This window comes from Frankia sp. KB5 (assembly GCF_002099325.1).
Lineage (GTDB): Bacteria > Actinomycetota > Actinomycetes > Frankiales > Frankiaceae > Frankia > Frankia casuarinae.
Genome location: NZ_MRUJ01000046.1, coordinates 1 through 50875, shown reverse-complemented (window position 1 = coordinate 50875; position 50875 = coordinate 1). Strand labels below are relative to the sequence as shown.

The 50875-nt window shown below is 69.8% G+C and carries 47 protein-coding genes and 3 pseudogenes; 16 read left to right on the top strand and 34 right to left on the bottom strand.

The window, feature by feature from the left end:
• The 16 genes and pseudogenes from KBI5_RS05750 to hemW all read right to left on the bottom strand — a co-directional run.
• The coding region (locus KBI5_RS05750; protein ID WP_277870083.1) for a 1-deoxy-D-xylulose-5-phosphate synthase N-terminal domain-containing protein at positions 1–600 on the bottom strand (600 nt) is incomplete at its 3' end.
• Positions 601–837: 237 nt separating this feature from the next.
• Positions 838–1524: pseudogene (locus KBI5_RS05745) on the bottom strand (YdcF family protein).
• A 124-nt stretch (positions 1525–1648) separates the two neighbouring features.
• A complete protein-coding gene (ppdK, locus tag KBI5_RS05740) occupies positions 1649–4342 on the bottom strand; it encodes a pyruvate, phosphate dikinase (protein WP_085014499.1) in 2694 nt (897 codons plus the stop codon).
• A gap of 76 nt (positions 4343–4418) precedes the next feature.
• Complete coding sequence (locus tag KBI5_RS05735; protein ID WP_085014498.1) at positions 4419–7472, bottom strand: glycine--tRNA ligase; 3054 nt, start codon at positions 7470–7472, stop codon at positions 4419–4421.
• 273 nt (positions 7473–7745) lie between these two features.
• Positions 7746–8294, bottom strand: a complete 549-nt coding sequence (locus KBI5_RS05730; RefSeq protein ID WP_241882676.1) for an antibiotic biosynthesis monooxygenase — start codon at positions 8292–8294, stop codon at positions 7746–7748.
• Positions 8295–8317: 23 nt separating this feature from the next.
• Complete coding sequence (locus KBI5_RS05725; RefSeq protein ID WP_043590755.1) at positions 8318–9115, bottom strand: isoprenyl transferase; 798 nt, start codon at positions 9113–9115, stop codon at positions 8318–8320.
• 288 nt (positions 9116–9403) lie between these two features.
• Complete coding sequence (gene recO, locus KBI5_RS05720) at positions 9404–10135, bottom strand: DNA repair protein RecO (protein WP_198537523.1); 732 nt, start codon at positions 10133–10135, stop codon at positions 9404–9406.
• A gap of 203 nt (positions 10136–10338) precedes the next feature.
• Complete coding sequence (era, locus tag KBI5_RS05715) at positions 10339–11262, bottom strand: GTPase Era (RefSeq protein ID WP_011435715.1); 924 nt, start codon at positions 11260–11262, stop codon at positions 10339–10341.
• Between the two features lies 1 nt (position 11263).
• Positions 11264–11659, bottom strand: coding sequence for a hypothetical protein (locus tag KBI5_RS05710; protein WP_049761055.1), 396 nt, complete (start codon positions 11657–11659; stop codon positions 11264–11266).
• A 26-nt stretch (positions 11660–11685) separates the two neighbouring features.
• Complete coding sequence (locus tag KBI5_RS05705; protein ID WP_085014497.1) at positions 11686–13050, bottom strand: hemolysin family protein; 1365 nt, start codon at positions 13048–13050, stop codon at positions 11686–11688.
• Between the two features lie 20 nt (positions 13051–13070).
• Positions 13071–13667: an rRNA maturation RNase YbeY gene (ybeY, locus tag KBI5_RS05700; protein WP_043590770.1), complete on the bottom strand. Its 597-nt coding sequence runs from the start codon at positions 13665–13667 to the stop codon at positions 13071–13073.
• Between the two features lie 28 nt (positions 13668–13695).
• Positions 13696–14733 carry a PhoH family protein gene (locus KBI5_RS05695; protein ID WP_011435711.1) on the bottom strand — a complete coding sequence of 346 codons (1038 nt, stop codon included), beginning with the start codon at positions 14731–14733 and terminating at the stop codon, positions 13696–13698.
• A gap of 150 nt (positions 14734–14883) precedes the next feature.
• The gene (locus KBI5_RS05690; RefSeq protein WP_241882675.1) at positions 14884–15576 is read right to left on the bottom strand and encodes a 16S rRNA (uracil(1498)-N(3))-methyltransferase; all 693 of its coding nucleotides are present in this window, start codon (positions 15574–15576) and stop codon (positions 14884–14886) included.
• Positions 15577–15699: 123 nt separating this feature from the next.
• Complete coding sequence (gene dnaJ / locus KBI5_RS05685; protein ID WP_085014495.1) at positions 15700–16839, bottom strand: molecular chaperone DnaJ; 1140 nt, start codon at positions 16837–16839, stop codon at positions 15700–15702.
• Entirely contained in the window at positions 16839–17858 is a 1020-nt protein-coding gene (hrcA, locus tag KBI5_RS05680) for a heat-inducible transcriptional repressor HrcA (RefSeq protein ID WP_085014494.1), read from the bottom strand. The genes dnaJ and hrcA overlap by 1 nt, the downstream gene beginning before the upstream one ends.
• A 254-nt stretch (positions 17859–18112) precedes the next feature.
• On the bottom strand, positions 18113–19348 hold the full coding sequence (hemW, locus tag KBI5_RS05675) for a radical SAM family heme chaperone HemW (protein WP_011435707.1): 1236 nt from the start codon (positions 19346–19348) through the stop codon (positions 18113–18115).
• Positions 19349–19573: 225 nt separating this feature from the next.
• Between hemW and KBI5_RS05670 the strand changes: the two genes are divergently transcribed.
• The gene (locus tag KBI5_RS05670) at positions 19574–19738 is read left to right on the top strand and encodes a hypothetical protein (RefSeq protein WP_232234895.1); all 165 of its coding nucleotides are present in this window, start codon (positions 19574–19576) and stop codon (positions 19736–19738) included.
• A 60-nt stretch (positions 19739–19798) separates the two neighbouring features.
• Here the strand turns inward: KBI5_RS05670 and lepA are convergent, their stop codons facing one another.
• A complete protein-coding gene (gene lepA, locus KBI5_RS05665; RefSeq protein WP_116289846.1) occupies positions 19799–21601 on the bottom strand; it encodes a translation elongation factor 4 in 1803 nt (600 codons plus the stop codon).
• 414 nt (positions 21602–22015) lie between these two features.
• On the opposite strand from lepA, the gene rpsT reads away from it, so the two are divergent.
• Positions 22016–22285 (top strand): 30S ribosomal protein S20, encoded by a 270-nt coding sequence (rpsT, locus tag KBI5_RS05660; RefSeq protein ID WP_011435705.1) that lies wholly within the window; start codon positions 22016–22018, stop codon positions 22283–22285.
• Positions 22286–22364: 79 nt separating this feature from the next.
• Here rpsT and KBI5_RS27625 read toward each other — a convergent pair whose 3' ends face one another.
• From KBI5_RS27625 to KBI5_RS05640, 4 genes are read right to left on the bottom strand one after another with little or no spacing between them, the layout of a single operon-like run.
• A complete protein-coding gene (locus tag KBI5_RS27625; RefSeq protein ID WP_241882674.1) occupies positions 22365–22808 on the bottom strand; it encodes a hypothetical protein in 444 nt (147 codons plus the stop codon).
• Positions 22805–23809, bottom strand: a complete 1005-nt coding sequence (holA, locus tag KBI5_RS05650) for a DNA polymerase III subunit delta (protein ID WP_011435703.1) — start codon at positions 23807–23809, stop codon at positions 22805–22807. The genes KBI5_RS27625 and holA overlap by 4 nt, the downstream gene beginning before the upstream one ends.
• A gap of 1 nt (position 23810) precedes the next feature.
• On the bottom strand, positions 23811–26456 hold the full coding sequence (locus tag KBI5_RS05645) for a ComEC/Rec2 family competence protein (protein WP_241882673.1): 2646 nt from the start codon (positions 26454–26456) through the stop codon (positions 23811–23813).
• Between the two features lie 7 nt (positions 26457–26463).
• Positions 26464–27174: a ComEA family DNA-binding protein gene (locus tag KBI5_RS05640; protein WP_051569444.1), complete on the bottom strand. Its 711-nt coding sequence runs from the start codon at positions 27172–27174 to the stop codon at positions 26464–26466.
• A 6-nt stretch (positions 27175–27180) separates the two neighbouring features.
• Between KBI5_RS05640 and KBI5_RS27620 the strand changes: the two genes are divergently transcribed.
• The 3 genes from KBI5_RS27620 to KBI5_RS05630 all read left to right on the top strand — a co-directional run bounded on the left by KBI5_RS27620 (position 27181) and on the right by KBI5_RS05630 (position 28798).
• Entirely contained in the window at positions 27181–27558 is a 378-nt protein-coding gene (locus KBI5_RS27620) for a hypothetical protein (protein WP_035730063.1), read from the top strand.
• 356 nt (positions 27559–27914) lie between these two features.
• The gene (locus KBI5_RS05635; protein ID WP_011435700.1) at positions 27915–28109 is read left to right on the top strand and encodes a ferredoxin; all 195 of its coding nucleotides are present in this window, start codon (positions 27915–27917) and stop codon (positions 28107–28109) included.
• A gap of 125 nt (positions 28110–28234) precedes the next feature.
• On the top strand, positions 28235–28798 hold the full coding sequence (locus tag KBI5_RS05630; protein WP_011435699.1) for a DUF308 domain-containing protein: 564 nt from the start codon (positions 28235–28237) through the stop codon (positions 28796–28798).
• Positions 28799–28867: 69 nt separating this feature from the next.
• On the opposite strand, the gene KBI5_RS05625 is transcribed toward KBI5_RS05630, so the two are convergent.
• Both KBI5_RS05625 and KBI5_RS05620 read right to left on the bottom strand, forming a co-directional pair.
• Positions 28868–29884, bottom strand: coding sequence for an SOS response-associated peptidase (locus KBI5_RS05625; RefSeq protein WP_011435698.1), 1017 nt, complete (start codon positions 29882–29884; stop codon positions 28868–28870).
• Positions 29885–29950: 66 nt separating this feature from the next.
• Entirely contained in the window at positions 29951–30643 is a 693-nt protein-coding gene (locus KBI5_RS05620; protein WP_011435697.1) for a M50 family metallopeptidase, read from the bottom strand.
• A gap of 225 nt (positions 30644–30868) precedes the next feature.
• Between KBI5_RS05620 and KBI5_RS05615 the strand changes: the two genes are divergently transcribed.
• A complete protein-coding gene (locus tag KBI5_RS05615) occupies positions 30869–31627 on the top strand; it encodes a lysophospholipid acyltransferase family protein (RefSeq protein ID WP_023840554.1) in 759 nt (252 codons plus the stop codon).
• 84 nt (positions 31628–31711) lie between these two features.
• Here KBI5_RS05615 and KBI5_RS05610 read toward each other — a convergent pair whose 3' ends face one another.
• Positions 31712–32941 carry an alkane 1-monooxygenase gene (locus KBI5_RS05610; RefSeq protein ID WP_011435695.1) on the bottom strand — a complete coding sequence of 410 codons (1230 nt, stop codon included), beginning with the start codon at positions 32939–32941 and terminating at the stop codon, positions 31712–31714.
• Positions 32942–33145: 204 nt separating this feature from the next.
• Here KBI5_RS05610 and KBI5_RS05605 point away from each other — a divergent pair, with 204 nt between their 5' ends.
• The gene (locus KBI5_RS05605; protein WP_049760855.1) at positions 33146–33358 is read left to right on the top strand and encodes a hypothetical protein; all 213 of its coding nucleotides are present in this window, start codon (positions 33146–33148) and stop codon (positions 33356–33358) included.
• Positions 33359–33460: 102 nt separating this feature from the next.
• Positions 33461–34363 (top strand): AEC family transporter, encoded by a 903-nt coding sequence (locus KBI5_RS05600; protein ID WP_011435693.1) that lies wholly within the window; start codon positions 33461–33463, stop codon positions 34361–34363.
• Between the two features lie 71 nt (positions 34364–34434).
• Here KBI5_RS05600 and KBI5_RS05595 read toward each other — a convergent pair whose 3' ends face one another.
• Positions 34435–35259, bottom strand: a complete 825-nt coding sequence (locus tag KBI5_RS05595; RefSeq protein WP_241882672.1) for a hypothetical protein — start codon at positions 35257–35259, stop codon at positions 34435–34437.
• Between the two features lie 358 nt (positions 35260–35617).
• Here KBI5_RS05595 and KBI5_RS05590 point away from each other — a divergent pair, with 358 nt between their 5' ends.
• Both KBI5_RS05590 and KBI5_RS05585 read left to right on the top strand, forming a co-directional pair.
• Complete coding sequence (locus KBI5_RS05590) at positions 35618–36556, top strand: PAC2 family protein (RefSeq protein WP_085014493.1); 939 nt, start codon at positions 35618–35620, stop codon at positions 36554–36556.
• A gap of 405 nt (positions 36557–36961) precedes the next feature.
• Entirely contained in the window at positions 36962–37852 is an 891-nt protein-coding gene (locus KBI5_RS05585) for a hypothetical protein (RefSeq protein ID WP_241882671.1), read from the top strand.
• Here the strand turns inward: KBI5_RS05585 and KBI5_RS05580 are convergent.
• On the bottom strand, positions 37763–39442 hold the full coding sequence (locus KBI5_RS05580; RefSeq protein WP_085014492.1) for a DHA2 family efflux MFS transporter permease subunit: 1680 nt from the start codon (positions 39440–39442) through the stop codon (positions 37763–37765). The genes KBI5_RS05585 and KBI5_RS05580 overlap by 90 nt on opposite strands.
• 521 nt (positions 39443–39963) lie before the next feature.
• On the opposite strand from KBI5_RS05580, the gene KBI5_RS05575 reads away from it, so the two are divergent.
• Positions 39964–40653: a TetR/AcrR family transcriptional regulator gene (locus KBI5_RS05575; RefSeq protein WP_011435687.1), complete on the top strand. Its 690-nt coding sequence runs from the start codon at positions 39964–39966 to the stop codon at positions 40651–40653.
• A 3-nt stretch (positions 40654–40656) separates the two neighbouring features.
• Here the strand turns inward: KBI5_RS05575 and KBI5_RS28620 are convergent, their stop codons facing one another.
• From KBI5_RS28620 to KBI5_RS05555, 4 genes are all read right to left on the bottom strand, one after another.
• Complete coding sequence (locus tag KBI5_RS28620; RefSeq protein WP_347272468.1) at positions 40657–41871, bottom strand: nitrilase-related carbon-nitrogen hydrolase; 1215 nt, start codon at positions 41869–41871, stop codon at positions 40657–40659.
• 80 nt (positions 41872–41951) lie between these two features.
• Positions 41952–42665 carry an MBL fold metallo-hydrolase gene (locus tag KBI5_RS05565; RefSeq protein WP_085014491.1) on the bottom strand — a complete coding sequence of 238 codons (714 nt, stop codon included), beginning with the start codon at positions 42663–42665 and terminating at the stop codon, positions 41952–41954.
• A complete protein-coding gene (locus KBI5_RS05560) occupies positions 42662–43726 on the bottom strand; it encodes a PHB depolymerase family esterase (protein ID WP_023840551.1) in 1065 nt (354 codons plus the stop codon). Before KBI5_RS05560 ends, KBI5_RS05565 begins: the two co-directional genes overlap by 4 nt.
• Before the next feature lie 215 nt (positions 43727–43941).
• On the bottom strand, positions 43942–44721 hold the full coding sequence (locus KBI5_RS05555) for an SDR family oxidoreductase (RefSeq protein ID WP_011435683.1): 780 nt from the start codon (positions 44719–44721) through the stop codon (positions 43942–43944).
• Between the two features lie 234 nt (positions 44722–44955).
• On the opposite strand from KBI5_RS05555, the gene KBI5_RS27615 reads away from it, so the two are divergent.
• Together KBI5_RS27615 and KBI5_RS26145 are read left to right on the top strand one after the other, a co-directional pair.
• Positions 44956–45216, top strand: coding sequence for a Prokaryotic metallothionein (locus tag KBI5_RS27615; protein ID WP_085014490.1), 261 nt, complete (start codon positions 44956–44958; stop codon positions 45214–45216).
• 198 nt (positions 45217–45414) lie between these two features.
• Entirely contained in the window at positions 45415–45582 is a 168-nt protein-coding gene (locus tag KBI5_RS26145; RefSeq protein WP_157902431.1) for a hypothetical protein, read from the top strand.
• 128 nt (positions 45583–45710) lie between these two features.
• Here KBI5_RS26145 and KBI5_RS05545 read toward each other — a convergent pair.
• A pseudogene (locus KBI5_RS05545) lies at positions 45711–46506 on the bottom strand (helix-turn-helix domain-containing protein).
• A gap of 406 nt (positions 46507–46912) precedes the next feature.
• Between KBI5_RS05545 and KBI5_RS05540 the strand changes: the two are divergent.
• From KBI5_RS05540 to KBI5_RS27605, 3 genes and pseudogenes are all read left to right on the top strand, one after another.
• Entirely contained in the window at positions 46913–47584 is a 672-nt protein-coding gene (locus tag KBI5_RS05540) for a GPR1/FUN34/YaaH family transporter (RefSeq protein ID WP_085014489.1), read from the top strand.
• A gap of 730 nt (positions 47585–48314) precedes the next feature.
• Positions 48315–48602: pseudogene (locus KBI5_RS28615) on the top strand (transposase family protein); the annotation flags it as partial.
• 370 nt (positions 48603–48972) lie between these two features.
• The gene (locus tag KBI5_RS27605; protein WP_035730048.1) at positions 48973–49380 is read left to right on the top strand and encodes a hypothetical protein; all 408 of its coding nucleotides are present in this window, start codon (positions 48973–48975) and stop codon (positions 49378–49380) included.
• A 327-nt stretch (positions 49381–49707) separates the two neighbouring features.
• On the opposite strand, the gene KBI5_RS05525 is transcribed toward KBI5_RS27605, so the two are convergent.
• From KBI5_RS05525 to KBI5_RS27290, 3 genes are all read right to left on the bottom strand, one after another.
• Positions 49708–49950, bottom strand: a complete 243-nt coding sequence (locus KBI5_RS05525) for a hypothetical protein (RefSeq protein ID WP_085014487.1) — start codon at positions 49948–49950, stop codon at positions 49708–49710.
• A 7-nt stretch (positions 49951–49957) separates the two neighbouring features.
• Positions 49958–50242 (bottom strand): hypothetical protein, encoded by a 285-nt coding sequence (locus KBI5_RS05520; RefSeq protein WP_133056961.1) that lies wholly within the window; start codon positions 50240–50242, stop codon positions 49958–49960.
• 52 nt (positions 50243–50294) lie between these two features.
• The coding region (locus KBI5_RS27290; protein ID WP_206745243.1) for a TOPRIM nucleotidyl transferase/hydrolase domain-containing protein at positions 50295–50875 on the bottom strand (581 nt) is incomplete at its 5' end.

The following is a 50875-nucleotide window of genomic DNA, read 5'->3' as shown; positions in this document are numbered from 1 at the left end:
GCCGAGCTCGGTCGGGCCGCGCTGGCCGAGCCGGTTGACGTCGACGATCGCGATGAGGTTGGAGAGGTTGTAGTAGGAGGCCTTGTCCAGTGCCTCCCAGACCGAGCCCTCCGCCATCTCGCTGTCACCGCAGATCACCCAGACCCGGTAGGGCACCTTGTCCAGGTACTTACCGGCGAGCGCGACGCCCACGCCGTCGGGCAGGCCCTGCCCGAGCGACCCGGTCGCGACGTCGACCCACGGCAGGACAGGCGTCGGGTGGCCCTGAAGCCGCTCACCGAAACGGCGGTAACCATTGATCAACTCGTCGTCACCGACGACCCCGACCGCCTTGAAGATGGAGTAGATCAGCGGGGATGCGTGCCCCTTCGAAAAGATCAGATGATCGTTCGCCGGGTCCGCCGGGTTGTCCCAGTCGTACCGAAGGTGGCGCGCGACGAGAACCGCCAGCACGTCCGCGGCCGACATCGACGAGGTGGGATGCCCGGAACCCGCCGAGGTGCTGCTGCGCACCGAGTCGACCCGCAGTTGCTGCGCGAGTTCCCGAACCGTCTCCAGGTCGGCCGTCCCGACCGTGCTCTCGGATACGGGAGTTGCCACACCAGTCTCCTTACAGTGTCGTTCCACACCCGGAAGGTAATCTCCGGAGGGTTCTCTCGCGCCGCGGGCAGCCGACTCCGCCGCTTTGCCTCACTACCACGTGTCGCACTACCCCCTCACCCGGCGATCCGAACCGTATCAGCGGCGGCCGACGGCAAAGAGGGCCGAAGCGGGCCTTGATATGTCAGAGGCGTCACGGGTTCGTATCCGCTGCTGCCGACGAACGTCGACCCGGTGTCAGACGGCCCGGGTGGTCGCCGAAGGTGGTGATGCCTGGCGGAAGAGCTGGTACCACCGGTAACCGATCCCCTCGCGGATGATGTACCGGACCTGCGTGCCGAAGCCGTGGACGGCCGGCCCCCGGTCGGCCGGGGAGGTGACGGCGTCAACACCGAGGTCACGGGCCATCGTCCGAGAACGCAGGCTGTGCCAGGGATCGGTGACCAGCACGGCGGTGTGTCAGTGCCGCGAGTTCATCAACCCGGCTACGGCGGTCAGCGACCCGAGCGTGTTCGAACCCTCGGGTAGGACGAGCACCCGATCCGGGGGGATACCCCGCTGCCGCAGATAGGTCGCACTGGCCTCGCCCTCGGTGTAACGGTCGCCCGGCTGCTTCCCACCGACTGTGATCACCTGAGGGGCGATTCCCTCCCGGTAGAGCTCCAGCACGTGGTCGAGACGGGCGGCGAGGACCGCCGAGGGACGCCCGTCGTACTGCGAAGCACCGAGCACCACGAGGACGTCGGACCGGGGCCGGTGATCCTCCCTGCCCACCCACCAGACCTGCAGAAACGTCACCACGGCGAGAACCATGATGCCGAGGAGGACAGCCGCCACCGCCCGCATCATCCAACGCCACCATGGCACGCGGTACCAGGTCACGCGAAACGGGTTGACGATGAGACGAGGACGGGACAGGCCCACACGAACGAACAGTAGCGTCCCTATGGGCACACGACCGACATCACAGGGCAACTGCCCCCTTCATCCGCCCAGCCCCGATCGGGATCCCGGCCCGGAAAGGGCAGGAAACGGGCCAGGCGGAAACTCACCCGACCGTCGACCGGCCGAGAACCGCGGCACGCCCGGCCTSCAGCCGGGCCACCGGCACCCGGAACGGCGAACAGGAGACGTAGTCGAGCCCGAGTTCGGCGAAGAAGTGCACGGAATCGGGATCGCCGCCGTGCTCGCCACAGACGCCGAGGCCGAGATCGGGCCGAGCGCCCCGCCCAGCCCGGACCGCCGTCCTCATCAGGGCGCCCACCCCGTCGCGGTCCACCGACGCGAACGGCGACCCGGCGAGGATGCCGAGGTCGAGGTAGCGCGGCAGCAACGATGCCTCGACGTCATCCCGGGAGAAACCCCAGAGCAGCTGGGTGAGGTCGTTGGTGCCGAACGAGAAGAACTCGGCGCGGCGGGCGATCTGGTCCGCGGTGAGCGCCGCCCGCGGAACCTCGATCATCGTGCCGATCGGCAGGTCGATCTCCAGGYCGCTCTCGGTGCCGACCTCGGCCAGCACCCCGCGCACCCGGTCCCGGATGGCATCCAGCTCCGTCGCGGTGGAGATGAACGGAACCATGATCTCGGGACGGGGATCACCGCCTACGCGGCGGCAGCGCACCAGCGCCTCGGCGATCGCCCGCGCCTGCAGTTCCACCAGCCCCGGGACGGTGAGAGCGAGTCGGACGCCGCGGCGACCCAGCATCGGGTTGGTCTCGTGCATGCTGCGCAGGACCGCCAGCCTCTCCCGGTCGGCGTCGTCGACCGGCCTTCCGGCGGCGTCCGCGGCGGCGATCGACACGGACAGCTCGGTGAGGTCCRGGAGGAACTCGTGCAACGGCGGATCGAGCAGCCGGACCGTGACGGGCAGACCGTCCATCGCGGTGAAGATCTCGACGAAATCCTCCCGTTGCGGGGGAAGCAGCCGGCTGAGCGCCTCGGTCCGCTCAGCCGGCGTTCCCGCGAGGATCATCTGCTCGACCAGGGTACGACGATCCCCGAGGAACATGTGCTCGGTGCGGCACAGCCCGATGCCCGCGGCGCCGAACCGGCGGGCCCGCGCGGCGTCCGGCCCGGTGTCGGCATTCGCGCGGACCCGCAGCCGGCGGGACCGGTCGGCGTGCCGCATCAGCCGATCCACGGCGGCGACCAGGTCCCCGCCCGGCCGGGGATGGTCGGGACGGCCGGCCTCGAAGTACTCGACGACTGGTGACGGGACGAGTGGTACGGAACCGGGGTATACCGCGCCGATGGTCCCGTCGATGGAGAGGATGTCCCCCTCCCGCACGACCACGCCCCGCCCGGTGGTGAGGCGGCGACCGGCGGGATCGACCTCGATCTCCTCGGCCCCGCACACGCAGGTCCGGCCCAATCCTCTGGCGACGACGGCGGCATGCGACGTCCGGCCGCCTCGGGAGGTCAGGATTCCGCGCGCCGCGAGCATGCCCGCGAGGTCATCGGGATTCGTCTCGCGGCGGACGAGGATGACCGGTCGGCCCTCGGCCGCCACCCGCACCGCCTCGGCGGCGTCGAAGACGGCCTCCCCCACCGCCGCCCCGGGCGCGGCGTTCACTCCCGTCGCGATCGGGGCGGGCCGGGCCGTGTCGTCGAAGCGCGGGAACATCAGGGTGGCGAGCTGGTCGCCGCTCACCCGGCACAGCGCCTCGTCGTCGTCGATGACACCGCCTTCGGCGAGCATGGCGGCGATCCGGAAAGCCGCCGCGGCAGTGCGTTTGCCGACGCGGGTCTGCAGGATCCACAACCTGCCATGTTCGATCGTGAACTCGATGTCGCACAGGTCCCGGTAGTGCTTCTCCAGGCGCGTCATGATCTCGCGCAGTTCGGTGAAGGATGCCGGGTCGATCCGCTCCAGCTCGGCGAGGGGAACCGGGTTACGGATCCCGGCCACCACATCCTCGCCCTGGGCATTGGGCAAATAGTCTCCGTACACGCCGGGTTCGCCGCTGCCCGGATCCCGGGTGAAGGCCACCCCGGTGCCCGAATCCGTTCCAAGGTTGCCGAACACCATCGCGACGACGCTCACTGCCGTCCCGAGATCGTCCGGAATGCGCTCGGTACGGCGGTACAGCCGGGCCCGCGGCCCGTTCCAGGAGTCGAACACCGCTCGGATCGCGAGATCCAGCTGCTCGCGGGGATCCTGGGGGAAGGGGCGGCCGGTGCGCTCGAGCACGATCCGCTGGTAGGTCGCGACGAGCGCCCGCAGGTCGTTCTCGTCGAGGTCGAGGTCGCTACTGGTGCCCTTGGCCCGCTTCGCCGCCTCGAGGGCCGCGTCGAACGACGGCTCGCCGACGCCGAGGACGGTCCGGCCGAACATGGCCAGCAGCCGGCGGTAGGAGTCCCAGGCGAACCGCGGCGAACCTGACTGCTCGGCCAGGCCCAAGACGGCCTGATCGGTCAGGCCGATGTTCAGAATGGTGTCCATCATCCCGGGCATGGAGAACTTCGCGCCGGAACGCACCGACACCAGCAGCGGATCGTCGGCCTGGCCGAGCCGCCGTCCCCGGGCGGTCTCCAGGGTGGCAAGATGATGATCGATCTCCGCCCGTAGCCCGACCGGTTCGCCGCCGGCAAGGTACTCCCGGCATGCCTGGGTGCTGATAGTGAACCCGGGCGGGACAGGCAGGCCGAGATTCGTCATCTCGGCGAGGTTCGCACCCTTACCACCGAGAAGATCCTTCATGTCCTTGTTGCCCTGGTGGAAGCCATACACGTAGCGCGCCATGGTCGTCCCTTCCGCCCCGGAGTGATACCCAGACGCTAACCCGCGGTAACGGTATGCGCAGCCAGAATGCCCATGATCAGCGACCGGAGGCGGACAGCGAGCCGAGAGCCTCCCAGTCGAGAGCTCCGGTCGTCAGGTCCCGGATCCAGGCCAGCAGACCGAGCCGCGCCGCCCGCACCGCCGGGTCGTCGGCCATCACCATCACCGCGTCGAAGAACGCGTCGACGGCGGCCGGCAGGTCTCCGGCTGCGACGACCAGCTCATCAAGGGAGATCGCTCCGGCCGCCGTCTCCGCGGTGACAGCCGAATCGGCGCCGGAGGACGCGAGCCGCCGGACGAGCGCCGTCACGACCTCCAGCAGGTCGATCTCGGCGGGTTCGGTGAGGCGCTGCGCGTCGAGCACCGCCGGGGTCCCGGCCGGCACGATCCGGCGGACCCGCTGCAACGCGGCGGCCAGGGCGGCGAAGCCGGCGGCGGGTGCGGACTCCCCCTGGACGAGCTGCCGCAGTGTCACCAAGGTGGCGGCCGCGCGGGCCGGCGTGCCGGTGAGCGGCCCGACCGCGCCGACCAGGCGGTGGTCCACTCCGGTATCGAGTAGTTGCTGGACGTAGCGGCCACGGACAAACGTCTCGGCGGCCTCGAGCGCCTCGGCGGACACCGGCACCGGGGTGAGCCGGGCGGCGCGGGCCAGCGCGCCGGTGACGGTGAGGCCGGCGAGCTCAGGCCGGCTGCCCAGGATCGCGGCGACCCCGAGCGCGGCCCGGCGCAACCCGAACGGATCCGAACTCCCCGTGGGGGCCGCGTCGAGCGCGAACAGCCCGACAAGCAGATCGAGCCGGTCGGCGAGGGCCAGCAGGCCACCGGGGGCGGTATCGGGCAGCTGGTCACCGGCCCGGCGGGGCAGCTCCATCTCAAAGAGGGCGACGGCGACCGCCTCGGGCTCACCGGCCCGGCGGGCATACTCCCGCGCCATCGTGCCGGCGAGGCTCGACAGCTCGATGACCATCTGGGTGGCCAGATCGAACTTGGCGAGCGCGGCCGCCCGGTCCAGGGTGGCCCGGTCGTCCTCACCGAGGTCGATCTCCTCGGCGAGGTCACGCGCCAGCGCCGCGATGCGGTCGGCCCGGTCCGCGACGGAGCCGAGCCGCTGCTCGAACGTCAGCTTCGCGAGCTCCGCCCGGAACGTCTCGAGCGGCACCGTGATGTCGGCGTCGTAGAAGAACGCGGCGTCGGTGAACCGGGCCCGGATGACGTCCTCGTTGCCGGCGCGGACCAGCGCTTGGTCGACCTTACCATCGGCGACGGCTACGAACGACGGCAGCAGCCGCCCGGCGGCGTCACGCACCGGCAGGTAGCGCTGGTGCTTGCGCATGACGGTGGTGAGGATCTCCGCCGGCAGGTCCAGAAAGCGTTCCTCGAAGGACCCGAGGATCGGGCACGGGAACTCGACGAGGTTCGCCACCTCGGTGAGCACGTCCGCCTCGGCGACGAGGTCGATGTGACCGCCGGAGTCCGCGGTGAGCTTGGCCGCCTCCTCGACGACGAGCTCGCGGCGAACCACCGGGTCGAGCAGGATCGACCGGGCAGCGAGCAGTTCTGGGTAGCCGGACGCGCTCGGCACGTCCAGCGGCGGGGAGCCGGCCCGCCGGTGGCCGCGGGTGGTCCGACCGGCCGCGAGCGTCGACACCGTCACCGGCACCACGGTCTCGCCGAGCAGGGCGAGCAGCCAGCGCACCGGCCGGCTGAACGACAAGGTCGGATCGTTCCAGCGCATGTTGCGCTCCGCGCGCAGCCCCACCACCAGCTCACCGAGCACCCCGGCCAGCACCCGGGCGGCGTCCCGGCCGGCCTCGGTGCGCACGAGCGCGACATGCTCGACACCGCGGTGGGTGACGACCTGGAGGCCGGCGGGATCCGCACCCTGACCACGCGCGAACCCGACGGCGGCCTTCGTCGGCGCGCCGGCGGCGTCGTAGGCGGCCGAGACGCGCGGGCCGCGGACGACCCGCTCGACGTCCGGCTCCCGGGGCGCCACCTCGTCAACGATCGCCACGATGCGCCGGGGAGTGCCCAGCACCCGGACCGCACCGTGCGTGAGGCGGGTGGCCGCCAGCCGCTCAACGAGGCCGGCGCGCACCGCCTCGACGGTCCGGGTCACCTCGGCCGCCGGGAGCTCCTCCGTCCCGATCTCGAACAGCAGGGTGGCCGGCTCCTCGGCCCGGGTGGTCACCGCGGCGGGCACCGCGGCCGGTGGCGGGGAAGCCGCCCCGAGGGGATGGCCGAGCTCCTCGCGACGGTCCCGCCACAGCGTCGCGACCTCCCGCGACAGTCCACGCATCTGCGCGAAGGAGGTGGCCCGCTCGGTGGTAGAGACCGCGCCCCGGGAGTCGAGGATGTTGAAGGCGTGCGAGCACTTCAGCACGTAGGAGTGCGCGGGGACGGGCAGCCGGGCGTCGATGAGCCGGCGGGCCTCGGCGGCGTAGTCGGCGTAGAGCCGGCGCACGGTGTCGATGTCGGCGTCGTCGAGGTAGTACCGGGACATCTCGTACTCGGCCTGGCCGAACACCTCGCCGTAGGAGATGCCGGGGGCGTAAGCGATCTCGCTGAAGTGGCGGACGCCCTGCAGGGCCATGAGGATGCGTTCCACGCCATAGGTGATCTCGACGCTGACGGTGTCGAGCGTCTGGCCACCGGCCTGCTGGAAGTAGGTGAACTGGGTGATCTCCRGGCCGTCGAGCCAGACCTCCCAGCCCAGCCCCCAGGCACCGAACGCGGGCGAGGCCCAGTTGTCCTCGACGAACCGGACATCGTGGGCGGCGGTGTCGATGCCGAGCGCCGCGAGACTACCCAGGTAGAGCTCCTGGGGGTTACCCGGATCCGGTTTGAGGATGACCTGGAACTGGGTGTGGGTCTGCAGCCGGTTCGGGTTGTGGCCGTAGCGGGAGTCGTCGGGACGGACCGAAGGTTCGACGTACGCGACCCGCCACGGCTCCGGTCCGAGCACCCGCAGCACCGTGGCTGGGTTGAGCGTACCGGCGCCGACCTCGGTGTTGAACGGCTGTACGATCATGCAGCCGCGGTCGGTCCAGTAACGGGTCAGCGCCAGCAGCGCGTCCTRCATGGTCAACATCGAGCGAGCCTCGGCATTTCGCTGTCGCGGTCACGAGTGGTGCGGGACACCCCGGCTCCGGGGACCGGACACCGGTCCGCCGGCGACCGGTGTCCGAAGAGAGCGGTCAGGCGATCAGGGAGGGGACTGTCCACGGGACATCGACACTCCGAATCCATGATCCATAGATTCATGATCAATAGATCTGCAAATCATAGATCCACAATCCATAGATCGTAGATTCCATGATGCTGAGTCGAGGCTACCGGTACCCACCGACAATCCCGCGGTTGGTCACGGCCGGCCGGCGCCCGGCGCACCGACGGAGCGCGGCGGCTCGCCGGGGGCCGCGGTGTCGGCGTCCGGCGTACGGTCGGACCGATGGGTCCRCGCCGAGCCGCCCGGCCCGTCCACCGACACCAGCACCTCGAAGGTGCCAGGCCCGTCAACCGCGAAGACGAGCAGCGGCGTCAGCGCGTATCGCACCTCGAAGGCGGACAACGCGCGACGCCACGCGCCCGGCCCGTCCCACTCGGTGGTCATCARCCACGAGCCGGGTTCGTCGAGCGCCTGGGCGATCCGCCCACCACGAAATCCCGGGGCCCGGGCGAGCGCGTCAAGCGCCGGACGTGCCGCCGCGGCGAACCCCGCCCCGCCCGGCACGGCGTCCCCCGGTACGGCGTCCCCGGGCACGGCGAAGGCGATCTGGGCGACGACCGGAGCACCGGCCGTCGGCGCCGCCCAGTCGGGCACGGTCGGAACGTCGGGCACGGTCGGAACGTCGGGTCCGGTCGGAACGTCGGGCACGGTCGGAACGTCGGGTCCGGTCGGAACGTCGGGCACGGTCGGAACGTCGGGCACGGGCATCAGACGTGATGGGCGACGGTTCCGCCGTAGCGCCGGTCCCGTCGGGCGAAGTCCTCACAGGCGGACCACAGATCGCGCCGGTCGAAGTCCGGCCAGAGCGTCTCGACGAACGAGAACTCGGCATAGGCGGCCTGCCAGAGCAGGAAGTTGCTGAGCCTCTGCTCCCCGGAAGTCCGAATGACGAGGTCCAGATCGGGCATGTCGGGCTCGTCCAGGTAACGGCCGATGGTCGCCTCATCGATCCGATCGACGCGCAGCCGGCCCTCCCGCACGTCCCGGGCGATCGCCGCCGCGGCATCGGCGATCTCGGCCCGGCCGCCGTAGTTCACGCACATCACCAAGGTGAGCCGGTCGTTGTCACGGGTACGTTCCTCGGACGACTCCAGCCGCCTGATCACGTTCCCCCACAGCCGGGGACGACGACCCGCCCAGCGAACCCGCACACCGAGCGCGTGCATGTCCTCGATGCGCCGGCCGAACACCCCGTCGGTGAAGCGCATCAGGAACGCCACCTCGTCCGGTGACCGTTTCCAGTTCTCCGTGGAGAAAGCGAACACCGACAACCATCGGACCCCGAGCTCGATCGCGCCCTCGACGCAGTCGAACAGGGCGTCCTCGCCGGCCTCGTGTCCTTTTGTTCGCGCCAGCCCGCGCATCTTCGCCCACCGTCCGTTGCCGTCCATGACGATGCCCACATGCCGCGGGACGAGACGCGACGGCAGGACCGGAGGTCGCGCGCCGGAGGGATGGGGATGCGGATCGCGAAACCGCGTCTTCACATCATTACGCAGCGCCACCGCCTACCTCCCCGCACCCGTCCGGGGCGGCTTCACGCCGCAATCCGTCCTGCCGGTCCCAGCCATCACCACATCGTCCCCCCGTCGGCGCCGGGTCGCGCCGGACGCACCCACCGCCGCTTTCCGCCTCACCATGTCCGTCCTCGTCCTTCCGCCACGGCCCGTCCCACCGCCGTCCCGCTCTCATGGTCCCGTTCCCCGGCGGTCGCACCCAGGCCGCCCGGCCCGCCTCGCCGGGATGACCGTCCCGGCCCACACGCAAGACCTCCACCACGGCGCCCGGCCGCGTCACGCCCTCTCCAGATAAGGCAGTGCGCGAAGCCCGCGTTCGAGATGCCACTGGAGATAGGCGGCGGCGATGCCACCGGCCTCCCGCCGGGCGCGGGCGTCACTGACCAGTGCACCGTCCCAGTCACCGCGCAACAGATCCGCGAGCAGCCGCACCGCACCCGCGGACACCGACGCCGCACCGTGCGGGCGACATTGCGGGCACACTACGCCGCCGCCCGGCACGGACAACGACAGGTGCAGCCCGGGCCCACCGCAACGCGCGCAGTGGTCCAGGGCCATCCCATACCCGGACACCGCGAGCGCCCGCAACAGGAACGCGTCGAGGACGAGCGCGGGTGGGCGCTCGCCGCCGGYGAGCGTACGCAGACCACCCACGAGCAGGAGGAACAGCCGCAGGGCGGGCTGGCGTTCCTCGCTGGTCAACCGCTCGGCGGTCTCGAGCATCACCGCGGCCGCAGTGTACCTCGGGTAGTCAACGGCGATCGTGGCGCCGTAGGGAGAGATGATGTCCGCCTGGGTGACCGTGTCCAGCGCCCGGCCGGAATGCAGCAGCAGATCGACGTACGTGCCCGGCTCCAGCCGCGACCCGAACCGCGAGGACGTCTTGCGGACACCCTTGGCGACGGCCCGCACCCGACCGGTCCGACGGGTGAGCACGGTGATGATGCGGTCGGCCTCGGCGAGGGGGGCCGTGCGTAGGACGACACCTTCGTCGCGATACACCGGCACCCGCCCATGGTTGCACGGTCCCGAGTTCATGCGGTGAAGCGAGGTCGCCCGGCAGATGGCCGGTACCGGCCGGATGTTCTCCTGAGGAACCCGCAGGACATCCCGGTCCATAGCCGGGGGGTAGGTATGGCAGTACATTGCGGCATGGATGCGGCATGGATGCGGTGCTGACGGCGCCTCGGTGGGRCCGGCGGCGAGCCGGCTCAGAACCCCAGGCGACGCAGCTGGCGCGGATCGCGCTGCCAGTCCTTGGCGACCTTGACATGTAGATCGAGGAAGACCGGGGTACCGAGCAGCGCCTCGATCTGCGTGCGGGCGCGGGAACCGACCTCCTTGAGGCGGGATCCGCCGGTCCCGATGACGATCGCCTTCTGGCTGGGCCGCTCGACGAAGACGTTCACCCGGACGTCGAGGAGAGGACGCTGCGCCGGCCTGCCCTCCCGGGAGACCATCTCCTCCACCACGACGGCGAGCGAGTGCGGCAACTCGTCGCGGACCCCCTCCAACGCGGCCTCACGGACGAGTTCGGCGACCATCACCTGTTCCGGTTCGTCGGTCAGCTCCCCACCGGGGTACAGCGCGGGCCCGGCGGGCAGCCGGGCGACAAGCACGTCGGCAAGCACGGCGACCTGGTAGGAGCGCACCGCGCTGACTGGAACGATGTCACTGAACTCGCCGAGCCCGGCGATCTCGAGCAGGCGGGCGCCGATCCGATCGGGATCGGCGACCCGGTCTGTCTTGGTGAGGATGGCGACCACCGGGGTGCGCTTGGGCAGCCGGGACAGCTCCTCGGCGATGAAGCGGTCCCCCCGGCCGACCGGCTCGTCCGCGGGCATGCAGAAACCGACGACGTCGACCTCGGACAGCGTGGCCCGCACCACGTCATTGAGCCGCTGCCCGAGCAGCGTGCGCGGCCGGTGCAACCCCGGGGTGTCGACCAGGACGAGCTGGGCGTCGTCGCGGTGGACGATGCCGCGGATGGCGTGCCGAGTGGTCTGTGGTCGCCCGCTGGTGATGGCGACCTTCGTCCCTACCAGCGCGTTCGTCAGCGTCGACTTGCCGGCGTTGGGTCGTCCGACGAGGCAGGCGAAGCCGGCCCGGAACGGCACCGAGGTCGTTGTCGACACGCTAGGTGGTCACCCTGGTCCGGGCGACGCCGTCCGAGCCGGCGAGGAACACCGGGATCCCGGCGCCGAACTCGGCCAACGTCGCCAGGTCGGCGCGGTCGAGCTCGTCCTTCTGCGTGACCACCGCGGCGGCTTCGAACCGGCGGGCGCCGCTGGAGACCGCGGCGGCCACCGCCGCGCGCAGCGCCGAGATCGCTAGCTCGGCCCGGCCCAGGCCGAGAGTCGCCGCCGCGTAGGTGCGACCGTCGGTGTCGCGCAGCGCCGCACCCTCCGCAGGGTCGCCCGAGGGGGCGTAGGCACGCAGCCGCGCCGCCCTGGCCAGCACCACGAGCTTCGCGTCCTCTGCGGCGAGGTCGAGAGCCGGGGCGCCGTCGGCCGAGTTGCCATCGGCAGGCACGGTTCCCGACCGGGTCGCGTCGGCGGTCACGAATTCACCTTTCTGTCCGACGACGAGCTGCGCACGGGTTCGCCGCCGTCGTCGGATCGGGGAGGCGGCGAGCCGTCGTCGCCGTTCGACGGATGCGGCAACCGCTGGACGACCACGGTGCCAATCTGGTTACGCCGGCCGGCGGCCCGTTCCGCCGACAGCCGCAACCCACCGACCGTGACCGTCGCACCCGGGATGGGCACCCGTCCCAGGGCCGTGGCCAGCAGGCCACCGACGGTGAGGCTGTCATCCGCACCGGGCAGGTCGTCCACGTCGAAGTCAAACAGCTTCGCCAGATCGTCGACGTCGAGCCGGGCGGTCACCCGCGCGGTGTTGGCGTCGATCCACTCCACCGGCGGAACCTCGTTGTCGTACTCGTCGGTGATCTCACCGACGATCTCCTCAAGGATGTCCTCGATGGTGACGAGTCCGGCGGTTCCACCGTACTCGTCGATGACGATCGCCATGTGGGTACGCGACGCCTGCATCTCACGGAGCAGGTCGTCCGCGGGCTTGYTCTCGGGCACGAGTGCGGGTGAACGCATGATCTCGGCGATCGCACCATCCTCGCCCCCCTCCCGTTCCCGGCGGACCATGTCCTTGAGGAAGGCGATCCCCACCACGTCGTCGACGCTCTCCCCGATGACGGGGATCCGCGAGAAGCCGCTGCGCAGGGCCAGCGCGAGAGCCTGCCGGACGGTCTTCGTCGACTCGATGAAGACCATGTCCGGACGCGGCACCATCACCTCGCGCACCAGGGTGTCCCCGAGCTCGAACACCGACGCGATCATGTCGCGTTCCTCACGCTCGATGACCTCGTTCTCCTCGGCGAGGTCGACGAGATCGCGCAGCTCGGCCTCGGATGCGAAGGGACCATCCCGGAAACCAGGACCGGGGGTGACCGCGTTGCCGAACGCGATCAGCAGCCGGGGCAACGGCCCGAAGATCCGCGCCAGCCGGACCGTGAGACCGGCGCTGGCCAACGCCACCGCAGGGGCGTGCTGGCGGCCCAGGGTGCGGAACATCACCCCGACGAGGATGTACGCGACCAGGGTCGAGGCCAGCGTCCCGAGGCCGATCGCGGCGAACCCGGCCCCGTAGGCGTGCACGAACAGCACCGTGATACAGGCCGCGGCGAGCATCTCCGCGACGATGCGCAGGAGCAGCAGCAGCGCGAGGTAGCGGCCCGGATCGGCCACGACGGTCGCCAGGTTCCGGGCGCCGGCCCGGCCCTGGCGGGAGAAACCCTCGACCGTCACCCGGGAGACCCGGGTCAGGGCCGCGTCGATGCCGCCGAGACCCGCCGCGGCAAGCGAGCCCATCACGGCGATGAAGACGAGAAAAAGATCACCGGAACTCATGCGGACCCCCTTGTGCCGGGTCAGCGTGCGGGCGCGGCAGGGGGCTCTCCGGCGCCACCGCCACGGCCCTGGTCACCACGGCGGCCCTGGTCACCACGGCGGCCCTCGCCGCCGTCCGCGGCACCGTCCGCGGCACCGCGGGCGCCGTCCGCGCCGTCCGCGCCGTCCCACGACGCGAGCAGCTGGCTCTGTACCTTCCACATCTCGCGTTCCTCGTCCGGCTCGGCGTGGTCGTAGCCGAGCAGGTGCAGGATGCCGTGGGTGCACAGCAGGGACAGCTCGCGATCGAAGGAGTGACCGGCCTGCTCCGCCTGCCGCCGCGCGACGTCCGGGCACAGCACGACGTCGCCGAGCAGGGTAGTCGGATCGTCGTCGACCGACTCCGACCACGAGGCGTCAAAGGCATCGTCCTGCGGGAAGGACAGGACGTCGGTCGGACCCTCCTCGCCCATGTACCGGACGTGCAGATCGGTCATCGCCTTCGGCTCTACCAGCATCACCGAGAGCTCGGCGAGCGGGTTCACCTTCATGGCGTCGAGCACGAACCGGGCGAGCGCGGCCAGCCTCACCTCGTCGACGTCACTCGCGCCCGACTCGTTGGCAACGAATACGGCCATCAGCGGTCCTCTCCGACCGCGGCGACGGTCACCGTCGGTCCCGACGAGCAGACCGGGCCGGAGCGGGTGGCGGCGCACTGGCCGCGTCCCAGCGGGCGTAGGCGTCGACGATCTCGCTCACGAGCCGGTGCCGAACCACATCGGAGCTGGTCAGGGATGCAAAATGGACRTCGCCGAGGCCGTCGAGGATCTCCCGGACCACCCGCAGCCCGCTGCGGGTGCCGCTGGGGAGGTCGACCTGGGTCACGTCCCCGGTAACGACGATCTTCGCGCCGAAGCCGAGCCGGGTAAGGAACATCTTCATCTGTTCCGGCGAGGTGTTCTGGGCCTCGTCGAGGATGATGAAGGCGTCGTTCAGCGTCCGGCCGCGCATGTAGGCCAGTGGGGCCACCTCGATCGTGCCGCTCTGCATCAGCCGCGGGATCGAGTCCGGATCGATCATGTCATGCAGCGCGTCGTAGAGCGGCCGCAGGTAGGGATCGATCTTCTCGTACAGGGTCCCCGGCAGGAACCCGAGGCGTTCCCCCGCCTCGACCGCGGGGCGGGTCAGAATGATCCGGTTCACCTTCTTGGCCTGCAACGCCTGAACGGCCTTCGCCATGGCGAGGTAGGTCTTGCCGGTGCCGGCCGGCCCGATCCCGAAAACGATGGTGTGCTGGTCGATCGCGTCGACGTACCGCTTCTGGTTCAGCGTCTTCGGCCGTATCGTCCGGCCCCGGCTGGAGAGGATGTTGAGGGTGAGAACCTCGGCCGGCCGCTCCTCGGCGCCGCTGCGCAGCATCGCCAGCGAATGGTCGACATGCTGCGGGCTGAGCTCCGTCCCGGCGTCGAGCAGCGCGATGAGCTCAGCGAACAACCTGGCGGCGAGCTCGTTCTCAGCCGGAGCGCCGGTAATGGTGATCTCGTTGCCACGCACGTGGATATCCGAGGAGAAAGCCTTCTCGATGGTACGGAGCAGCTGATCCTGGTGACCGAGCAGACTCACCATGCTGTGCGGACCGGGTACGACAATGCGCGTCTGGACCCTGGTGTCGGGCGCGACGGGTGGCGTAACGGATTCGGGCATAAAGAGCGGCCAGCGAGGCCGGGGCACCTCTCAGGATTGATGATCGCGGTGGGTGGCGCGGCGCGGACGGCCGACACCGGACAGAACCCCTCCAGCCGGAGGGACCGCCCAGCGAGGCGGACCACGGACGCTACCTGACCAGTCTATCCATCATCGCGCCGGGCCGTCCCAACGACCGAGGTCCGCGAACACGACCGCCGCGGCCACGACGCCGGCGGTGGATGTGCGCAGCACCGTCGAACCGAGCCGCGACACGATCGCTCCGGCCTCGCCCAGCGTGGCCAGTTCCAACTCGGACACCCCTCCCTCGGGGCCCACGACGAGCACCAGCTCCGCCGCCGAGGCGGYCGGAGCCACTCGCTCCGACACCTCAACCGAGCGGGCCAGGCCAACCAACGGGATGGTCGCCTCCTCGTGCAGGAGGACGGCAAGCGCCGCCGCCCGCACCCGCTCGACAACCTCCTTCAGGCCGGCCAACTCGCCCACCACCGGCCAGTGCAGTCGGTGGGACTGCTTCGACGCCTCCTCCGCGGCTCTGACCCAGCGTTCCCGGGCCCGCACGCCACGGACACCCTCCCAGCGGGCCACGGACCGGGCCGCCGACCACGGGACGATCTCGTCGACACCGACCTCGGTCAGCATCTCCACCGCCCGCTCGCCCCGATCCCCCTTGGCAAGGGCCTGCACGACAACCAGTCGGGGGCTCGGGGCCGCGGCGGCGACCCGGCGCCGGACCGCGCAGTCGATCTCATCCCGCCGGGCGGCAACGACCTCGCACTCCACCGCACGGCCGAGACCGTCGGTCACGTCGACCGGCTCCCCCGGCCGCAGCCGGCGCACCATGGCCGCATGGCGACCCTCCGGACCGGCGAGGGTGAACGAGTCCGCGATCGGCAGCGGCGACAGCCGGAACAGGGCGCTGGTCAGGATGCATCCTCTCCGCAGCGGTCACGGCCGATGACCGGGCTAACGGCCGCGGCGCGTGCCCCGCCGCCGGAATAGCCCCGCCGCGCCGCCGGCGGATCCGCCCACGACGGCCGGTGCCTCCTCGTCGCGCAGCTTCGCCAGCTCTCGTAGCAGCCGCTCCTGCTCGCCGTCCAGCTTCGTCGGAGTCTCGACGTTGATGTGGATGTGCAGATGACCGCGCCCGGCGGCCCGCAGATGCGGAACCCCGCGGCCGGCGAGCTTGATGACCTCACCGGGCTGGGTGCCGGGCTTCACGGCGATGGTCTCGGTGCCGTCGAGGGTCTCCAGCGTGGCGGAGGTGCCGAGCGCCGCCGAGGTCATCGGCAGCGGCAGCTCACAGTGCAGATCGTCGCCCTCCCGGGTGAAAACCGGGTGCTGCTTCTCGGAGACCTCGACGTAAAGGTCACCGGGCGGCCCACCGCCGGGCCCGACCTCGCCCTCGCCCGACAGCCGGATGCGCATRCCGTCCTCGACCCCGGAGGGGATCTTCACAGTGAGCGTCCGGCGCTTGCGCACCCTGCCGTCGCCGCCGCAGTCCCGGCAGGGATGCTCGATCACGGTGCCGGTACCCGAACACCGCGGACAGGGCCGGGAGGTCACCATCTGGCCGAGGAAGGAACGGGTGACCTGCTGGACCTCGCCCCGCCCGCCGCAGGTGCCGCAGGTCGACGGGTGCGTGCCGGGAGCCGCACCGGCACCGGTACACGTCGAGCACACCGCCGCCGTGTCCACGGTGATCTCGCGCGTGGCGCCGAACGCGGTCTCGGACAGGTCGAGCTCGATGCGCAGCAGCGCGTCGTTGCCGCGCCGGACCCGGGACCGGGGCCCACGGCTCGACCCGCCGCCGAAGAAGGCGTCCATGATGTCACCGAGGCCGCCGAAACCGGCGCCGAACGGCGAACCGCCACCGCCGCTGCCACCGGGCGCGAGCGGATCGCCGCCCAGGTCGACGATCTGGCGCTTCTCCGGGTCGGAGAGCACCTCGTACGCGGYCGTGACGCCCCGGAAGCGCTGCTGTGCATCCGGATCTGGATTGACATCCGGATGCAGCTCACGGGCCAGTTTGCGGTAGGCCCGCTTGATCTCGTCGTTCGACGCTTCCCGGCGTACGCCCAGAACGGCGTAATAATCCACTGCCATCAGTCGGCACCCAAGAGTTCACCCACGTATTTGGCGACGGCCCGGAYGGCCGCCATCGTCCCCGGATAGTCCATGCGCATCGGGCCGAGCACCCCCATCCCACCCAGCGCGAAGGGACCACGACCGTATCCCGTGGCCACCACCGCGGTGGACCGGAGGGCGTCCACATCCGTTTCGCGACCGATCCGTACCGTTACAGTACCGGTCTCCCGCGCCGAGCCGATGAGTTTCATCAGCACGACCTGTTCTTCTAACGCCTCAAGTATCGACCGCAACGAGTCGGCGAAGTCGACCGGGGACCGCGTGAGATTCGCCGTCCCAGCCATCGCGATGCGCTCCTCCTGCCGCTCGACCAGCGACTCCAGCACGGCACCGGCCACCGTGGTCAGGTAGGGGCGCAGCTCGGAGCGGGTGCTGTCGGGCAGGGCCGCGACGATGTCGGGGGCGTCGACCAAGCGCCGRCCGGCCAGCGCGCAGTTGAGCACGGAACGCAGCTCGCCGGCGACCTCGTCGTCAACGGGTACGAGGCTGTCGACGATACGCTGCTCGACCCGGCCGGTGTCGGTGATGAGGACCATCAGCAGGCGGTACGGGCCGAGCGTGACAACCTCGATGTGCCGGATGCTGCTGCTCGACAAGGAGGGGTACTGCACGACGGCCACCTGCCGGGTGAGCTGGGCGAGTAGCCGCACGGAGCGGCGCACCACGTCGTCCAGGTCGACGGCGCCCTCCAGGAAGCTCTGGATCGCCCGACGTTCGGCCCGGGACAGCGGCTTCACCCCCGACAACCGGTCCACGAACAACCGGTAGCCCTTGTCCGTCGGTATCCGTCCTGCGCTGGTATGAGGCTGTGTGATATACCCCTCTTCCTCCAGGGCGGACATGTCATTACGGACAGTAGCTGGCGATACACCGAGATTATGCCGCTCCGCCAGCGCCTTGGAACCCACCGGCTCGTTGCTCAGCACAAAGTCCTCAACAATCGCCCGAAGGACTTCGAGCCGCCGATCCTCCAGCACGCGGTCGCACCCCCTTCACCAGGCGGGACGTGGCCGGGCCACGGTGTGTGCAGCGGCGGACACCCAGCTTGGCACTCGGCCGCAGTGAGTGCCAAGTGTAGCCGCCTGCTCAGGTCGAAGCACAGAACATGAGCCACCCCGCGAATGACCGGTAAGGGCCCGGCGACGTCCTCGTAACGAAACGAGCATGCCGGTACCCAGGTTCCGGTCCCGCCCGATCGGGCCACCGGACGGCCGCCGGTCGGGCAGCGGCGTCAGTCGGGCAGCAGGGCTCGCACGACCGTGTCGGTGAGCAGACGACCGCGACGAGTGAGACGCACCCGGCCGAACTCCAGGGCACCGGGTTCCACCAGGCCGGACTTCGCGAGCCCGGCGGTGGCCTCCCGGCCGGGCCCGTCCAGCTCACCGACGGCCAGTCCCTCGGCCAACCGGACGCCCAGCATGACCCGCTCGACCCGGCGGGCCTGCGCGTCGAGCTCCTCCCGGGCGGCCGCGGGACTGCGCCCGGCCCCCAGCCGGGCCGCGTACTCCGCCGGATGACGCACGTTCCACCATCGCACCCCGCCGACGTGGCTGTGCGCGCCCGGACCGATCCCCCACCAGTGATCTCCGCGCCAGTACCCCAGATTGTGCCGACACCGGGTATCGGTCCCCCGCGACCAGTTGCTGACCTCGTAGCTGGTCAGGCCGGCCGCGCACAGAGCGTCATCGGCCTGCAGGTAGCGGTCGGCAAGCAGGTCGTCGTCGGGTTCGAGCAGCTCGCCCCGGCGGACCCGGCGGGACAGTTTCGTGCCCTCCTCAACCGTCAGCGCGTAGGCACTGACGTGGTCCGGGCCGAGCTGGATCGCCGCGTCCAGGCTCGCCGCCCAGTCCGCCTCCGACTCGCCCGGAGCCCCGTAGATGAGGTCCAGGCTGACCTGGTCAAAGCCCGCCTTGCGGGCCCAGCGCATCACCTCGGGCACGCGGCCAGGGGTGTGCCGCCGGTCCAGGGCGGCGAGGACGTGCGGACGGCTACTCTGCATCCCGAAGGAGATCCGGGTGTAACCGGCGGCGCGCAGCTGCTCCAGTTGCGCCGGATCCACCGACTCCGGATTCGCCTCGGTGGTGATCTCCGCGTCGGACGCCAGCCCGAACCCGTCGTCCAGGATCCGCAACAGCCGCCCGAGATCGTCCGCGGTCAACAGGGTCGGCGTGCCGCCACCGACGAAGACCGTGGAGACCACCAGCTCCTGCTCACCAAGCACGGTACGCGCGAGCCGGACCTCGCCGGTCGCGATGTCGACGAACGTCGTGAGGCCCACCGACGACACCAGGGCGCCGCCTAGGTCGGCCGCCGTGTAGGTGTTGAAGTCGCAGTAGCCGCAGCGCGCCGCGCAATAGGGCACATGCACGTAGACCCCGAACGGCCGCCGGGTCACCTCGGCCAGCGCGGCCGCCGGGAGGGCACCGTCGTCCGGCGGAAGCGAGCCGTCGGGAGGCTTTTGTGGCATGCCCCCAGTGTGCCCCCAACGTGTGCTCTCGCGGCAACGCTACGTTTGCCAACCACGCGGGCGGGCCAGGGGTGGCCACACGAGGACCACCTAGGGATAAGGCCGGAATACCCACTTCGGCGATGTTGGCCGGGTGTAATGACATTTTGTCATCGTTGGGCACAGAAGGGAAAATATGGGTGGTTCACCATGGACCGATCGACGTCGGTGCGAAAAGATCCGGTCATGGACGACGACGCCAGGGCCGTTCTCGACGAGATCTTCGAACTGCTCCCGCCCCGAACCACCGTGTACCGTTCCAGCGCCGCCGCCCCTGTCGCGGACCTGTCGTTCCCCGAACCGGCCACCGAACCGATCCGCCTCCCGGCCAGCCCCCTGCCGACCCGCTGAACGGCCGACTCACTGAACAGGYGGATGGCACCACGGTCCCGCGTCGGCCCCGCACCGGACTCACTTCACCGCCGGTTTGCCGGTGTCCGTGGACAGCGCCGCGATGAAGGCCTCCTGCGGCACCTCGACCCGACCGATCGTCTTCATCCGCTTCTTGCCCTCCTTCTGCTTCTCGAGCAGCTTGCGCTTGCGGGTGATGTCGCCGCCGTAGCACTTGGCGAGCACGTCCTTGCGGATGGCGCGGATGTTCTCCCGCGCGATGATCCGGCTGCCGATCGCAGCCTGGATCGGCACCTCGAACTGCTGGCGCGGAATCAGCTCGCGCAGCTTGGTCGTCATGGACACGCCGTAGGCGTAGGCCTTCTCACGGTGCACGATCGCCGAGAAGGCATCGACAGTCTCCCCCTGCAACAGGATGTCGACCTTCACCAGATCGGCCAACTGCTCCCCGGCCGGCTCGTAGTCGAGGCTGGCATAGCCCCGGGTCCTGGACTTCAGGGCGTCGAAGAAGTCGAAGATGATCTCACCGAGAGGCAGCGTGTACTTGAGTTCCACCCGGTCGGTCGACAGATAGTCCATCCCCTTCAGGACACCGCGCCGGCCCTGGGACAGTTCCATCACCGCCCCGACGAAGTCGGTCGGCAGCAGCAGCATCGCCTCGACGACGGGCTCGTACACCTCGGCGATCTTCCCGCCCGGCCAGTCACTGGGGTTGGTCACTATGATCTCGGAATGGTCCTCCATGACCACCCGGTAGACGACGTTCGGGGCCGTGGAGATGAGAGTGAGGTTGAACTCGCGCTCCAGCCGCTCCCGGACGATCTCCAGATGCAGCAGGCCCAGGAAGCCGCACCGGAATCCGAACCCCAATGCCGCGGAGGTTTCCGGTTCGTAGGTCAGGGCGGCGTCGTTGAGCTGAAGCTTGTCGAGAGCCTCGCGCAACGCTGGATACTCGCTGCCGTCGATCGGGTACAACCCGGAGTACACCATCGGCAACGGATCCCGATAGCCACCGAGCATCTCCGTCGCCGGCCGCCGGGTAGTGGTGATGGTGTCGCCGACCCGGGCCTGCCGGACGTCCTTGACCCCGGGGATGACGTAGCCGACCTCGCCGACCGACAGCGACCCGGTCGGATGGGGGTCCGGCGAGATGACACCTACCTCGAGGGTCTCGTGGCTCGCGCTGGTCGACATCATCAGACACCGGTCGCGGGTGGTCAGCGTGCCATCGACCACCCGCACATAGGTGATGACGCCGCGGTAGATGTCGTAGACGCTGTCGAAGATCATCGCACGAGCCGGACCGTCCGGATCGCCGACCGGGGCGGGCACCCGGCGCACGATCTCGTTGAGCAGCTCCGGCACTCCCTGGCCGGTCTTGCCGGACACGCGGAGCACCTCGCCCGGCTCGCAGCCGATGATCGCCGCGATCTCCTCGGCGTACTTCTCCGGCTGGGCCGCCGGAAGATCGATCTTGTTGAGTACGGGAACGATGGTCAGGTCGTTCTCGATCGCCAGGTACAGGTTCGCCAGGGTCTGCGCTTCGATGCCCTGGGCCGCGTCGACCAGCAGCACCGCGCCCTCGCAGGCCGCGAGCGAACGGCTCACCTCGTAACTGAAGTCGACGTGGCCCGGTGTGTCGATGAGATGCAGGATGTAGTCCCGACCATCGTCGGCCCGCCACGGCAGGCGCACGTTCTGGGCCTTGATGGTGATCCCGCGCTCGCGCTCGATGTCCATGCGGTCGAGGTACTGCGCGCGCATGTTGCGCGCCTCCACGACACCGGTCACACCAAGCATCCGATCGGCAAGAGTCGACTTGCCATGGTCGATGTGGGCGATGATGCAGAAGTTGCGGATCATCGTCGGGTCGGCGCCGGGCGCCAGGTGCGGGGCTGTGGACACGCGGAGAGTTCTCGTTTCGCTCGCGGTGATCACGGTGGAGCCGCCCGTGCCGATATCTGGGTCGACCACCTTCATCGTGCCAGGAGCCGCGCRCAACGTTGCGCCGGTGCGCCGCCGCGCGGGGGTTTGATAATCTGAGTGCCACCGTGACGGGCCGCGTCGTCGTCCGGTCATGATCTGGTCGATCATGACCTGTCCGGTCATGATCTGGTCGCCATTCCGTGCGGCGCCGGTCGCCGGAGGCAGCCGGTTCTCCGCGGTACCTGCTGCTCCCAGGAGCCAGCGAGATATGCCGGATCACCGGGCACGGCCGGTACCCGTACTATGACGTGTCCGCACCACCCCGACTCGACAAATCAGAGGTTCTCCCGCGTGGCCAACATCAAGTCGCAGATCAAGCGCAACCTCACCAACGAGAAGCGGCGGCTGCGCAACAAGGCTGTGAAGTCGGAACTCAAGACGCACGTGCGTCGCTTCCGCGACGCCGTGGATGCCGGTGACGTCGAGCGCGCCGGCGAGACGCTGCGGATCGCGTCCCGCAAGCTGGACAAGGCCGTCAGCAAGGGTGTCATTCACGCCAACCAGGCCGCCAATAAGAAGTCGGCACTGGCTCGCACGCACGCCAACCTGGCCGCCAGCTGAGTCGTCTTCCTCCAGCCGGGGCGCCGCAGGCGTCCCGGCTTTTCCGCGTGCCCACCCGTCGGTCGGGCCTCTCGCCCGGTCAGAGCCCGCCGCACGGCGTGGAACGGGCTCCGGGCTGCTGTGGAGCCGGTTCCGCCGAGACCTCGTCCGGCCGGATCAGCCGCTMAAGCACTTCGTGATAGGCAACCATCGCGCCGACGGTCAGCGGGAGGACAYCGACCACCCAGGCGCTCGCGAGATCACCGAGTGCGATCACCACCGTGACCAGCCCAGTCACGATCATGAGCAGCCCCCGCATCCAGCCCGCCGGTAGCACCCGCAGGCCGAACCAGCCGCCCGGCGGCGGGGCCTCGGGGTCGGCTGCCGGCTGAGGAGCCACGACGATGCCGGCACCGGCTCCCGGACCGTCAGCCGTCCCCGGACCGTCAGCCGTCCCCGGACCGTCAGCCGTCCCCGGACCGTCAGCCGTCCCCGGACCGTCAGCCGTCCCCGGACCGTCAGCCGTCCACGGACCGTCGGTCATCCACGGCTCCCGGCCGCCCGGGCCCGCCCGACCAACCTGGCCACGGCGACCTCGCGCAACAGTTTCTCCAAGGCGTAACCGGCGTCAACCGCAGCGCCCTTGACGCCGGCGTCGGCCTCGGCGGCCGCCCGCAGGGCCTGGCCGAGACCCCGGTCCGACCATGCTCGGGCGGAGCGCTGCGCCTTCTCGACCTTCCAGTCCGGCATACCCAGGGCTCGGGCGAGATCCCACTTCGAGCCGGGACCCGCGGACGCCACCCGGGCGAGGTCACGCAGACCACCGGCAACGGCGCTGGAGACCAGTACGGCCGCGGTACCCCCCTCCAGGGACTGACGCAGCAGCGTCAACGCCTGCGGCAGGTCGCCGCCGATGATCGCGTCCGCGACGGCGAACCCGCTGGCCTCGGCCCGGCCCCGGTGGAAACGGGCCACCGCGGCCTCGTCGATCAGCCCGTCGGTGTCGGCCACGAGTTGATCGCAAACGGCGGCGAGCTCACGCAGATCACCACCGACCGCGTCGAGCAGGGCGCGCACCGCGCCGTCGCTGACCCGGCCGCCGAGATGCCGCACCTCGGCGACGACGAAATCGTGACGCTCCCGCGGCTTGGTGATCTTCGCTGCCGGCACGACCCGCGCGCCCGCGGTCTTCAGCACGTCCGCGAGTTTGCGGTTCTTCACCACGCCGCTGTGGACGACGACGAGCACGACGTCGTCGAGCGGACGAGCGATGTACTCCAACAACGCGTCACGCAGATCCTCGGCGAGGTCCTGCGCGCCGCGGACGACCATCACCCGGCCACCTCCGAACATCGAGGTGGCGCCGAGGTCGATCAGATCGGCCTCGCTGAGCTCACCGGCCGGCCGGTCGACGATCTCGACATCGGGATCACGGGCCCGAGCCGCGTCGAGAACCCCGCGCACCGCTCGACCGACGAGTAGATCCTCGTCGCCGGTGACGAGCACGAGCGGCGGCAGTGCGGAGGAGGACACGCAGGTGAGCATGTCACGATCCGCCCCCGGGCCGGCGGAGCACCACCGAGACGCGGACTCCCGCCCCCGACCCGGAGGCGGCTCCCGCCAGCGACCCGGACTCGGCGGACCCGGCGGGTGCCGCCGTGGCGACCACCGCCACCGCGCCGTCGCGGTCGGTCCGGGCGACGGCCATGCCGGACCGGCGCAGCGTCCGCAAGGTGGACGGCGCGGGATGACCATAGCTGTTCCCGGTGCCGACGCTGATCAGGGCGAATCGGGCCCCGGTCGCCGCGAGGAAGGTGGCGTCCTGATCAGCGGCGCCGTGATGGGGCACCTTGAGCACGTCGGCTCGTAGCGCCGTCCGATCCTCCGGGCTGCCGGTCAACACCCGCTGGGCCGGCGGCTCCACATCCCCGGTGAGCAGGATGGTCACCTCCCCCACCCGTGCGGAGAGCACCAGGCTCGCGTTGTTGGGATCGCTCTCGGTGCCGTGCAACACGGTGCGCGGAGCCAGGACCGTCCAAGAGACCGCCCCCACCTGTGCCCGGGAGCCGATGACGGCCGTCCGCAGCGGCACACCGGCCCGCCGGGTCCACTGTTGGACCCGGTGCCACTGGAGAACGGGTTCCCCCAGCGGACTGCCGAGTACCTCCCCCACCGGAAGCCGGCCGAGCACGGCCGGCAGCCCCTCGACGTGATCGGCGTGGAAGTGGCTGAGAATGACCACCGGTATCCGTCGCACGCCGAGGTCGGAGAGGCAGCGGGTCAGCAGGGCCGGATCGGGGCCGGCGTCGACCAGCACCGCGGTGCCCGGTCCCGCCGACAGCACGAGGGCGTCGCCCTGACCGACGTCGCAGGCGACCAGGCGCCAGCCGGGCGGCGGCCACGGCGCCAGCCGCCCGGCGACGGCGCATCGCGCCAGGAGCAGGCCGACCAGGGCCGCAGCGACCAGTCGCCGCGGCACCCGCCGCCGCAGCGTCGCCACCACGAGCCAGGCGACACCGGCGGCCACGCCCGCTCCCATCACCCCCGTGGGCCACGGCAGCGTCGCGGCAGGAAGATCGGCGCACCGGCCGGCGACCGTCACCAGCCACCAGCACGGCAGATCGGCGAGGTGCGCGAGCAGCCCGGCTGCTGACGGCGACACCGCCGCCACGACCAGCGTCAGTACTCCCAGCACGGTCGCCGGTGCGACGGCGGGCACGGCCAGGACGTTCGCGGGCACCGCCACGAGGCTCAGCCCCCCGCCGGTCCAGGCCAACACCGGGGTGCACGCCAGCTGGGCGGYGGCCGCGACGGAGAGCACCTCGGCGATTCGCGCCGGCAGCCGGCGAGCGAGCGCGTCCCGCCAGCCCGGCGCGAGAACGATCATTCCGGCCGTGGCGAGGACGGACAGCGCGAAGCCGACCGAGAGGGCGAGCGCGGGATCCGCCAGGATCAGGATGATCACGCTCGCCGCCAGGGAGGGCAGCACCGCCCTGGGACGGCCAACGGCGAGCCCGAGCAGGCCGACCAGACCCATCGCCCCGGCACGCAGCACGCTGGCCGAGGGCCGGGCGAGCACGACGAACCCGACGAGAGCGAGGGCTCCCACCGCGGCGCGCGACCGTGACCCACGCCCGGTCCATCCCATGAGGTAGAGCGCCGAGGCCGTCACGATGGCGACGTTGCTACCGGACACGGCCGTTAGATGGGACATTCCGGCGGCGCGGAAGTCCGCGCGCACCGCATCGTCGAGCCCGGAGACGTCGCCGACCACGAGGCCGGGCAGCAGCCCGCGACGCGGTTCAGGCAGTCCCCCAGCGGCTCGACGCAGCCCGGCCCGCAGCCCCCCGGCGATTCGTTGGATCATTGCGGGTCCGCCGCGGGTCCGCGGTGGGCCGTCGGCGAACAGGACGGCGGCCACGGTGTCACCGACCCGGGGTTCGGCGAGCCTGCCGGAGACGACCAGGTGCTGGCTGGGCAGCAGAGCACCCCAGCCGCCACCCCGCGCGAGCAGGACCATCGGGGCCCGGACCCGCAGATCCGCCGGTGACGCGGTAAGGCGTTCCGCCCGGACGGAGATCACGAAGGTCACGCGATCGGCGCCGCCGCCCTCTCCTCTTCCCTCTCCGGCTCCGGGCCCGGTTCCCGTCCGGACCGCGGTGGACGAGGAGGTGGCGCGGGGATCGTCGGTGACGACGACCTCGGCGGTGACCGGACGGCCATGCCGGACCAGATCGGCGAGCGGGCCGCTGTCACGCGGACGAGCCGCCAGTCCACCCGCGAGAAACCCGGCGGCCAGGAAGACGAGGGCCGTGAGCACGACGACAGTGCCGCCGGAGCACCGCCCAACGCCCCGGGTGAGCGGCGCGCTGCGCGGCTGCGGCTGCGGCTGCGGCTGCGGCTGCGACGGACGAGACGCGCCCGTAGCCGCCTCGGCCCGAGCGCCGCCCGGTCCCGGGCAAGTCGGCCGACCACCCCGCGGACGGACCTGGAGCAGCAGGAACATCGGAGCCGCGACGAGCACCGCACCGGCGGCGCCCAGCAACGGAACGGACGGCGGCCAGGTGCCGGCACCCACCGCGCCAGCCCAGGCCATGACCGCCGGGCCCACCAGCCGGGCGTCCATGGGACGGGAAGCCCCGGACGGCCGTTCCGGCAGCGCGAGTCCGGTCTCCATCCCGACGTCGACCACTGGAACGTCAAACCTTCAGCAATGGCAGCAGATCGGCCAGCCGCTTGTCGCCGACTCCGGTCACCTCCGCCAGCTGCTCGGGCGACCGGAAGGGCCCGTGCGCCGTGCGCCACTCGACGATGCGGCGAGCCAGCACAGGCCCCACCCCGGGCAGACCGTCAAGCTCCTCGGCGGTCGCGGCATTCAGGTCGATCGGACCGGTCGCCGCGGTGGAACCGGCGGACCCGAGGCCAGTACCCGCAGGTTGCCCGGCCGCCGTTCCGGGCCGCGCCGGGCCGGGCTTGCCGTCGACGAGGACCTGTTCTCCGTCGACCAGCAACCGGGCCAGGGCGAGGCCGGTCGTGTCGGTGCCCGGGAGCACTCCCCCGGCGCGTTCGATCGCATCCACCACGCGCGCGCCCGCCGGGAGCCGGACGACCCCCGGCCGGGCCACCCGGCCGGCGACGTCGACCACCACCTCGCCGCTCGCCCCGGTGCGGGCGGCCCTGGCCGTCGGTGCCGAAGTCACGCTCGTATCCGTGGCGGAGGTGGCCCCGTGGTCCGAGTGGTCCGACCGGGCGTTGCCAGCCGCCGCCGACTCCCCCGTCCGGGGGGTATCGACCTCGGAGGAGGCGAGCGGCACCGGGCGGTGCTGCCAGGAGAACCAGGCGGTCATGAGCGCGGCAGCGAGGGCGACCAACGCGAGAACGAGGGCGGCCCGGGCGGCCGGCGCCACCACGATGCCATGCAGCGTAGCCGGAAGCCGCCTGCGGATGACGCCGACCAGATCGCCCCGTGGAACTCCCGGCGCCGGCCGGCCGGCCGATGGCCCGCGATCAGGTCCCCGGCCGCCCTCGTCCTCGCCATCGTCCATCTCGCGCCCCGCACGGGGGTGGACCAGACGGGAGTGGACCGGACGGCGCCGATCCGTTCGGCCGGCGACCAGCCGGCCAAGATCGGCCCCTTCCGCCGCGAGCTCGTCCGCGACCCATCCGCCGGCGGCCCGGTCCTCATCAAGGAACACGCCCTCGCGAATCCCGAACAGGTCGGACTCGTCGCCACCGATCTCCTGCTCGTCCTCGGTGAACGTGGCGTCACGAACGCGGCGGGATCCACCAGCTGAGCCGTCCGCTGGGGGGTCCGGCGGACGCAGCGGCACGGTGGCGTCGTCCGACGGCAGCAGGTCCAGCGATGGCCATCGCGACGAAACGGACGTTTCAGGCGGAAATGCGTGGACGGGGAAACGCGGCGACGGGGCCGACAGCGGGTACCCGGGACCAGGGGTGGATTCGACCATGGCTGGACCGTAGATCGATCACGGCGGCTCCCGCTCCGCTCGCCGCCGTCCTGTGGACAGCCGCCCGTCGTCCACAGCCCCCGCCCAGTGGCCTGCCGGGGTCCCGGTTCTGTCGCAGCCACGGGCTCGGCGGTAAGGTCCGCTCGACACTGATTGTGGGAGYACCACTGGGAGGTGCGCCGATGCGCGTGACTGTCGACTACGACCGCTGCGCGAGCAGCGGAACCTGTGTCCGTCTCGTCCCGAACGTGTTCGAGATCCGCGACGACGGCTTCCTCTACCTCCTCGACGAGGAACCCGACGACGCCAGGTGGGACGACATCCAAGAGGCTGTTGACTCCTGCCCGACCGAGGCGATCAGCATCTCCGACAGCTGATCACGACGTGGCGGTCGGCCGGGAGAGTGAGTCGCGGTAGCGACTCGCCGGAACCGGGTAGAGACCTTCTGGCGAGAGCGGCCCGCGCGTATCCGGGCGGAGCCCCGACCCGGGGAGGTGCCTCGATGGCCACGATCTACCGGCAGCACCGACGTCAGCAAGCCCCCAGCGCGCTGTGGCCGGCGTTGCTCCTGCTCGGTGCGGCGGTCACCGTGCTGGGACTTCTGCTGATCACGAACCCCTTCGCGACAGCCCGCACGCTGGCGGTCCTCGCCGGGGTGGCACTCGTGCTCTCCGGTATCAGCGAGACGATCGCCGCGGTCCGGTCGGAGAACACTGCGGGGACCGCCCTGTTCGGGATCATGCTTGCGCTCGGCGGCGTCATCGTGCTGCTGTGGCCGGGAGTCACCCTCCGAGTCGTCGCACTGCTCGTCGGCGCGATACTGATCATCACCGGGGTCGTCCGGGCCCTGGTGACCTGGGCGAGCAGATCCTCGCGTGGGACCGGCCGCGGCATCGCCGGTCCGCTCGCCTTGGCCGCGCTCAGTGTCGTCCTCGGCGTGCTGGCGCTGACCTGGCCGGGAACGACGATCATGGTACTAGCGGTGATCTTCGGAATCCAACTGATCGTCACCGGTGTCACCGAGATCGCGCTCGGGCTCGCGCTTCGCCCGCACGGTCACTCCTGACCTCCGGCGACCATCCGTTCTCCGGATTTCCGGCGGATCAACCCGCGATTGCCGAGCGCGCCCGCCGAGTCACCCGCCTCCCGGCCCCGCGGCGGTRCCTTTGCCCGGGGCATTGACGGGGGTATCGACCGGGTCATGGACGGGGTCATGGACCGGGTCGATGCCGAACGACGACAGATCGACGGTGCCGCCCGCCCGCGTGGACGGACCGGTACCACCGCCGACGGAACCACCGGACCGCTCCGGGTCCACCGCGAGAGCCGTCCGCCCGCCCGCCTGCGCGACGGCCGCGGCGACCACCGGATCGATCTCGACGGGATCGATGAGATGACGACCCTTGTTCCGGACACTGCCCACCTCGGCCGCGACCGGATGCGCCGCGACCACCCCGGCCGGAGCCGGCCGCAGCAGCGAGGCGAACGCGGCGGGATCGCGGACCGAGGGATCCATCCAGCGATCCCAGGCGGCCTCGGGCAGGATCACCGGCGAGCGGTCGTGCAGGAACTCCAGCCCCGCGGCGGCCCCGGTCGTGAGGATCGTGAAGGTCACCAGCGGGGCCTCACCCCGGCGCCAGACCTCGTAGAGACCCGCGAACGCGAAGATCCCGCCGGTCGCGGGATGGCCCGCGGGACGGATGTAGAAGGGTTGCCCCCGCCGCGAGCCACCACCCGGATGAAACCACTCGTAGAAACCGGTCGCCGGGACGAGGCAGCGCCGTGCGGCGAAGGCCGATCGGAACGCCGGCTTGGTCGCCGCCGTCTCCGACCGCGCATTGATCATCTTTGCCCCGATCGTCCGCTCCTTGGCCCAGGACGGCACCAACCCCCAGGTCGCGAGGCGAAGGACCCGCTCGGTCCGGGCGGCAGCCGGCGGCTTCCCGGCCGGGTGCCGGCCGGCCGGAGGGAGGTGCGCCTCACCCCGAAGAGCGCCGTCCGGGAGCTCACGCGGCTCGGCGATGACGATCGGCATCGCCGAGGTGGGCGCCACGTTGTAGTTCTCCGCCACCCCGCCGGCAGTCTCGTCGCGAGCGGACATCGCCGCGGCGAGGTCGTCGGTCTTCAGCTTCTGGGTGTACCGACCGCACATGGCGCCAGTGTGGCACCCGGGTCCGACAGTTCCAGGTTCCGCGCGGAGGTCACCCGAACGCGAAGGTCACCCGAACAGCGTGGCGAGGCCACCGGCCAATGCACCGAGGTTGACCAGGCCGAAGAACCCGACCCAGAGCGTCGGGGGCAGTCCGGTCAACCGCGCGAGCTGATCCGGGTCGGAATCCCCGGCCCGGCGCCGACGGCGCCCCCGCTGCACCTCGATCACCGGGCGGATCGCGCCCAGCAGCAGGAAGCACGCGATGTACGCGGCGAATCCGGCGCGCACGGTCTGCGGCGCGAACCAGGAGACCGCCAGGATTCCCGCGGTACTCCCCAGCACGGACAGGGCCCCGAAACCGTTGCGGATCACGACCAGCATCGCCAGCAGCAGCGCCACGCACAGCTGCAGCAGCAGACTCGTCCGGCCGGTGGCCAGCAGGCCCGCGGCTCCGAGACCGAGCAGAGACGGTGTCGTGTAGCCGGCGGCGACGGTCACGACGACACCCGCACCGGTCGGCCGTCCGGAGGACACGGTTACTCCGGAGGTGTCCGAATGCAGCCGAACGCCGGCCAGGCGGCGCCCCGTCGCGACCGCGGCCAGGGCATGGCCGCCTTCGTGTGCAATTGTTATCACATGTCTGGATATCGGCCATAGGCGGTCGCTGAGTACCGTCAGGGCCGCCAGAATCGCGGCAACGACGAGCACCCACTGCGGCGCCGCCGGCTGCGCCGCAATGCTCCGGCGCAGAATCTCCATTTCCGTCGTCTCTCCCTCATCCGCGCGGTTGGTCCCGCTCCTCCACAGACGCCTGATACGAACATCATCGATCCTGCCCTCACCCCACGCGACGTTGCCTTCCGGTGAAACCGGACCGCGGTATCGCCGGACATCCACGACGACCGGTGTCAGGGGGTGGGGGTAAGGTCGTGTCGCATTCGGCACACCGGGGAGACCGCGAGGAACATCGAGGAGTGGCCCGTCGTGGCGGAGTACGTCTACCGGCCGGTGGTCAGCATGGTGCGGGGACTTTTCGGCGCACTGCGCCTGCGTCTCGACATCCAGGGCACGGAGAACATCCCGGCATCGGGTGGCGGCATCGTCCTGATCAATCACGTCTCGTACCTGGACTTCGCGCTCGCGGGTCTGCCGTTCTGGATCGCGGAGCGTCGGCTGGTCCGGTTCATGGCCAAGAAGGCCGTCTTCGACCACCGGATCAGCGGGCCGCTCATGCGCGGCATGCACCACATCCCGGTCGACCGGGAGGCCGGCGCAGCGTCTCTGCGCCACGCCCTCGACGCACTGCGCGCCGGGGAACTCGTGGGCGTCTTCCCCGAGGCGACAATCAGTCCGAGTTACTGTCTGGCGACATTCAAGACCGGGGCGGCCCGGATGGCCGCTCACACGAAGGTGCCGGTGATCCCGGTGATCCTCTGGGGCAGCCAGCGCATTTTCACCAAGGGGCGGCCCTTCAGACTGCGGGACGCGATCGGTGTCCGCGTCTCGATCACGGTGGGCAGGCCCGTCCAGCCCACGGAACTGGGTAAGGGCCGCGACGGCACGGCGCTGCTGGAGAAGGTGATGAACGAGCTGCTCGACGACGCGCAGCGCCGCTACCCGCGACCCGCGCCGGGCGAGCCGGACTGGTGGCTGCCCGCGCATCTCGGTGGCTCGGCTCCTGATCGGCCGGCCGATCAGGACGCCGCCGAGCAGAGCACCTCCGAGGAATCCGGCCAGAGCTGACAGATCATCCCCGCCGGAATCCTTGCCGACCGACGATCTCGCGGACGGCTCTGCGCTGTTACCGTGCGTTATTCAAGGAAGTGCTCACCCACGAACACCGCCCCGGGACGGAGACCCGTCGACCTCGGTACCGGACGGCGGCGGCCCGGACGGCGACCGGTACCGGGTCAGCAAAGCGGCCCGGCGCGCGGGGTGCAGGTTCGCCCGGCTGACGTCCCCGCCGTAATGCTCGACGACGCGGTCGTCCATCACCCGAAACCACACCGGCGGGAGATACGCCGCGAGCAGGAGCGTGGCGTACCCCGCCGGTAGCTGGGGAGAGGCCTCGAAGGACCGCAGTGCCTGGTAGCGCCGGGTCGGGTTGGCGTGGTGGTCGCTGTGTCGCTGCAACTGGTAAAGCGCCAGATTGCTGATCACGGCGTCGCTGTTCCAGCTGTGCCGGGGGTCGACCTTCTCATAACGCCCGCTCGGAGTCAGCTCCCGGGCCAGGCCGTAGTGCTCGATGTAGTTGACCCCCTCCAACAAGGTGAACCCGAAGGCCGCCTGGGCGACGAGGAAGACGAGTACAGCCGGCCCGAACTCGACGGCCAGCGCCAGGAACAACACCGCGGTGAGCAACCAGCCAAGCACGACCTCGTTGCGCACCGACCAGACCCGTCGGCCGCGCAACCGTAGCCGGGCGGCCTCCAGCGACCAGGCGGAACGCAGGCTGCCGACGACGGTCCGCGGCCAGAACCGCCAGAAGCTCTCCCCCAACCGGGCGCTCGCCGGGTCCGCCGCCGTCGCTACCCGCACGTGATGGCCCCGGTTGTGCTCTACGGAGAAGTGACCGTACGCGGCCGGCGCCAGCATCAACCTCGCCAACCAGCGCTCGAAAATCCCCCGCTTGTGGCCGAGCTCGTGCGCGGTGGTRATGCCCACCCCGGTCACGGTGCCGACCGACACCACCACGCCGATCCGGGCGGACCACGACAGGTCGCCGTTCGTCCAGGCCGAGGCGCCCAGCAGCAGGCCGACGCCCGCCAGCGGCGGGTAGAGATACGTGCACCGGCGGTAGTAACGGTCGGCCTCCAGCGCGGCCCGGATCTCCTCCGGTGGATTGACCGGATCCGGCGGTGTGGTCATGTCGAGCAGCGGAACCAGGACGAAGACGAAGAGCGGGGTGATCCACCAGTGCAGCTCGACACCCGTCCGATGCCACAGGCCGTATCCCACGATGGCCAGCAACGGAACGATGATCGCGGTGAGCCACATGTACCGCTTGCCGTCCCGCCAGGCGAGGCCGCCGGGCGCGGTGAGGACAGGTGCCGCCATCGGTACCTCCGATTTGCCGGCCGGACCGCCGACCGGCGCCGACCGCCACCGCGGGGCGAAAACCCCTGACGGCGCACGATAACTGGACAGTGAGCCTGCCACGTGTCATATACGGTGACAACAGAACGCCGGTCACATCGAGGAGCAGGACCCGTGCAAACAGGTGGCGTGACGCCGTCGCCCGCGGGCCGGCGGTCCCGTTCGATGACCGACTCGCCCCCCTGGATCGGCGGGGTGATGGTCGGCACTCTGTTGCTGTCCACCGTTGTTCTGATCACGTATACGCTGCTTCCCCTGCCCGGCCAGGAACGTCTGGGTGCGGGCAACTACGTCCTCGCCGCCGTGCTGTTCGCCGCCAACATCCTGCTGCCCCGGCTCCTGCGATGGCACCGGCGCCGCCGGAACCACCGGCCATGATCCATCCGCGCGCCGGTCCCCGCCCCAGGCCGGCCACGTGGCCTGTCCCACGCCCGGCGCATCCCGGCGCCTTCCGGGAACTCCGGCTGCCACGATGGCCGAATGTCCGCACTGATCGTGCTCTTGGTCGGCCTGGTGGCGGGCATCGGGGTCCGGCACCGCGGACGACTGCCTGCGGACACCGCCCACGTGATCAACCTCTGGCTGCTGGACGTGGCTCTGCCCGCTCTGACGCTGCGYGCCATGCACGGCATCGTCTTCCCGCCGAACCTCGCGCTCGTCATCGCCGCGCCCTACCTGCTCTTCGTCCTGACGACGGCCGGCTACGTGCTGGCCGGACGAGCGTTGCGGATGCCGCGGGAGGTCGTCGTCGCCCTGATCGCCACGACCGCGGTGGCGAACACGAGCTTCGTCGGCATCCCGATGGTGACCGCCTTCTTCGGCGCGTCGTCGGTCCCGGTTGCCGTGCTCGTGGATCAGCTCGGTTCCTTCCTACTGCTAAACACGGTGGTCCTCGGGACGGTCACGATCAGTGCCGGCGCATCGCTTTCCCGCGCCGAGCTCGCCCGTCGAGTCCTCACCGCTCCGGCGCTGATCGCCTTGGTGGCCGCGCTCGTCCTGCGGCCGGTGACCTTCCCGGGCTGGCTGAACGCCGCGCTGGGGTCGCTCGGTGGCACCCTCACCCCGCTCGCCCTGTTCTCCATCGGTCTGCAACTCCAGGTGCGTGCGGTCCGGGTGTGGTGGCGGGAGCTGGCCCTCGGCCTCGGCGTCAAGCTGGTCGCCGCGCCCGCGCTCGTGGTGGGGATCTACGCGCTGACGGGGAGCGTCGGAGATCACGACGTGCGGGTGGCCCTCTTCGAGGTGGCGATGCCCCCGATGGTCGCCGGCGCACTCATCGCCGCCCGTCACGAACTCGCGACACCGTTGCCGAGCCTGCTGGTGGGAGTCGGGGTTCCGCTGTCGTTCGTGAGCCTGGTGGTCTGGGCGCTGCTCCTCGGGGCCTGAGGAGGTGGGGGGCCTGAGTCGTGCTCGTCCTCCAGTGGGGTCACCGCTGTAGCGGGCGCCCGGCGTGCTGATCACACCCCACGTGGGCGGGTTGACCATGCGTGCGGCGCACCGGGCGGCACCTCCCACGAGCGCGCGCCGTCGGCGCACGGGGCGAGATGTGTGTCCGCGATGGCGGAGAAATCGCCGAAGAACTTGATTTCCAGCCGCTCGCGACAGACACCTCCCTTGCCGTCCGGCGCGAGACGCAGAAAGTACAGCACGCTCGTACCTCCGGCAGCCGGCCGGTCATGCGGGTTGTAGCCGCCACCGTCCCAGTGGAACTCGGCCCGGGTCCGCAACACCCAGCGCAGTCCCTCGATGATGATCGGATTTGGGTCCGGCAACCGCATCGCGAAGTGCCGCTCGAGCTCGAACACGCGTTCCTGCTCGATGAGCCCGGCCGGTAGTCCAGGTGTCCGCCGGAGCATGAAGATCTCCAACGTGCGGTCCGCGCCCGCATCGGACCGCAGCGCGGCGTGGGTGAGACGCACGTCGAGCAGCTCCGCGCGCACCGCGTAGCGCTCGGCCAGCCGGGCCTTCACGATGACGCTGGGCACCAGCGCGCTCGGCCGCACGCCGAGAGCGGGCAACGCCGCGAGCGCGGCCTCGAAGTCGTCCACGGCGATCAGCAGCGCCGCGTGGTCCAAGACGCAGTACCGTGCCACCAGATCGACGAGGGCCGCCGCCTCGTCAAGGCCGTCGAACAGGCCGGCGAGGAGACCCTCGGTGCGCAACGCGCGCAGCGGCGCGCACACGGCCTCAATCCGGCGCACGTCGACGACGTCCAGACCGCTACCAGGCCGTCCGAGGTCGGGATGCCCCGGTGAGGYCGTGAATCCCTGCGCTTCGATCATCCCGTGCCACCTTCCGCCGCGCGGATGTGCATGACGACCGGACACACCACGCCGATTCGTCCAGTCGGGTTCCTGCTCAGTCGGGYCAGGCCACCTTAGGCCGCTGGGCCTGGCCACCACGGCAGATCCGGCCCTGGAGCGTTCCTGGCAGCCTAGCGGGGTTGAGATAACAGCCCGTCACCACCCACCGGCGAATCGCTCCTTACCGGTAAAATTGTCGCATCACCTGTGTGACGAGGCTCGCTGGCATCCCCGGGCCGCGACAGGCCCGTGGAATAAGCCGGTGGAATGAGGAGGCGCGCGCCACGCTTCTTCCTGACGACGGACGCGACCCGTGGCGTAAGGAGGACCTCAACCCGTGCTTGATCCCGATGCACTTTACGATCTTGCCGAGGACCTGGCCGGCGGTTCGATCGATCTCGGCCGTCCCGTCATGCTGGAGGCGATGACCGGGGTGGTTGACGCTGGCAGCGCGGTCAGCCTGGCCGGCGAGCACCTGATGACCGCGCTCGACCACCGGCTACTCGCCACCTTCGACATCGACCAGTTGCTCGACTACCGGTCCCGCCGGCCGACCATGGTCTTCTCCGAGGATCGCTGGGAGAGCTACGAGGATCCCGTCCTCGCGCTGTACCTGTTGCGGGACGAGGCAGGCACTCCGTTCCTGCTGTTGGCCGGGCCTGAGCCAGATCTGCAGTGGAAGCGGTTCACGGTGGCGCTGCGAGGCCTCGTGGCCCGGCTCGGCGTCCGTCTGACGGTCGGGCTGAACGCGATTCCGATGGCGGTGCCGCACACCCGCCCGTTGGTGGTGAGCGCGCACGCGACCCGTAAGGACCTCATCGTGGGGTACGAGCCCTGGCTGCGCCGGCTACAGGTCCCCGGCAGCGCCGGCCACCTGCTGGAATTCGAGCTCGGGCGGGAAGGCCGGGATGCGATGGGTTTCGCCGCTCACGTCCCGCACTACCTGGCGCAGACGACCTATCCGGCGGCCACCGAGGTCCTGCTGACCTCGGTGTCGAAGGCGACCGGGCTCCTGCTCCCGCTGGACGGGCTGCGCTCCGCCGCGGTTGCCATCCAGGACGAGGTCGACAGCCAGATCGCCAGGGGCGGTGAGGCCGCCGCGCTGGTCAGCGCCCTGGAAGAGCAGTACKACGCCTACCAGCGCGGACGGCGCGGGCCGAGCCTGCCGGCCGCGGACGACGTCCAGCCGCTGCCGACCGCCGACGAACTCGGCGATGCCTTGGAGCGTTTCCTCGCCGAGCAGACCGAACCGGACGGTCCCACCCCGAATCCCTGACCCGGGTCAGGGATTCGGATCCCACCAGCCTGACCGGCCCGCTCCCCACCGAGGTCACCTGCCGCAGCCCGCCCTCCGCGGGCCGCCGTGGAGTGGACCGGTCCCGTGCGTGTGGATTGCGCACGGGTCGAGCCGTCGATCGACCAGACGTGAAGGTGGCGGCGCAGGGAAGCCCACACCGCCGATGATCAATCTTTCTATACCATGATCCGAACGCGGTCCGGGTGTGGTTGCATTTAAATTGTGGAAGTAGCTTCTGGTCACCTATGCCAGACCGGGCCAACCGATTGGCTGTACTATTTCGATCCGCTACTCGGAGAGCCAGCCCAGGACGCCTGACAATCGTCTCACTTGATGATCCAGTGACGGAGAGAATCGGACGATGAATCTGCCCGAGACGTCCGCATGACCGCATCCCCCGCCGGACCGGTGCCCACCGCGGCCGGTTCGACGCCGCTCGAGACCGCGGACAGCACGGACCCAGCTGCCGGCACCGACCCGGCCGCCAGCGCGACGCCTGCCGGTCCGGCGGCACCGGCAAACCCGGCGTCACCGCGCGATCCGGAGCCGACGGTCGATCCTGCGCAGACAGCCGATTCCGGGAATCCCGTACCTGCCGTGGCCCCGACGGCCGGCGCCTCGGCGGCCGGACCCACCATGCGCGAGCGGTACCGCTACCTGCGTAAACCAATGCGCACCGCCCTGTTGGCAGTGCATGTGCTGGTGAGTGTCGGCTGGAATGGCGTGGCGTTCGCGCAGCTCGTCCTGGCTTCGACCGCAGCGGCCGATGCCGGTCTTCGGCACTCCGCATATGAGCTCATGCACGTCGTTGACCGGGTCCTCAATATCCCGCTCGCTCTACTCGCCCTGACCACCGGGGTGGTGATCTCGGTAAAGACGAGGTGGGGACTGCTGCGGCACTGGTGGGTGGCGACAAAACTCGTCATCACCGTCGTTGCCGTGATACTCGGCAGCTCCATGATGCGCCCGTTGGTCGTGCGGGCCGGACATGCGACGGATGGGGGGGAGGTCGCCTACGCGGCTCCGACCGTCGCGATCATCCTCGGCGCCAGTGTGATGAACGTCCTGTTCATCACGGCGACGGTGCTGTCCATCGCGAAGCCTTGGGGAAAGACTCCTCGGGGCCGGCGAGCGATGCGCCGCGCCGGGGCGGCTCCCCTGTCCACGCGGCCGGGCCTGCCGGCGTCATCCGCGCCACTGGCCAYCGCCTCGGCCGCCACGGGGAGCGGGGACCCGGTACTCCCGACCATCGTGGCGGTTCCCCTCGGCCCCTGAGACGGCGGCGCGGCGGCCGGGAGAAGTTTCATGGCTCTTCAGCTCCCCGTGGTCGCCCGACCGGCGACGGGTGGGGACGGCCCCGGCCGGCCGCGGGAGCTCGACCGGCGGGCCTGACGGGGCGGGCTGCTCCGCGCCGGCTGGCCGTCCCGGCAGCAGAAAGGCGAACGGTGCGGCGAGGACCGTGGACCCGAGGGTCCACCAGAACGCCGTACCGAAGGCGCCGGCCAGCGCCACCGGATCGGCGGGTCCGGTCCCGGCGGGTCGGCCGGTGATCTGGTGGGACAGCACCACGGCGAGGATGGCCGTCCCGAGTGAGCCGCCGATCTGCTGGAAGATCCGCCCCGCGGAGGTGGCGCGCGGAATCTCCTCCCGGCGCAGCCCGTGGTAGGCAGAGGACATCACCGGGATGAGCGCCATGGCCAGCCCGATGCCGCGGACCGTCAGGGAGACCCCGAGCAGCACCTCGCTGGTGTCGGCGGCGACCTGTGTATACGCAACCGATCCCAGCGCGCTGAGCAGAAGGCCGACCAGAACGAACAACCGCGGGCTGCGCCGGTCCGCCACCCGGCCCAGCACAATCAGGGCGATCATCATCCCCAACCCCTGCGGGGCGAGGAGCAGGCCGGCGGCGGCGGCGCTGCGGCCACGGGCCTGCTGCTCGTACAGGGGCAGCAGGAACATCGCCCCGAACAGCGAGATCCCGAACAGGAACATCATCCCCGATGAACCGGCGAAGGCCCGGGACCGGAACAGCCGCAGGTCGATGATCGGTTCGACGGCGGTCCGCAGGGCATGCACCGTGAACAGAACGAGCAGGGCCGCGCCGAGGGCCAGCGGCACGATCACCCGCACACCCGTGAAGTCACCCTGCCGGCCGGCCACGGAGAAGCCGTAGACGATCGCGGCCAGCCCCGGGGACAGCAACGCGAACCCGAGAGCGTCGAAGCGATGCCGCCCGGGAGTCCGCACATCCGGCATCCCCAGCCAGGCCAGGACCAGCCCGATCAGGCAGACCGGCACGTTGATGAAAAAGATCCAACGCCAGTCGAGATCGTCGACGATCAGCCCGCCGATGACCGGCCCGAGCACGGGAGTGACCAGCGCGGGCACCCCCACCGCCGCCATCAGGCGGCCCAGCCGTTCCGGCCCGGCCGCCTGCGCGATGATCGTCTGCATCAGAGGCAGAAGCAGGCCGCCGCCGAGGCCCTGCACGATCCGGAAGGCGATGAGACTGCCGGCCGACCATGCCGCCCCACACAGCGCCGAGCCGACGAGGAACAGGACCAGCGACAGCAGCCACATCCGCTTGGCGCCGAACCGCTCGGCTGACCAGCCGGTCACCGGGATCACCATGGCGAGCGCGAGCAGGTAACCGGTACTCACCCACTGGATTGTCGAGATTCCGACGTTGAAGGATCGGGCGAGGGTGTTGATCGCCACGGAGGTGATCGTCGCATCGAGCTGCACCACGACCGCACCGACGAGGACGATCCCGGCGAGACGGATCAGCGCCGGATCGAGCCGATCTCCGCTACCGCCCGTCATGCCCCCGCCCGCCGCGGCGGGCGCCTGGGTCTGYGCTGCCATCACAACCTCCGTACGACCCGAGCAGGATCATCCGCCGCGAACTGGGGCGAGTCGGACCAGGCGCCCGGGAATAGTCCTGGTCGAGCCGCACCCCGCCGACGATACACCGTATCGCTTTCGCTACGCCGTACCTTTGTCCGTACGGTGTAGCCGCCGGACCCGACCGTGTAATCTCGCTGACCACGTAACCTCGCTGTATGTGCGGATCGAGGGGAGCATGGAACGTCCCGTCGACTCCGGCCGGCCCACCCGCCGCGCCCGCCCCGGAGTTGATCTCCCGCACCGACCCGGACGGGCCCGTCACAACCGCCGGGTCGGGCGACCCGGGCGGGCCGCACACGCCCCAACGTCGCCTGAAGCCCGCGGCTGCGACCGGCTTCGCCCCGTCTCCCGCCCGCCCGGCCGCTCCCCCGACGGCGCTACCGACCGCTCCCCCGACGGCGCTACCGACCGCTCCCCCGACGGCGCTACCGACCGCTCCCCCGACGGCGCCGCCGCACGTCGAGGAATGCGACAGCCCGATGAAGGGCCTGTTGTGGACCCGGCCCGTAGCGCGCCAGAAGCCCCGGCTGAGCCGGGAGGCCATCGTCGACGCGGCGATCACCCTGGCCGACACGGAAGGACTCGACGCCGTCTCTATCCGCCGGGTCGCGGCAGTTCTCGGCGTCCGGCCGATGAGCCTGTACTCCCACATCGCCCGCAAAGACGATCTTCTCGATCTGATGAGCGACCGGATCGCTGCCGAGATCCTCGTCCCCGACCCGCTGCCCGCCGACTGGCGCGACGCCCTGCGTGCCATCTCCCATCAGACCCGGGCCAGCTGCCTGCGCCATCCCTGGATGCTGACCACGTTCGCCGGACGGCCGCACTACGGACCGAACGCGCTGCGCCACGCCGAGCAGTCGGCCGCAGCGGTCGCCAGGCTGCCCGTGCCACCTCGCCGGAAGATCGCGATTCTGCGCGCGGTCGACACGTACACGATCGGGCACGTTCTCGCCGAACTGCGGGCGCGGGACCTCCACTCCCGGACCGACGTCGACAAGGTCGAGCTGACCACCTACCTCCGCGGCCTGATCGCCACCGGCGACTATCCCTTCCTCGCGCAGTTGGGTCCGGGCAACATGACGATCATGGGTGACGACGCGCAGGAGGACTTCGCCGACGGGCTGGAATGGCTGCTGGTCGGCATCACCGCGGCGATCGAGTCCTGAGGGTCAGACGCTGCCGAGCACGCGGGTGATCCGCACCTCCACGACGACACGCCGGGGATTGGCCCGCGGCGCGCGGTAACGCTGCGCATAGCGGAACTCGGCGTCGGCCACACTCGCCGGATCATCCCGGAGCACGGCCAGTCCCTCCAGCGTCGACCAGCGTCGGCCGTCGATCTGGCAGAGCCCGACGGGGGTGCCGTGGGCCGGTCCCGCCGCGATCAGACGGGCCTTGCGGGACCGGGCCGATGTGATCACCCGGGCGATGCCCGCCGCCGGATCAAGTGTCGCGCCGACGGCGACCACGTGCGGGCTGCCATCCGGCCGGACGGTGGTCAGGCTGCACAGGTGCCGCTCTCGCCAGAAGTCAAGAAAGGCCTTGCCACGCCCGGCCAGGTCGAGCAGATGCGCGGGGTCAAGCCGGTTCTGGTGGTCGACCCCGAGCCGGCGATGCGTGAGCACCGGGAACTCGGCACGAACGGCGGCCGGTCGGGACGGGTCCAGCTCCGCGCGCACCGTGGTGGGCCGCGGGCCGGCCTCGGCGAGCACCTCTCCCCACGGATCGACGACGACGCTCGCCCCGGCCATCTCCCGGCCCGCCTGGCGGCCCGCGGCGTTGCAGGCGACGAGATACACCTGGTTCTCGATGGCCCGGGTCCGGGTGAGCACGCGCCAGTGGTCCAGCCTGGCCAACGGCCAGGCCGATACCACCACCACGATCTCGGCACCGCCCTCGGCCAGCAGCCGGAACAGCTCGGGAAACCGGAGGTCGTAACAGGTCGCCAGCCCGACGATGCCGAGTTCGGTGGGGACGGTTCCGACCGTGGCACCCGGCGTCAGCAACCGGGCCTCCGCGGAGCCGTAGCCGAACAGGTGCACCTTGCGGTACGCATGCCGGATCATCCCGTCCGGACCGATCAACACGGTCGTGTTGAAAAGCCGTCCGTCGGYGGACCGTTCCACGATGCTGCCGGCCACCAGGTGGCATCCGCGTTCCCGGGCGGCCTCCCGCAGGGCGGTGACCGTCGGCCCGGTCAACGCCTCCGCCTCCGCCTCGTACCGATCGAAGTGAAAATAGCCGGTGACCCATAGTTCGGGGAGGACGACCAGGTCCGCCTGGGTCTGCCGGATCTCCCCCAGCACCCTGCGCACCCGGTCCGCCGCGTTCTCCTCGTCGGGACAGCCGAGCTGCAGGACGGCGGCACGGACCGGGGCTGTCATACGGGGCTCCTCGCCTTGTCGACCATGCGGTTCCGCAAACACGAGGGTCTTCCCGGCGGCGACCCGGTCGACCGCGGGATTCAGGACAGGCCCAGCATCGCCTTCCACTGCTGGGCGCTCGTCGGCCGGAAGACGTGGTTCATCCGCTTGACCACCGCAAGGTCCTCCGACGCCTGCGGAGAGTACTGGTGGCCGGGGAAGACGGTGGTGGTGTCCGGCAAYGCGGCCAACCGACGCAGGCTGTCGTACATCAGTCCCGCGTCGCCGCCGGGCAGGTCCATCYGGCCGCAGCCCTCGAGGAACAGGGTGTCTCCGGCAACGAGCCGATCGTCGACGAGGAAACACTGGCTGCCGGGGGTGTGGCCGGGGGTGTGCAGCAGCCGCACGGGGATCTCCCCGACCGTCACCACATCGTCGTCGTCATGCTCGACCAGATCGGCCGCGGAGACCTCGGTCGCCCGCCGTACCCACTCCGCCTCGGCCCGGTTCACGTGAATCGGGACGTTCTGCCGGYCGAGCAACTGGCGGACACCCTCGATCTCCAGGCCGAACGCGTTTCCACCGATGTGATCGGCGTGGTAGTGGGTGACGAGCGCGCCGGTGAGCCGCATACCGTCGGCGGCCAGCAGGTTGAGCAGGTCGTCGACCTTGTAGGCGGGATCGACGACCAAGGCCTCGCCGGTCTCGCGGTCACCCACGAGGTAGACGAAGTTGACCATCTGGGTACCGACCGGATCGCCGACGGCGAAGTCGCGGCCGGACAACAGTTGACGGAAGTACAGGCGATCGGTCACCCCGCCAGCCTACGAAGGTCCGGCCCACGGCGGGGCGAGTTGCTCACCAGGGCTACCCGCGGCGGCATGACGGGTGAATGATCCATGTGGTGCACGGTGAAGAAGTCCAGGATCGCGCCGGTGGCGTCGAAGGACCGGCCGGCGGCCGAGTCGGACCGGTCCCGGCGGGCCTCCGGGCTGGCCGGCCACAGATGCGTGCCCCCGGTCACCGTGTCGAGCCGAACCTCGGCACCCCCGAGGCAGTCGACGTACCGCAGGATGATCACTTCGCCTCTGGGCTCGGTCAGCACCGGCGTCGGATTGCAGCCGTAACGGTCGGCGTATGCGCGGATCACCGCCGGAGCCGGCGAGATGTGCGCGGGTCCGCCCGCCACCGCGCCACCCGCATAGGGCACGGACGGATCGGCGGTGCCGTGCACGGCCATGGTCGCCGGGGTACGTCCGGGCGGGCAGCGGACCTCGAACGTCGAGGAGACCATCGCCACGGCCGCGAATCGACCGGATCTGCACACCAGCGCGGCGGCGAACTCGGCACCGTTGGAATGCCCGGCGGCGTAGACAGCACGGTCGTCCAGGCAGAACCGCGCATCCAGATCATCCAGCAGAGCATTCACGAAACCAAAGTCATCCGCCTTACCCGGCTCCCCGAGGGTGTTCCAGCGTCGTGGTGTCCCCAACGCGTCCGGGGTCACCACGATGAAACCGCGGTCGCCGCCCAGGGCGCCCATGCGGGAACGCTGCTCTTCCAACTCCTTATCGGCCTTGAAACCGTGGAAGTCGAAGATCAACGGATAGGCGTGACGCCCGTCGTGACCCACCGGCAGTGTCAACCGGTAGTAGCGACGGACTCCACCCAGAACCAGGGAATGTGCCCCCGAGAGCAGCGGGACCGCCGGCCGCGGTGAGACGCAGGAGGAGCCCGCGGTCGATATTCCCGAGCCGGCAGCGAAACGTCGCGGCACTGCCTTGTCAGAGACGCTGCCGGAGACGCCGGACGAGCCCGCGAAACCGTGCACCAGCTGGACGACAATGACCAGTGTCAGCGCGACGACACCCGGCACGGCGAGATGCCAACGTGCTGGCGGCGGTTTCCGGGACACCGCACCCACGGTACGGACCAGACCAGGCCGAAGGAATACATCGCCGCGACGCCTGCGCGACACCGTCGATTCCCGATGTCGGGACGGCAACCACACCGGCAACCACACCGGCGGCGGACCCGGCGGTGGACCCGGTCGAAACCCCGCGCGCCGGTTGATCGGCCGGCCGTCTGCCGTCAGGCTACCGGGCTGAGGCCGCCATCGAGGTTGATCGTCGCACCCGTGATGTAGGCGGCCCGCGCGGAGAGCAGGAACGCGACCAGATCGGCGAACTCCTGGGCCCGGCCCACCCGACCGAGCGGGATTCCGGAGGTCCGCCCCATCCGTTCGTACAGCTCGTCGACCGTGATGTTCTCTCGGGCCGCCGCCCGATCCCACTGCCCGCTCTCCACCAGGCCGATCAGCACCGCGTTGACCCGGATCCGGTCCGGGCCGAGCTCCTTGGACAGGGCCTTGGTGAGCGCGAGGCCCGCGGCCCGGGTGACGGAGGTCGGGGTGGAACCGGCGCTGGGGGCTCTGGCCGCCACGGACAGTGAGTTCACGATGCCGCCACCGCCCGCGCGCCGCAGGTACGGCAACACCAGCCGGGAGGCCCGGATCGCCGCGTGCAGCTTCAGCTCCAGATCGGCGTTCCAGACCTCGTCGGTCTGGTTCTCGAACGTACCGCCCGCGCTGGCGCCGGCGTTGTTCACCAGGGCGTCGACGGCGTTCCAGCGGTCGACGGCGGTGGCGACGAAACGTTCGAGGTCAGTGATGCTGGTCACATCGGCAGGTACGGCGAGAACCTCGCCACCGCCGGCCTGCGCCTGCCCGGCGACCTCCCGCAGCCGCGTCTCGTCGCGCCCGCAGAAGGCCACCCGCGCCCCCTCGGCGGCCAGCGTCCGCACCAGGGCGGCTCCCAGCCCGTTCGAGCCGCCGGTCACCAGCACCACCTTGCCCGCCAGCTGAAGATCCATCCCGCTCCTGTCGCCTCGCTCCGGTCGCAGTTTTCGATGAGGCAGGCCAGCCGCGGCCGGCCGGCAGACCGCCCGACCATCCGCGACGGGCGCCACCGGTCCTGACGACCTGGGCAGCTACCGGGTGATCGGCCCGCCGTTCCCATCGATCGACATGATGAACATACCGAGGGCGGAAGATGCGATCAGCATCCACCAGGTCTAACGTCGGGACCGGCGAGAGGGGGCGGGACGATGGCCAGGTGCGACACCTGCGGTAACGACTACTGGATGTCGTTCGAGGTGCAGGTTATAAGTGGCGAGAAATACACCTTTGACTGCTTTGAATGCGCTGTGGCAAAACTTGCCCCCCGCTGCGAACATTGCGACTRCCGCATTATCGGACACGGCGTCGAGGTATCCGGGCGGTTCTTCTGCTGCGCCCACTGTGCCCGGGTTTCGGACGGCCGCCTCGGTGCCGAGCTCCGCGACACCGTCGGCACGCATCCGGGCTGATCCGGACCGGATGCGCTCCAGCCGACCCGGATCAGCCCGGCGGCCCGCCACCCGCCCGCGGAGCGGCCATCGACATCACCGAGACAACTCCGAGAAATATCGTTTCTACTCTCTGTAGACGGACATACGGGTCCGAGAGGGTACCATGCCTAACGAGTCGACGCCCTCGTCCGCTTCGCCGACGGCGTCGGCAGCCAGGTGATCGCCGATGGTGCGGAGACCGCCGACGAGCTCGCCGCGGTGGTCGGGGTGTCGACCGGGGTGTCCGGGGTGCCGCCGCGTCCTGTCGGACACACCTTGGCGGCGTCACGACATCAGAGCGCGAAATGGGTACGCAGCGCGTCCTCCAGTTCCCCTGACGTCTGAAGGCGTCAGTCCCCTCGGGAGTTTCTGATGGATGCCGCCTCGCTGGCAAGGATCTCCTCCATACGTTCAGAGATGTCCCGCCGACCACTGTGGCCGGGGCGCCACGAGCACCAAGCACACGCCGACCGTTAGCGCGGTGTCCATAAATGTTCGCTGGGTTGGGTTAGGCGGCTTGGGTGCGGGGCGTCCCAGCGTTGCTGGCGTTCAGAGCGGACGCGGGCGCGTTCGCGGCGTTGCGCGGCCAAGACGGGCGGGGTAGCGGGCCGTCGGCGTTGCGCCCGCGCGGGTAGGCCTGCGGTTCGCGGGCGAGCACGGTGTGGTTGGGGTGGTCGGAGCTGGCGATGACGACGGTGCGCACCGGGYCGAACTGGTCGAAGGCGAAGCAGCGGTTCGGGCAGGTGGCGGTCAGGTACTCGATCCGGTCGAGTTTCCCTCCTTGTCCGGATCGGTGAACTCCTTCCAGGTTCTCGTCCGTTGGAAGGAGATCCGGTGGTGGCCCAAGAGCTGACGCAGCCGTTCCCGGCCGACGGTGACGACCCGGTCGGGGTTGTCGCCCAGGTAGTCGGCGAGTTTACGCAGGCTCCAGTGCGTGAACGGCCGCCCCAGTTTCGTGGGACGGGTCCGGGCCWCCGCGATGATGAACGCCTCGTCTTCACAGCTGATCCGGCGGGGACGGCCTCCGGCCCACCGAGGGTCCAGGCAGGCCAGACCGATCTCGTTGAACCGGTGGATCACATCCCGGACCGTGCCCTCGTCAGCGGCAACCAGCCGGGCGATCGCCGGCACCGTCGTCCCGCCGGCCGATGCCATGATGATCGTCGCCCGGCGGGCCCGGACCGAGGAGTGCGTCCCCCGCCGCACGATCGCCTGCACCTGGCGGCTTTCCTCCCCGGTCAGCCGCCGCGCCCGCACACGCTGTGCCATACGCCCACCTCCCGGCACCGGTCACACACGTCGGTACCGACAGTGCACATCCCGCCCCCGGGCAGCGCCAGCCCCACCCGGCGCCTCCCGACCCAGCAAACGTTTATGGACATCACACTGGCGATGACGACCCAGATGTCGGGTTTGACGAAGTCGAATGCGCCTTCAGGTTGAAGGAAACCAAGGAGGAAGGCATTATTAAACCCCGCGTTCGTTTCGCGTAGCCCGCTGCGTGACACGACGGCAAGCAACCCCAGCAAAACTGGGAAGGCCGGACACTGCCTCACCGACATAGGACGGGGACGGCGTAGTCCCCCACGGCACGTCCGGCCCTCCTCCACCCCCTGCACCCGCAGTACACACGGCGGGCCGCCTCGGAAACGGCCCCTTCAGGAGGATGATCCCGATGACCACCAGCACTGACAGCGCCACCGTCGCCACCCACTCACAGCCGTTACCAAACGAAGCCGAGGCGTTACCCACTCCGCCGCCCCTCAGCCCGCTGCGCGGCAACCCGGGCGTGATCGGTATCCCCACCTTCATCGCCGGGGCCGTCGGCCTCGGGCTGGTCGACACCGGGTGGCTTCCGCCCGCCGCGGCCGGCGCAGCCATACCCGTTATCATGACCGCCACCACCGTCGGTCTCCTGATCTCCGCGATCTGGGCGGCGGCGCTCGGGCAGAACGCCGCGGCCAGCCTGTTCGCAGTGTTCTTCGGGTTCTACGGCAGCTACGCCGCGTTCGTCCTCGGTCTCGGCCACAACTGGTACAACATCCCCGCCGATCAGGCCACCAGGAGCACCGAGCTGTGGCTCATCAGCTGGCTGGTCACCATCGTCCTGTTCACCGTGGCCACCCTGCGCCTGCCCAGCAGCTACACTCTGCTGCTCGGGCTCGTTGACGTCGCGCTGGTGCTGCTGCTACTCGGCACCATCAACACCAGCACCGCCCTCACCCACGCCGGCGGCTACGTCGTGTTCGCCTTCATCGCGGTCGCGGTCTACCTGTACCTCGACCTCATGTTCACCGAGACCGGCGGGRAGGGCCTGCCGCTCGGCAAGCCGGTCATCTCCGGATAGCATGCCGCGATACGATTGCCATAGATAGCCGGGCCGACGCGTACTGATGAAAATTTCTTGCACCTGCCATCAGATTCATAATCGACATTGGTGATTGCGATCCGGTTCACCGAGCAGGTAAATGGAGAGGCCGATGGGAATCGTCATCAACGTCGAAAATGGTGGCACGTTCACCGATGATTCCATCCCCGAGCCAACGGCCATAACGCCATAACACCAAAAAGAACAAAGAACAAGCGACAAAGATCAATTTCGCCTGAACGGCCAGGCAGTGCTGGCCACTGGTGGCGCCCGCGGCATCGACACCGAGCCTGCTCGGGTTCTCGCAGCTGCGGGCGCCACCGTGTGGAAACCGACATGACAGAGTCATTGAGCCTTTTCAAAGTTGGTTGTTCTAATGGCCCTCGCTAGCGAGGACGAGGACGGCCTGGGCGAAGGTGCCGACGCGGCGTGGGCAGCCGCGGAAACGGTCGAATATGTGCCAGTTCTTGAGGACCGCGAATCCTCGTTCGCCTTGTGAGCGGGTGGTGGCGTGGGTCCGGTTCAGGACTCTTGCACGAACGCGGTTTGACGGGAATAGGCGTTCCTTCCGTTTCGGGTGATCGGTGACGGTAGAGGGGTTTTGCGCTGGGCTGTGGGCACGGCTGGGCCACGTGTCGTAGGCGAAGAAGCAGGCACGCCGCTTGTAGATCACTGGGATGTCTGAAGTCCTCGTGGTCTGGAGTGCGGCGTGCCTGTGGGCGCATTGTCGCGCGATGYCGCCGGTGTGCCGGGTGCTGGCGAGGTGTCGCGTGAGGGAATCTGGGAGCGGTTGGATCGGGTGACCGATCCACGGTCGACGCGGGGGCGGGTGTATTCGTGGCTGTGCCTGGCCGCGGTGTGGCTGTGCTCGCTGACGGCTGCGGGGCACCACCGGGTGTCGGCGGTCCGGGCGTGGCTGGCGCGGACCAGCGGCGCCGAACGTGCGCGGCTGCGGCTGCCCTGGGACCCGTTCGCCGGATGGCGGCTGCCGAGCACGGCGACGATCCACTGCTTCCTTCAGGCCGTGGACGACGGTGAGCTCGCCGTGGCTCTGCTCGATCCGCCGTTGGACCCGGACCCGCCCGCCGAGCAGGGGGACGATACCGACCAGCGAACCGAACCGTCCGCTGCCCCGGTGGATCCGGGCCACGGCTGCCAGCCGGTGGAGTCGGCGGTCGCCCTCGACGGGAAGACGAGCCGGCACGCGAAGCGCGCTGACGGGTCCAAGGTGCACCTTGTCGGCGTGGCCAGCCACGGCGACGGACGGCTACTCGCCCAGGTCGAGGTYGAGGCCAAGACCAACGAGACCGCGGTGTTCCGTCGGTTACTGCGGCCGCTGGACCTGACGAACGTGCTGGTCACGGCCGATGCTCTGCACACGGTCCGCGCGAATCTCGACACGCGGTCCAGGCGATCCGTCCGCACCGCTGGCGCCGGGAGAAAGGACGGCCGGCTTCCCGGGAGAGCGTCTATGCCCTCACCAGCCTCAGCTTCGCCCAGGCCGGGGCCGCGCTGCTCGCGGCCACTGGCACATCGAAACCGGCAACAAGCAGCCCAAGACCTACCTACGCGGCCCAGGGAAGGTCCTGCGCTCCAAGCACCCCGACACCGTCTACCAGGAAATCTGGGGCTACCTGCTCACCCACCACGCGATCAGCGCCCTGAGGTGTCGGGCCGCAACCGCCGCCGGGATCGACCCCGACCGGATCAAGTTCCCGCGCACCGTAATGATCATCCGCGACCGGGTCGTCACCGACCCGGTTTTTCCCCCCTGATGACCAGCATCACCGTGTGCTGCGGCCACTCGCCGCCGACATCACCCGGCCAACGCGGCACCCAGCACAATGCGCCACCCACGATCAGGTTCACCAACCCGCTGAACCCGCAGCTCGATCGACTTAGCGTCAGTGGCATTGGGGCAAGGGTTCTAACAACAACTCTAGGGTGGAGCTTCTCCGGTACTACTCCAAAAATCTTGGTCTGCTCGACGATCTCAGATGGCTACTGAGAGTGATCGAACAGGGTGATGGTGGCGAAGCAGACGAGCCGGACTTGCAAGATCAACTAAATGGGCGAGGCGGAGGTCGATCATAAACCAGCAGCTACTCATACTGCAGCCGCACGCCAGTGTGGCTGGCGAGTTGACTAATGGCTTGGTCATGACGATCAAGCTGCACACCCGTGGCGCCAAGTTCGGTTTTGAGATCTTGGATGTCGCCGACAACGCCATCAAGCACATTACGAACCCGGTTGACGTCGTCTTTGACTTCAGCGATTTCGGAGCGAACGGCCTGAAACTGTTCGGTCATGTACTTGAAGAGCTGGGTGAATTGGTCATCGTTCATAGCAATTTTAAGTATGAGTTAGGTTGGTCTCGTCGTCAATGGGTTGTTGTTTTAACTTTCTTTCTTGGTTCTTTTTGGCGATGGTGTAGAGATCATCTTCGTCTTCGTCGATCATCCCCGCCTCTTGGCTGGCGATGTCGTGAGCCGCCATAATCAGGCCTTGGGCAAKTAGATCTATGTCAATTTCCTCACGGTGCACAGCTCGAACTCGCATACGCTTTTGGCGGCCACGGCCATCGACATAGAGATGCGAGGAGGTTGTTTCGAGTGGTGGCTGCATGGGATCGGGCATGGGGGTGTAGACATATATTACCCCCCCCGAAGATTGCAAGTGTTGCCTCTTGCTACTGGGCCATGTTTCTAGCTTGTTCCAGAAGTTCCTTTACAAACGGTGGCGGATCTGTTGCGGCGTTACGTGCAGCGTGCCTGTAGAGCCGAGCATTCTTCTCAGGCTTCCCTAGCCCAAGAGTATCGCTCGCGCATTCCGGCCACTCTGCATCGAGAAGCGTCTCCATCTTATCGGCAATAACTGAGTATCCCTCATGCACCGCCGTAACTGGCCAGTCCACTTCCGGCTCACCCAGGTATCGGAGAAGGCTCCGGTTTAAGCTCTGGTTCTTGTTGTCTTCGGCTTGAGCGTTGACGTCTTGATTCTTGGCCCGCAATCGATCTCCGCCGCCACAATCACCGTCGAATACAATGTGACATGGAATGCCCAGTATCGAGAGTATCGCGTGCAGCAAAAATACACCGCCTTTGCCGCCTGCATCTGCGACGACTACGCCAGAGACAGATAGGGGCGTCCCACCAGCCCTTTCGGCACTGCCTAGGAGTACCGCGCAATCGTAAGAGTTCGGTGATGGCGTGGGTGGGCGGGCCGAAGGCCCGGCCGGTGTTGCCGGTCGGGTGGTTTTCGGCTTGTGGG

Coding starts and splice junctions, on each gene's coding strand:
- ybeY (WP_043590770.1), bottom strand. CDS start 13,667: ATGGCCGTATTCGTTGCCAACGAGTCGGGCGCGAGTGACGTCGACGAG.
- hemW (WP_011435707.1), bottom strand. CDS start 19,348: ATGCCACAAAAGCCTCCCGACGGCTCGCTTCCGCCGGACGACGGTGCC.
- KBI5_RS05670 (WP_232234895.1), top strand. CDS start 19,574: ATGGACGACGACGCCAGGGCCGTTCTCGACGAGATCTTCGAACTGCTC.
- lepA (WP_116289846.1), bottom strand. CDS start 21,601: ATGATCCGCAACTTCTGCATCATCGCCCACATCGACCATGGCAAGTCG.
- holA (WP_011435703.1), bottom strand. CDS start 23,809: ATGCTCACCTGCGTGTCCTCCTCCGCACTGCCGCCGCTCGTGCTCGTC.
- KBI5_RS27620 (WP_035730063.1), top strand. CDS start 27,181: ATGCAGCGTAGCCGGAAGCCGCCTGCGGATGACGCCGACCAGATCGCC.
- KBI5_RS05635 (WP_011435700.1), top strand. CDS start 27,915: ATGCGCGTGACTGTCGACTACGACCGCTGCGCGAGCAGCGGAACCTGT.
- KBI5_RS05630 (WP_011435699.1), top strand. CDS start 28,235: ATGGCCACGATCTACCGGCAGCACCGACGTCAGCAAGCCCCCAGCGCG.
- KBI5_RS05620 (WP_011435697.1), bottom strand. CDS start 30,643: ATGGAGATTCTGCGCCGGAGCATTGCGGCGCAGCCGGCGGCGCCGCAG.
- KBI5_RS05605 (WP_049760855.1), top strand. CDS start 33,146: ATGACCGACTCGCCCCCCTGGATCGGCGGGGTGATGGTCGGCACTCTG.
- KBI5_RS05575 (WP_011435687.1), top strand. CDS start 39,964: ATGAAGGGCCTGTTGTGGACCCGGCCCGTAGCGCGCCAGAAGCCCCGG.
- KBI5_RS05555 (WP_011435683.1), bottom strand. CDS start 44,721: ATGGATCTTCAGCTGGCGGGCAAGGTGGTGCTGGTGACCGGCGGCTCG.
- KBI5_RS27605 (WP_035730048.1), top strand. CDS start 48,973: ATGCTCTGCACACGGTCCGCGCGAATCTCGACACGCGGTCCAGGCGAT.
- KBI5_RS05525 (WP_085014487.1), bottom strand. CDS start 49,950: ATGAACGATGACCAATTCACCCAGCTCTTCAAGTACATGACCGAACAG.